General features: G+C 58.1%; 48 protein-coding genes and 1 tRNA gene (2 of these 49 only partly in view). 36 read left to right on the top strand and 13 right to left on the bottom strand.

What is annotated here, in order from left to right:
- From ACVLVH_RS06740 to ACVLVH_RS06720, 5 genes are all read right to left on the bottom strand, one after another.
- Positions 1–3,325 carry the 5' portion of an Ig-like domain-containing protein gene (locus ACVLVH_RS06740; RefSeq protein ID WP_498949032.1) on the bottom strand. 1,622 nt of this gene lie to the left of the window's left edge, so only the first 3,325 of its 4,947 coding nucleotides appear in the window; it begins with the start codon at positions 3,323–3,325; its stop codon lies off the left edge, out of view.
- Positions 3,326–3,574: 249 nt separating this feature from the next.
- On the bottom strand, positions 3,575–7,627 hold the full coding sequence (locus ACVLVH_RS06735) for an Ig-like domain-containing protein (protein WP_498949031.1): 4,053 nt from the start codon (positions 7,625–7,627) through the stop codon (positions 3,575–3,577).
- A gap of 249 nt (positions 7,628–7,876) precedes the next feature.
- The gene (locus ACVLVH_RS06730) at positions 7,877–10,375 is read right to left on the bottom strand and encodes an Ig-like domain-containing protein (protein ID WP_498949029.1); all 2,499 of its coding nucleotides are present in this window, start codon (positions 10,373–10,375) and stop codon (positions 7,877–7,879) included.
- 342 nt (positions 10,376–10,717) lie between these two features.
- A complete protein-coding gene (locus ACVLVH_RS06725; RefSeq protein WP_280171836.1) occupies positions 10,718–12,145 on the bottom strand; it encodes an Ig-like domain-containing protein in 1,428 nt (475 codons plus the stop codon).
- 173 nt (positions 12,146–12,318) lie between these two features.
- Entirely contained in the window at positions 12,319–14,502 is a 2,184-nt protein-coding gene (locus ACVLVH_RS06720) for a bifunctional diguanylate cyclase/phosphodiesterase (protein ID WP_498949028.1), read from the bottom strand.
- 311 nt (positions 14,503–14,813) lie between these two features.
- On the opposite strand from ACVLVH_RS06720, the gene phnF reads away from it, so the two are divergent.
- The 13 genes from phnF to phnE (ACVLVH_RS06655) all read left to right on the top strand — a co-directional run bounded on the left by phnF (position 14,814) and on the right by phnE (ACVLVH_RS06655) (position 25,408).
- The gene (phnF, locus tag ACVLVH_RS06715; protein ID WP_192233472.1) at positions 14,814–15,530 is read left to right on the top strand and encodes a phosphonate metabolism transcriptional regulator PhnF; all 717 of its coding nucleotides are present in this window, start codon (positions 14,814–14,816) and stop codon (positions 15,528–15,530) included.
- On the top strand, positions 15,527–15,973 hold the full coding sequence (phnG, locus tag ACVLVH_RS06710) for a phosphonate C-P lyase system protein PhnG (protein WP_462061828.1): 447 nt from the start codon (positions 15,527–15,529) through the stop codon (positions 15,971–15,973). The genes phnF and phnG overlap by 4 nt, the downstream gene beginning before the upstream one ends.
- Positions 15,973–16,548: a phosphonate C-P lyase system protein PhnH gene (gene phnH, locus ACVLVH_RS06705; protein WP_110868344.1), complete on the top strand. Its 576-nt coding sequence runs from the start codon at positions 15,973–15,975 to the stop codon at positions 16,546–16,548. The genes phnG and phnH overlap by 1 nt, the downstream gene beginning before the upstream one ends.
- Positions 16,548–17,624, top strand: a complete 1,077-nt coding sequence (locus tag ACVLVH_RS06700) for a carbon-phosphorus lyase complex subunit (protein WP_498949026.1) — start codon at positions 16,548–16,550, stop codon at positions 17,622–17,624. The genes phnH and ACVLVH_RS06700 overlap by 1 nt, the downstream gene beginning before the upstream one ends.
- On the top strand, positions 17,617–18,465 hold the full coding sequence (locus tag ACVLVH_RS06695) for an alpha-D-ribose 1-methylphosphonate 5-phosphate C-P-lyase PhnJ (protein ID WP_008105508.1): 849 nt from the start codon (positions 17,617–17,619) through the stop codon (positions 18,463–18,465). Before ACVLVH_RS06700 ends, ACVLVH_RS06695 begins: the two co-directional genes overlap by 8 nt.
- On the top strand, positions 18,455–19,216 hold the full coding sequence (gene phnK / locus ACVLVH_RS06690) for a phosphonate C-P lyase system protein PhnK (protein ID WP_101762819.1): 762 nt from the start codon (positions 18,455–18,457) through the stop codon (positions 19,214–19,216). Before ACVLVH_RS06695 ends, phnK begins: the two co-directional genes overlap by 11 nt.
- 14 nt (positions 19,217–19,230) lie before the next feature.
- Positions 19,231–19,935 (top strand): phosphonate C-P lyase system protein PhnL, encoded by a 705-nt coding sequence (gene phnL, locus ACVLVH_RS06685; RefSeq protein ID WP_498949025.1) that lies wholly within the window; start codon positions 19,231–19,233, stop codon positions 19,933–19,935.
- Entirely contained in the window at positions 19,932–21,068 is a 1,137-nt protein-coding gene (phnM, locus tag ACVLVH_RS06680; protein ID WP_222233638.1) for an alpha-D-ribose 1-methylphosphonate 5-triphosphate diphosphatase, read from the top strand. Before phnL ends, phnM begins: the two co-directional genes overlap by 4 nt.
- Positions 21,068–21,616, top strand: coding sequence for a ribose 1,5-bisphosphokinase (gene phnN / locus ACVLVH_RS06675; protein WP_312464736.1), 549 nt, complete (start codon positions 21,068–21,070; stop codon positions 21,614–21,616). The genes phnM and phnN overlap by 1 nt, the downstream gene beginning before the upstream one ends.
- 80 nt (positions 21,617–21,696) lie before the next feature.
- Positions 21,697–22,527: a phosphonate ABC transporter ATP-binding protein gene (gene phnC / locus ACVLVH_RS06670; protein ID WP_101762815.1), complete on the top strand. Its 831-nt coding sequence runs from the start codon at positions 21,697–21,699 to the stop codon at positions 22,525–22,527.
- A gap of 26 nt (positions 22,528–22,553) precedes the next feature.
- The gene (phnD, locus tag ACVLVH_RS06665) at positions 22,554–23,480 is read left to right on the top strand and encodes a phosphonate ABC transporter substrate-binding protein (RefSeq protein ID WP_312464734.1); all 927 of its coding nucleotides are present in this window, start codon (positions 22,554–22,556) and stop codon (positions 23,478–23,480) included.
- 183 nt (positions 23,481–23,663) lie between these two features.
- Entirely contained in the window at positions 23,664–24,527 is an 864-nt protein-coding gene (phnE, locus tag ACVLVH_RS06660; RefSeq protein ID WP_277973761.1) for a phosphonate ABC transporter, permease protein PhnE, read from the top strand.
- Positions 24,524–25,408, top strand: coding sequence for a phosphonate ABC transporter, permease protein PhnE (gene phnE / locus ACVLVH_RS06655; protein ID WP_210082086.1), 885 nt, complete (start codon positions 24,524–24,526; stop codon positions 25,406–25,408). Before phnE (ACVLVH_RS06660) ends, phnE (ACVLVH_RS06655) begins: the two co-directional genes overlap by 4 nt.
- Here phnE (ACVLVH_RS06655) and ACVLVH_RS06650 read toward each other — a convergent pair.
- Positions 25,362–27,950, bottom strand: a complete 2,589-nt coding sequence (locus tag ACVLVH_RS06650) for an ATP-binding protein (RefSeq protein WP_498949023.1) — start codon at positions 27,948–27,950, stop codon at positions 25,362–25,364. The genes phnE (ACVLVH_RS06655) and ACVLVH_RS06650 overlap by 47 nt on opposite strands.
- A gap of 144 nt (positions 27,951–28,094) precedes the next feature.
- On the opposite strand from ACVLVH_RS06650, the gene ACVLVH_RS06645 reads away from it, so the two are divergent.
- The 6 genes from ACVLVH_RS06645 (at position 28,095) to ACVLVH_RS06620 (ending at position 34,442) form a co-directional block, all read left to right on the top strand.
- On the top strand, positions 28,095–29,600 hold the full coding sequence (locus tag ACVLVH_RS06645; RefSeq protein ID WP_101762810.1) for a sugar ABC transporter ATP-binding protein: 1,506 nt from the start codon (positions 28,095–28,097) through the stop codon (positions 29,598–29,600).
- A gap of 10 nt (positions 29,601–29,610) precedes the next feature.
- Entirely contained in the window at positions 29,611–30,594 is a 984-nt protein-coding gene (locus ACVLVH_RS06640; protein ID WP_192411581.1) for an ABC transporter permease subunit, read from the top strand.
- A gap of 183 nt (positions 30,595–30,777) precedes the next feature.
- On the top strand, positions 30,778–31,716 hold the full coding sequence (locus ACVLVH_RS06635; protein WP_101762808.1) for an ABC transporter substrate-binding protein: 939 nt from the start codon (positions 30,778–30,780) through the stop codon (positions 31,714–31,716).
- 116 nt (positions 31,717–31,832) lie between these two features.
- Positions 31,833–32,516 carry a D-lyxose/D-mannose isomerase gene (locus ACVLVH_RS06630; protein WP_110868355.1) on the top strand — a complete coding sequence of 228 codons (684 nt, stop codon included), beginning with the start codon at positions 31,833–31,835 and terminating at the stop codon, positions 32,514–32,516.
- Positions 32,517–32,527: 11 nt separating this feature from the next.
- Positions 32,528–33,388 (top strand): ketose 1,6-bisphosphate aldolase, encoded by an 861-nt coding sequence (locus tag ACVLVH_RS06625; RefSeq protein ID WP_192411582.1) that lies wholly within the window; start codon positions 32,528–32,530, stop codon positions 33,386–33,388.
- A 4-nt stretch (positions 33,389–33,392) separates the two neighbouring features.
- Positions 33,393–34,442: a carbohydrate kinase family protein gene (locus ACVLVH_RS06620; RefSeq protein ID WP_192411583.1), complete on the top strand. Its 1,050-nt coding sequence runs from the start codon at positions 33,393–33,395 to the stop codon at positions 34,440–34,442.
- Here the strand turns inward: ACVLVH_RS06620 and ACVLVH_RS06615 are convergent.
- A complete protein-coding gene (locus tag ACVLVH_RS06615) occupies positions 34,379–35,125 on the bottom strand; it encodes a response regulator (protein WP_101762804.1) in 747 nt (248 codons plus the stop codon). The two genes, ACVLVH_RS06620 and ACVLVH_RS06615, sit on opposite strands and share 64 nt — an antisense overlap.
- A gap of 80 nt (positions 35,126–35,205) precedes the next feature.
- Between ACVLVH_RS06615 and ACVLVH_RS06610 the strand changes: the two genes are divergently transcribed.
- From ACVLVH_RS06610 to ACVLVH_RS06600, 3 genes are all read left to right on the top strand, one after another.
- Entirely contained in the window at positions 35,206–35,475 is a 270-nt protein-coding gene (locus tag ACVLVH_RS06610) for a hypothetical protein (protein ID WP_137386057.1), read from the top strand.
- 61 nt (positions 35,476–35,536) lie between these two features.
- Positions 35,537–36,835, top strand: a complete 1,299-nt coding sequence (locus ACVLVH_RS06605) for an NCS2 family permease (RefSeq protein ID WP_218168305.1) — start codon at positions 35,537–35,539, stop codon at positions 36,833–36,835.
- Between the two features lie 168 nt (positions 36,836–37,003).
- On the top strand, positions 37,004–37,591 hold the full coding sequence (locus ACVLVH_RS06600; protein WP_225614347.1) for a hypothetical protein: 588 nt from the start codon (positions 37,004–37,006) through the stop codon (positions 37,589–37,591).
- A 50-nt stretch (positions 37,592–37,641) separates the two neighbouring features.
- Here ACVLVH_RS06600 and ACVLVH_RS06595 read toward each other — a convergent pair whose 3' ends face one another.
- The gene (locus tag ACVLVH_RS06595; RefSeq protein WP_110868358.1) at positions 37,642–39,090 is read right to left on the bottom strand and encodes an AMP nucleosidase; all 1,449 of its coding nucleotides are present in this window, start codon (positions 39,088–39,090) and stop codon (positions 37,642–37,644) included.
- Positions 39,091–39,490: 400 nt separating this feature from the next.
- Between ACVLVH_RS06595 and ACVLVH_RS06590 the strand changes: the two genes are divergently transcribed.
- The 9 genes from ACVLVH_RS06590 (at position 39,491) to ybiX (ending at position 49,704) form a co-directional block, all read left to right on the top strand.
- Positions 39,491–40,606 (top strand): branched-chain amino acid ABC transporter substrate-binding protein, encoded by a 1,116-nt coding sequence (locus tag ACVLVH_RS06590; protein ID WP_498949018.1) that lies wholly within the window; start codon positions 39,491–39,493, stop codon positions 40,604–40,606.
- Between the two features lie 82 nt (positions 40,607–40,688).
- The gene (locus ACVLVH_RS06585; protein WP_008105462.1) at positions 40,689–41,603 is read left to right on the top strand and encodes an ABC transporter permease subunit; all 915 of its coding nucleotides are present in this window, start codon (positions 40,689–40,691) and stop codon (positions 41,601–41,603) included.
- Between the two features lie 10 nt (positions 41,604–41,613).
- Complete coding sequence (livM, locus tag ACVLVH_RS06580; protein ID WP_101762800.1) at positions 41,614–42,894, top strand: high-affinity branched-chain amino acid ABC transporter permease LivM; 1,281 nt, start codon at positions 41,614–41,616, stop codon at positions 42,892–42,894.
- A complete protein-coding gene (locus tag ACVLVH_RS06575) occupies positions 42,887–43,762 on the top strand; it encodes an ABC transporter ATP-binding protein (protein WP_137386054.1) in 876 nt (291 codons plus the stop codon). Before livM ends, ACVLVH_RS06575 begins: the two co-directional genes overlap by 8 nt.
- Entirely contained in the window at positions 43,755–44,504 is a 750-nt protein-coding gene (locus tag ACVLVH_RS06570; RefSeq protein WP_101762798.1) for an ABC transporter ATP-binding protein, read from the top strand. Before ACVLVH_RS06575 ends, ACVLVH_RS06570 begins: the two co-directional genes overlap by 8 nt.
- A 120-nt stretch (positions 44,505–44,624) precedes the next feature.
- Entirely contained in the window at positions 44,625–46,037 is a 1,413-nt protein-coding gene (locus tag ACVLVH_RS06565) for an EmmdR/YeeO family multidrug/toxin efflux MATE transporter (RefSeq protein WP_498949015.1), read from the top strand.
- 132 nt (positions 46,038–46,169) lie between these two features.
- Entirely contained in the window at positions 46,170–46,337 is a 168-nt protein-coding gene (locus tag ACVLVH_RS06560; protein WP_167391193.1) for a hypothetical protein, read from the top strand.
- Positions 46,338–46,690: 353 nt separating this feature from the next.
- Positions 46,691–48,976, top strand: a complete 2,286-nt coding sequence (locus tag ACVLVH_RS06555; RefSeq protein WP_498949012.1) for a catecholate siderophore receptor Fiu — start codon at positions 46,691–46,693, stop codon at positions 48,974–48,976.
- 50 nt (positions 48,977–49,026) lie between these two features.
- The gene (gene ybiX, locus ACVLVH_RS06550; RefSeq protein WP_222182793.1) at positions 49,027–49,704 is read left to right on the top strand and encodes a PKHD-type hydroxylase YbiX; all 678 of its coding nucleotides are present in this window, start codon (positions 49,027–49,029) and stop codon (positions 49,702–49,704) included.
- Between the two features lie 44 nt (positions 49,705–49,748).
- Here ybiX and ACVLVH_RS06545 read toward each other — a convergent pair.
- The 3 genes from ACVLVH_RS06545 to ACVLVH_RS06535 form a co-directional block, all read right to left on the bottom strand.
- A tRNA-Asn gene (locus tag ACVLVH_RS06545) sits at positions 49,749–49,824 on the bottom strand.
- 103 nt (positions 49,825–49,927) lie between these two features.
- Entirely contained in the window at positions 49,928–50,704 is a 777-nt protein-coding gene (gene mtfA / locus ACVLVH_RS06540) for a DgsA anti-repressor MtfA (RefSeq protein WP_101762794.1), read from the bottom strand.
- 276 nt (positions 50,705–50,980) lie between these two features.
- Positions 50,981–51,655, bottom strand: coding sequence for an ASCH domain-containing protein (locus tag ACVLVH_RS06535; protein ID WP_101763938.1), 675 nt, complete (start codon positions 51,653–51,655; stop codon positions 50,981–50,983).
- Positions 51,656–52,225: 570 nt separating this feature from the next.
- On the opposite strand from ACVLVH_RS06535, the gene ACVLVH_RS06530 reads away from it, so the two are divergent.
- Positions 52,226–52,924 (top strand): phosphohydrolase, encoded by a 699-nt coding sequence (locus ACVLVH_RS06530; protein WP_192411587.1) that lies wholly within the window; start codon positions 52,226–52,228, stop codon positions 52,922–52,924.
- A gap of 76 nt (positions 52,925–53,000) precedes the next feature.
- A complete protein-coding gene (locus tag ACVLVH_RS06525; protein ID WP_008105442.1) occupies positions 53,001–53,249 on the top strand; it encodes a hypothetical protein in 249 nt (82 codons plus the stop codon).
- 41 nt (positions 53,250–53,290) lie between these two features.
- Here the strand turns inward: ACVLVH_RS06525 and ACVLVH_RS06520 are convergent, their stop codons facing one another.
- Both ACVLVH_RS06520 and dcm read right to left on the bottom strand, forming a co-directional pair.
- Positions 53,291–54,883, bottom strand: a complete 1,593-nt coding sequence (locus ACVLVH_RS06520; RefSeq protein WP_498949009.1) for a methyl-accepting chemotaxis protein — start codon at positions 54,881–54,883, stop codon at positions 53,291–53,293.
- A gap of 124 nt (positions 54,884–55,007) precedes the next feature.
- Complete coding sequence (gene dcm / locus ACVLVH_RS06515) at positions 55,008–56,399, bottom strand: DNA (cytosine-5-)-methyltransferase (RefSeq protein WP_222233626.1); 1,392 nt, start codon at positions 56,397–56,399, stop codon at positions 55,008–55,010.
- A gap of 128 nt (positions 56,400–56,527) precedes the next feature.
- Here dcm and ACVLVH_RS06510 point away from each other — a divergent pair, with 128 nt between their 5' ends.
- The 3 genes from ACVLVH_RS06510 to ACVLVH_RS06500 form a co-directional block, all read left to right on the top strand.
- Positions 56,528–57,004, top strand: a complete 477-nt coding sequence (locus ACVLVH_RS06510; RefSeq protein WP_101763942.1) for a very short patch repair endonuclease — start codon at positions 56,528–56,530, stop codon at positions 57,002–57,004.
- A 70-nt stretch (positions 57,005–57,074) separates the two neighbouring features.
- Positions 57,075–57,347: a hypothetical protein gene (locus tag ACVLVH_RS06505; RefSeq protein ID WP_008105433.1), complete on the top strand. Its 273-nt coding sequence runs from the start codon at positions 57,075–57,077 to the stop codon at positions 57,345–57,347.
- Positions 57,348–57,361: 14 nt separating this feature from the next.
- Positions 57,362–57,671, top strand: the beginning of a protein-coding gene (locus ACVLVH_RS06500; RefSeq protein WP_101763943.1) for a DUF808 domain-containing protein. It continues 593 nt past the right edge of the window; 310 of the gene's 903 nt are visible here — the first part of the coding sequence; its start codon is at positions 57,362–57,364; the stop codon falls past the right edge of the window.

Raw genomic sequence — 57,671 nt, 5'->3', positions numbered from 1 at the left:
GCACTTCGAAGGTCCAGTTGCCCTTTGCCAGCGCTGACGGGGTCCACGTCCACTTGCCTGCACTGTCCACGTTCACCGTGGTGGAGGCGTAGCTGCCGCCGTCCAGCTTATAGCGCAGCGTAATGCTGCTGTTCGCCGGGCCGCTGCCGCGCAGGGTCGGCGTGGTGTCGTCGGTGCTGCTGCCGCTGCTGAGGCTGCCGGTGTTGGGGCCCGCGTCATCCCATGCGCCGTCGATGGTCGGGTAGCGGTCGGCGCCGGAGTCAATGTTCAGCTCATAGCTGCTCCACTCGTACTGACCCTCTTTTTTCACCTCAAAGGTCCAGTTGCCGTCGGTAAGCTCCGGCGCGGTCCACGTCCAGTTGCCGCTGGCGTCCACTTTAATGGTGCCTTCAACCAGGGTGGCCAGGCGGAAGTAGCGCAGCATGAGGGTGCTGTTCGCCGGGCCGGTGCCGCGCAGGGTTGGCGTGCTGTCGTCGGTGGTGCCGCCGTTGCTGATGAGGCCGGTGGTGGGGCCGGCGTCATCCCAGGCGCTGTCGATGGTCGGTTTACGGTCCACGGTCGGGTCGATGGTCAGCGTGAAGCTGCTCCAGCCGCTCTGGCCGGGCTTCTGCACCTCAAAGGTCCATTTGCCGCTGGCCAGCGCGGACGGCGTCCAGGTCCAGTTGCCGGCCGCATCCACGTTTACGGTGGTGGAGGCGTAGCCGCCGCTGCCGAGCTTATAGCGCAGCGAAATCACGCTGTTCGCCGGGCCGCTGCCGTTCAGGGTTGGGGTGGCGTCGTCGGTGATGCCGCCGTTAGCGATAATGCCCTTAACGGTTCCAAAATCATCGTAGGCGCCGTTAATGGTCGCGTTACGGTCCAGCGTGGGATCGACGGTGAGCGTAAAGCTGCTCCAGTCGCTCTGGCCGGTCTTCTGCACCTCAAAGGTCCAGCTGCCCTTCGCCAGCGCGGACGGGGTCCAGGTCCAGTGGCCGCTGCTGTCCACGTTCACCGTGATGGAGGCGTACTCGCCCGAACCCAGCTTATAGCGCAGCGTAATCTCGCCGTTCGCCGGGCCGCTGCCGCGCAGGGTTGGCGTGGTGTCGTCGGTGCTGCTGCCGCTCGCCAGGCTGCCGGTTACCGCGCCGGCATCGTCCCAGGCGCTGTCGATGGTCGGCTTCAGGTCCAGGTCCGGGTCGATGGTCAGCGTGAAGCTGTTCCAGCCGCTCTGGCCGGCATTCTGCACCTCAAAGGTCCAGTTGCCTTTCGCCAGCGCGGACGGGGTCCACGTCCAGTGGCCGGTGCTGTCCACGTTCACCGTGGTGGAGGCGTAGCTGCCGCCGTCCAGCTTGTAGCGCAGCGTGATGGTGCTGTTCGCCGGGCCGCTGCCGCGCAGGGTTGGCGTGGTGTCGTCGGTGCTGCTGCCGCTGCTCAGGCTGCCGGTCACCGGGCCGGCGTTGTCCAGCGCGTCGGTGATGGCCGGCGCCTCCGCGGCGGTGTATTTAAGGATGAACTTGCCGGTCCAGCCGCTGATGACGTCACCGTTCTGCGCCTTCGCGCGGAACTCCCAGGTGCCGTTTCTGCTCAGCGCCGGCGAGGTCCACTCCCAGCTGCCGTCGGCTTTCACCACGGTGCTGCCCGCGTCGTACCAGGCGCCGCCCGCCGTGCCGCTCTGGAAGTAAATCACGCTGCCGGCCACGCCCTTGCCGCGCAGGGTCGGCGTGCTGTCGTCGGTGCTGTCACCGCTCTTCAGGCTACCGGTGACCGCACCAAAATCGTCCCAGGCGCTGTCGATGCTCGGCTTCAGGTCCAGCGCCGGATCGACGGTGAGCGTGAAGCTGCTCCAGCCGCTCTGGCCGGCCTTCTGCACCTCGAAGGTCCAGCTGCCTTTGGCGAGCGCGGACGGCGTCCACGTCCAGTGGCCTGTATTGTCCACGTTCACCGTGGTAGAGGCGTACTCGCCCGAACCCAGCTTATAGCGCAGCGTGATGGCGCCGTTCGCCGGGCCGCTGCCGCGCAGGGTCGGCGTGGTGTCGTCGGTGCTGCTGCCGCTGCTCAGGCTGCCGGTGTTGGGGCCCGCGTCATCCCAGGCGCTGTCGATGGTGGCGTTGCGGTCGGCGTCCGGGTTGATGGTCAGCGTGAAGCTGTCGTTCCAGCCGGACTGGCCCTGCGACTTCACGTCAAACGTCCACTGACCGGTGGCCAGGCTGACGCCCGGCGTCCAGTTCCAGTGGCCGGTGCTGTCGGCGTTAACCGTGACGGAAGCGGCCGCGCCGCCCGCCAGCGTGTAGCGGATCACCACCTGGCTGTTGGCCTCCGCGCGGCCCTGGAAGGTCGGCGTGGCGTCATCGGTCATGGCGCCGTTTGCCAGCGTACCGGTGACGGGGCCGAAGTCGTCCGTCACGGACTCAATGCGGGTGCGCTGGGCGATGCCGGCGGTGCCGGCGATTTCCAGCTCGAACAGCACCGAGGCGACCTCGCCGGTGCTGGCCTGGAACTCATAGCGGCCGTCGGGCAGGTTGCTGCCCGGCGTCCAGCTCCAGGTCTCGCCGCTGACGGTGGCGGTGGCGCTGCCGGCCCAGGTCGGGCTGCCGGCGAGGCGGTAATAGACGATAACGGTGCTGCCGGCGGAGACCTCGCCGCGCAGAGTCGGGGTGGCATCGTCGGTGAGCGCGCCGTTGCCCAGCGACCCGGTGAAGCTGCCCGCGTCGTCAAGCGCGTCGGTGATGGTGACTTTGACGTCCTCGCCGGCAATCACGATGTCAAACGCCTCGGAAGGCGCGCCGGCGCGCAGCTTGCCGCCGAAGGTCTCTTCGGCCATCAGGCGCAGGCTGTTAACGCCGTCGTTCAGGTCCTGAGACGGCTCCATCACCCACTTGCCGGTGACCTTGTCCGCCACCGCGCTGCCGATTTTTTCATTTTTGTCGTTGAGCAGGTAAACGGTGCTGCCTTTCTGCGCGATGCCGGTCAGCGTCGGGCGTTTGTCGTCGGTGGCTTTGCCGGCGTCGAAGCTGCCGGTCACGGCGCCCTGGTCGTCGTAGAGGTTAATCAGGTCCGGCGCGGATGGCGGGGTGGTGTCGACAATCACGGTGCCGAGCGTTGGCGTGCTGCGGTTACCGGCGGCGTCAAAGTGGCGGATGGAGAAGCTGTACTCGCCGTCGGCGTAGGGCGTCGGCGCCTCCCAGCGGTAAAAGCCTTTGTCGTCCACCGGGACGCGGAAGGTGTCGGTGCCGATCACCAGCTCGATAAAGCCGCCGGGCTCGAGCGCGGTTTTGTTGCCGAACACCAGTCTGCCGTCGGCGCTTTCGCGATAGAACACCGGGCTGCGGGCTAATAAGTCATTCATAGGTATCGTCCATAATTGTGTTATCAAAGGTGGTGCGGCGCGGACTGCGCGACATCGCACGGCGGCGGGAATGGTAGAGCAGCGCGTAACGGGCCCGTATCAAGAACCGTCTGCAAAGGAGGAAAATTCCTGGAGCGGCGCAGTGCCGGGCGGGGCACAATGCCAAAACCCCTGAACGTGCTGACAAACAACAAAAAAAAGCCACCGAATTTCGGTGGCTTTTCAGACAGATGATAAAGGATCTAATTGTTAAATCAGCTCAGTTTTCACCCCCTGCTGCACCAGCAGTTCCGCGTCATCGCCGTGGCTGTACACCTCATACTCCACGCCCGCGACCGTCACCGTGCCTTGCTGATGCTGCCATTCGCTGATATCGCTGCCTTCCGGCAGAATATCTTTCAGCTGCACTACGTCGCCGGCATCACCGTTGACCATCAACTGAGTTTTACCGTCTTCGATAAACAGATCTTTCTCACCGTAATGCAGCAGCGCATCCAGATCGATTTTCAGCGTATTATCCCCGCTGCCGCGAATATCAAAGATCTCCACCGATTTAATCTCTGCCTGATGCTGAGATAAATCGAGCAGCTGATCTTTACCGGTTAACTGCAGGGTATCCACCTGGGTCTCACTGCCGGTGATGGCGTGGTCGGTTAATTCGTCAACACCGTCTAAAAAGTGGACGATGTTTTCGGGTTGGTCAGATAAAAATCGTTTGTCATCTGCAGTCACCACGACGGTATATATGTTGTCAATATAAACTCCCGGCACATATTCCTTAAGTTCAATATAATTGATGGGGTTTTTTGGATAATTAGGATCTAAATAGTCCAATGAACTAAAGGTGAATTTTTCTCCAGCTCTGACAGTTATTTCAACATAGTTATTACTGGATCCATCATAATGTGAAAAGGTTATATCTTCCTTGCTGCTATTCCAAATGTCAAAGCCTAATTCGGTAATGCCGCCGCTGCCTTCAGGAACACCAGGTTGTTGAGAGGAATAAAAATAAATCTTTCCAGGCTTTGTAAATACAAATGATTTATCCCCCCAACCTTCTGGAGCACCATCAGGTCTAGTAACGATGTTTCCTGAGCTTTCAAATTTATTTTTATGTAAATAATAAAACTCTATAAATGTTTTATTACCTTCCATAAGTTCAACTACCCTAACTGGGGCTGGGCCTAATTGTTTATTTTCAAAATCATAAATTCCGACCCCCCCCAAATACTCTTTCGTTATATTCAACTCGAATATATCTCCCCAGCGTTCTGAACCAGCATTTTTGACTTGAAAATCCCAGTCCCCTTTCGCCAGACCCTTATCCGGCGTCCAGCTCCATTTCCCATCAGCATCCGCCTTAACGCTGTAAGTTGTCTCACCCGACGAATGCTGCGCACGGATCATCACCACGCTGTCGGCCGGCGCGGTGCCGCGCAGGGTTGGCGTGTTGTCATCGGTGGTGTCGCCGCTGGCGAGGCTGCCGGTCTCGGCACCAAAATCATCAAACGCGTCGGTAATGGTCGGCGCCGGGTTGTTGTACTCCAGCACAAACTTGCCACTCCAGTCGCTCTCAGCGCCGTCGAGTCTGGCCATCGCCCGGAACTCCCAGGTGGTGTTATGGCTCAGCGCTGGCGAGGTCCACTCCCAGCTGCCGTCGGCTTTCACCACGGTGCTGCCGGCGTTTTCCCAGGCGCCGTCCCACGTGCCGCTCTGGAAGTAAATCACGCTCCCGGCCACGCCGCGCCCGCGCAGGGTCGGCGTGCTGTCGTCGGTGGTGTCACCGCTCTTCAGGCTGCCGGTTACCGCGCCAAAATCGTCCCAGGCGCTGTCAATGGTCGGTTTCAGGTCCAGCGCCGGATCGACGATCAGCGTGAAGCTGCTCCAGCCGCTCTGGCCGGCCTTCTGTACTTCAAAGGTCCAGCTGCCTTTGGCGAGCGCGGACGGGGTCCACGTCCACTTGCCTGCACTGTCCACGTTCACGGTGGTGGAGGCGTAGCTGCCGCCGTCCAGCTTATAGCGCAGCGTGATGGTGCTGTTCGCCGGGCCGCTGCCGCGCAGGGTTGGCGTGGCGTCGTCGGTGCTGCTGCCGCTGCTCAGGCTGCCGGTGACCGGGCCCGCGTCATCCCAGGCGCTGTCGATGGTCGGGTAGCGGTCGGCGCTGGAGTCAATGTTCAGCTCATAGCTGCTCCACTCGTACTGACCCTCTTTTTTCACCTCAAAGGTCCAGTTGCCGTCGGTAAGCTCCGGCGCGGTCCACGTCCAGTTGCCGCTGGCGTCCACTTTGATGGTGCCATCAAACATAGTGGCCAGGCGGAAGTAGCGCAGCATGAGGGTGCTGTTCGCCGGGCCGGTGCCGCGCAGGGTTGGCGTGCTGTCGTCGGTGGTGCCGCCGTTGCTGATGAGGCCGGTGGTGGGGCCCACGTCATCCCAGGCGCTGTCGATGGTCGGTTTACGGTCCACGGTCGGATCGATGGTCAGCGTGAAGCTGCTCCAGCCGCTCTGGCCGGGCTTCTGCACCTCAAAGGTCCACTTGCCGCTGGCCAGCGCGGACGGCGTCCAGGTCCAGTTGCCGGCCGCATCCACGTTCACGGTGGTGGAGGCGTAGCCGCCGCTGCCGAGCTTGTAGCGCAGCGAAATCACGCTGTTTGCCGGTCCGCTGCCGTTCAGGGTTGGGGTGGCGTCGTCGGTGATGCCGCCGTTAGCGATAATGCCCTTAACGGTTCCAAAATCATCGTAGGCGCCGTTAATGGTCGCGTTACGGTCCAGCGTGGGATCGACGGTGAGCGTAAAGCTGCTCCAGCCGCTCTGGCCGGCCTTCTGCACCTCGAAGGTCCAGCTGCCTTTCGCCAGCGCGGACGGCGTCCACGTCCACTTGCCTGCACTGTCCACGTTCACCGTGGTGGAGGCGTAGCTGCCGCCGTCCAGCTTATAGCGCAGCGTAATGCTGCTGTTCGCCGGGCCGCTGCCGCGCAGGGTTGGCGTGCTGTCGTCGGTGCTGCTGCCGCTGCTCAGGCTGCCGGTCACCGGGCCGAAGTCGTCCAGTGCGCTGTCGATGGTGGCGTTGCGGTCGGCGTCCGGGTTGATGGTCAGCGTGAAGCTGTCGTTCCAGCCGGACTGGCCCTGCGACTTCACGTCAAACGTCCACTGACCGGTGGCCAGGTCGTTGCCCGGCGTCCAGCGCCAGTGGCCGGTGCTGTCGGCGTTAACCGTGACGGAAGCGGCCGCGCCGCCCGCCAGCGTGTAGCGAATCAACACCTGGCTGTTGGCCTCCGCGCGGCCCTGGAAGGTCGGCGTGGCGTCATCGGTCATCGCGCCGTTTGCCAGCGGGCCGGTGACGGGGCCGAAGTCGTCCGTCACGGACTCAATGCGGGTGCGCTGGGCGATGCCGGCGGTGCCGGCGATTTCCAGCTCAAACAGCACCGAGGCGACCTCGCCGGTGCTGGCCTGGAACTCATAGCGGCCGTCGGGCAGGTTGCTGCCCGGCGTCCAGCTCCAGGTCTCGCCGCTGACGGTGGCGGTGGCGCTGCCGGCCCAGGTCGGGCTGCCGGCGAGGCGGTAATAGACGATAACGGTGCTGCCGGCGGAGACTTCGCCGCGCAGGGTCGGGGTGGCGTCGTCGGTGAGCGCGCCGTGGCCGAGCGAGCCGGTGAAGCTGCCCGCGTCGTCAAGCGCGTCGGTGATGGTAACCTTGACGTCGTCGCCGGCAATCACGATGTCAAACGCCTGAGAAGGCGTGCCGGCGCGCAGCTTGCCGCCGAAGGTCTCTTCGGCCATCAGGCGCAGGCTGTTAACGCCGTCTTTCAGGTCCTGCGATGGCTCTATCACCCACTTGCCGGAGACCTTGTCCGCCACCGCGCTGCCGATTTTTTCATTTTTGTCGTTGAGCAGGTAAACGGTGCTGCCTTTCTGCGCGATGCCGGTCAGCGTCGGGCGTTTGTCGTCGGTGGCTTTGCCGGCGTCGAAGCTGCCGGTCACGGCGCCCTGGTCGTCGTAGAGGTTAATCAGGTCGGGCGCGGATGGCGGGGTGGTGTCGACAATCACGGTGCCGAGCGTTGGCGTGCTGCGGTTGCCGGCGGCGTCAAAGTGGCGGATGGAGAAGCTGTACTCGCCGTCGGCGTAGGGCGTCGGCGCCTCCCAGCGGTAAAAGCCCTTGTCGTCCACCGGGACGCGGAAGGTGTCGGTGCCAATCACCAGCTCGATAAAGCCGCCGGGCTCCAGCGCGGTTTTGTTGCCGAACACCAGTCTGCCGTCGGCGCTTTCGCGATAGAACACCGGGCTGCGGGCTAGTAAATCATTCATAGGTATTGTCCTTAATATGTTGTCAAAGGTGGTGCGGCGCGGTCAACGCGACATCGCACGGCGGCGGGAATGGTAGAGCAGCGCGTAACGGGCCCGTATCAAGAACCGTCTGCAAAGGAGGAAAATTCCTGGAGCGGCGCAGCGGCGGGCGGGGGCACAATGCCAAAACCCCTGAACGTGCTGACAAACAACAAAAAAAAGCCACCGAATTTCGGTGGCTTTTCAGACAAACCTGCAGCGAACTAACCGTTAAATCAGCTCGGTTTTCACCCCCTGCTGCACCAGCAGTTCCGCGTCATCGCCGTGGCTGTAAACCTCATACTCCACGCCCGCGACCGTCACCGTGCCCTGCTGATGCTGCCATTCGCTGATATCGCTGCCTTCCGGCAGAATATCTTTCAGCTGCACCACGTCGCCGGCATCACCGTTCACCATCAGCTGGGTTTTACCGTCTTCGATAAACAGATCTTTTTCGCCGTAATGCAGCAGCGCATCCAGATCGATTTTCAGCGTATTATCCCCGCTGCCGCGAATATCAAAGATCTCCACCGATTGAATCTCTGCTTTATGCTGAGATAAATCGAGCAGCTGATCTTTGCCGGTTAATTGCAGAGTATCAACCTGGGTTTCACTGCCGGTGATGGGGTGATCGGTTAATTGGTCGACGCCGTCGAGGAAGTGGACGATATTTTCATCGGAAATATCTAAAGTCTGAGTAGATTCAGGTCTAACAACATCTACATATAGGTTGTCAATGTAAACTCCTTGTAACCCAGAGTTAATTGATATGTCGAGAAGGCTAAGTTTATCCGCGTTATTAGCTTCTAAATAATCTTTGCAAGATATGTCGACTACTTCTCCAGCTTTAATGATCTTAGTAGTACTAACTGGCATGTAACCTCGATTATAGTACGGTTTTAATACGATTGTTATATCAAAATTATTAGAATTCCATATCTGAAAGCCTACATCTTTAAAAAACGGATTGCTGACATAATTTTTATTAACTAGATAAATTTCAATTGTATTTATATTTTTTAGTCTTAAGCATCGATCGTTAAAAGATTCGGGAACATCATTTGGTTTACTTACAACCTCACCTGGATTCGTGGCACCAAGGAAAATTAATGCGACATTAGTATCATCAAGATACTTTTGCATCCCACCCATAGGGCCTAGAACAGTAGTTTCAAAATCCAAGGTGTATCTTGAACTTGGATATTGATTTAAATTAAGTTCAAATTTGTCTCCCCAATTATCTGAGTCGCTTGTTTTAACCTGGAAATCCCAGCCACCCTTCGCCAACGCCTTATTCGGCGTCCAGCTCCACTTACCATAAGCATCCGCCTTCACGCTGTAAGTTTTCTCGCCCGATTCATGCTGTGCACGAATCATCACCATGCTATTCGCCGGTGCGGTGCCGCGCAGGGTTGGCGTGTTGTCATCGGTGGTGTCGCCACTGGCGAGGCTGCCGGTTTCGGCACCAAAATCATCAAAAGCATCAGTAATGGCCGGTGCCGGTGTTTTGTACTCCAGCACAAACTTCCCGCTCCAGTCGCTCTCAGCGCCGTCGTGTCTGGCTAACGCGCGGAACTCCCAGGTGTTGCTTTGGCTCAGCGCCGGCGAGGTCCACTCCCAGCTGCCATCGGCTTTCACCACGGTGCTGCCCACGTCGTACCACGAGCCGTCCCACGTGCCGCTCTGGAAGTAAATCACGCTGCCGGCCATGCCGCGCCCGCGCAGGGTCGGCGTGCTGTCGTCGGTGGTATCGCCGCTCTTCAGGCTGCCGGTGACCGCGCCGACGTCGTCCCAGGCGCCGTCGATGGTCGGCTTCAGGTCCAGCGCCGGATCGATGGTGAGCGTGAAGCTGCTCCAGCCGCTCTGTCCGGCCTTCTGCACCTCGAAGGTCCAGTTTCCCTTCGCCAGCGCGGACGGCGTCCACGTCCACTTGCCTGCATTGTCCACGTTCACCGTGGTGGAGGCGTAGCTGCCGCCGTCCAGCTTATAGCGCAGCGTGATGGTGCTGTTCGCCGGGCCGCTGCCGCGCAGGGTTGGGGTAGTGTCGTCGGTGAGCGCGCCGTTGCCGAGTGACCCGGTGAAGCTGCCCGCGTCGTCAAGCGCATCGGTGATCGTAACCTTGACGTCGTCGCCGGCAATCACGATGTCAAACACCTCAGAAGGCGCGCCGGCGCGCAGCTTGCCGCCGAAGGTCTCTTCAGCCATCAGGCGCAGGCTGTTAACGCCGTCTTTCAGGTCCTGCGCCGGCTCCATCACCCATTGGCCGGTGACCTTGTCCGCCACCGCGCTGCCGATTTTTTCATTTTTGTCGTTGAGCAGGTAAACGGTGCTGCCTTTCTGCGCGATGCCGGTCAGCGTCGGGCGTTTGTCGTCGGTAGTTTGGCCGGCGTCAAAGCTGCCGGTCACTGCGCCCTGGTCGTCGTAGAGGTTAAACAGTTTGGGCGCGGCCGGCGCGGTGGTGTCGACAATCACGGTGCCGAGCGTCGGCGTGCTGCGGTTGCCGGCGGCGTCAAAGTGGCGGATGGAGAAGCTGTACTCGCCGTCGGCGTAGGGCGTCGGCGCCTCCCAGCGGTAAAAGCCTTTGTCGTCCACCGGGACGCGGAAGGTGTCGGTGCCAATCACCAGCTCGATAAAGCCGCCGGGCTCGAGCGCGGTTTTGTTACCGAACACCAGTCTGCCGTCGGCGCTTTCGCGATAGAACACCGGGCTGCGGGCTAGTAAATCATTCATAGGTATCGTCCATAATTGTGTTGTCAAAGGAGGTGCGGCGCGGTTTACACGACATCGCACGGCGGCGGGAATGGTAGAGCAGCGCGTAACGGGCCCGTATCAAGAACCGTCTGCAAAGGAGGAAAATTCCTGGCGCGGCGCAGTGCCGCGCGGGGCGCGGTGCGGCCGTAAGCATGCGCGATGAATCGCGCCGCAACGGAAGGTACGGTGATTTCCTACGGCGCTTAACTGATCGGCATTAAACCCTACTCACGCGCACTTAATTTAACGCCGCCCAAAAACAAAAAAGCCATGCAGCAAAGGCGGCATGGCTTGGTTAGTACGGCTCTCACTTAATGCCGATTAAACGGCGTGTTGCACCAGTAATTCTGTCTCATCTGTGTAGTGGTAAACATCATATTGAACACCCGCCACGGTGAGGGTGCCTTGCTGCTGTTGCCAGCCGTCAATATCGTTGCCGGATAAAATATCCTCCAGCTTCACCACGTTACTGGCGTCGTTGTCCAGCATGTACTGCGTTTTACCGTTATCAATCAAAACGTCACTATCAACAACCGATAACAGGTCGCCAAAACTCAGTGACGTAAACCCGTTGCTGAACGCGTCATCACTGCTTGCCGTATCAGCCGAGGTATCAATGGTGATCGCGAAGCTCTGGCTCCAGCTCGGTGCGTCCTCCACCTGCACCTGGAATGTCCAATAGCCGTCTTTCAGATTCTGCCAGGGCGTCCAGCTCCAGTTGCCCTCGTTGTCGGTGAAGGTGCTGTTGGTGCGCACCTTGCCGCCATCGGTATACAGAATATCGATCAGCGTATTCGCCGGACCGGTGCCGTGCAGGGTTGGCAGCGCGTCGTCGGTGATGCTGCCGCTGAAGCGGTCGCCCTGATCGCTGCCGACGTTATCGGTGATATGGGTGATCTCGGCATCGCGCAGCGCGATACGGCCTTCCGGCGTATCAATGGTGATCGCGAAGCTCTGGCTCCAGCTCGGTGCGCCTTCAACCTGCACCTGGAACGTCCAGTAGCCGTCATTTAGATTCTGCCAGGGCGTCCAGCTCCAGTTGCCCTCGTTGTCGGTGAAGGTGCTGTTAGTGCGCACCCTGCCGCCATCGGTATACAGGATATCAATCAGCGTGTTAGCCGGTCCGGTGCCGTGCAGGGTCGGCATCGCATCATCGGTAATGCTGCCGCTGAAACGTTCGCCTTGCTCGCTGCCCACGTTATCGTAGATGTGGGTGATCAGCGCGTCCGGTGCCGCCGGGGTGTCGATGACCAGCGTGAACGCATTGCTCCACGTCTCCTGGCCGTCGGCCTGGACGGTAAACGTCCAGGTACCGTCGGCCAAATCGGCGCGTGGCGTCCAGCTCCAGTTACCGTCAGCGTCGGTGGTGATGCCGTTGTAGCGGGTTACGCTGCCGTTGGTGAACATAATGTCCATGTAAGTGTTCGCTGGGCCGGTGCCGCGCAGAGTCGGGGCGGCATCGTCGGTGCGGTTGCCGCTGGCGCGCATGCCTTGCTCTTGTCCAACGTCATCCCAGGCATAGCGAATAACCGGGGTGACGGCTTTTACGCCGTAAGCGTAGGACGAAGGCTGGTGCGCGTAGCTTACCGGTGTGTCACTGACGAGGCTTTCAGGGAAACTGCTCAGGGATTTGGTAGCGGTTTGCTCAATCACATAAGTTGAATTATCGAGCGCGATATAGGCGGTTGAACCGTTTTCACGCGACGCGCGGTCGGTGTCGAGGGTGTAATCCGGATAGCGTGGTTTCATCTGTGGTTCCTTAACAGAGTAAAAGAAGGGATCGACGCCTGCTTAGCAGGCGCACAGACGAGAGAGTGGGTTAAACGCGTTAATCAGGGTACGAGAATGGTCCCGATGCGCATGTGGCTTTTCAATGCGTTAGCGAGAAAAGCGCGGCAGTCGGCGGCCGCCGCGCGGGGGCGTTAAGGGCGGGAAGCGGGCGGCAACATGGTTAAAATGTCATCCAGCGGCACCGCGTGGCTAAATAAATAGCCTTGCAGCTGATTACAGCCTGCATCGGCCAGCGCGTTTTTCTGGCCTTCGGTTTCCACGCCTTCGGCGGTCACCGTTAAGCCCATCGCGTGACCCAGCCGCACCACCGATTCCACAATCGCGGTAGAGTTCTGCGCCACGCCCAGCGACTGAGTAAACGAACGATCAATCTTGATTTTGTCCACCGGGAAGCTGCTGAGGTAATTAAGGCTTGAATAGCCGGTACCGAAATCATCCAGCGCAATCCGGAAGCCGGCTTCGCGCAGCGCAATGATGCTGTTGCGCGCCTCGTGTTCATCTTCGATCAGCACGCCTTCGGTGATCTCCAGCTCCATGCGCTGCGGATCGGCACCTTCTTCCTGCACGATATGGATGATGCGCTCAACAAAATTCACCGCGCGGAACTGCACTGGCGAGACGTTCACCGCCACCACAATATCCGGCAGCTTGAGCGACGTTTTACAGGCTTCGCGCACCACCCATTCGCCGAGCGGGATGATCATGCCGGTCTCTTCGGCGATGGCGATGAAATCACCCGGTGAAACGTCGCCGCGCATGGCGTGATGCCAGCGCAGCAGCGCCTCCAGGCCCACCACCTGCTGGCCGCTAATATCCATTAGCGGCTGATACCACACCGCTAACCCGTCAAACTTCACCAGCGCCTGACGCAAATCCGCCGCCATCTGCTGACGGGTGCGCAGCGATTCATCCATCACTTTTTCGAACTGGCGATACTGGCCGCGTCCGTGGTTTTTGGCATCATAAAGCGCGATATCCGCTTTGCGCATCAGCTCCAGCCGATCAATGCCGTCTTTTGGCGCCAGCGCCAGACCGATGCTGACGCCCACCCACAGCTCGCTGCCCACCAGCTGATACGGCTCGCTCAGGCGGCTGATAATGCGTTTCGCCAACGATTGCACCTGACCAATATTCTCCACCTCCGGCATCACGATGATGAACTCGTCGCCGCCGATGCGGCCCACGGTGTCGCTGGTGCGCACAATCTCATTGAGGCGGCGCGCCACCTCAATAATCAACTCATCGCCGGCGTGATGGCCGTAGGTATCATTGATATTTTTGAAGCGATCAAGATCCAGCAGCAGCAGCGCCACGCGCTGATCGTGGCGTCCGGCCAGAGCCAGCGCCTGGGTTAAGCGATCTTCCACCAGGGAACGATTGGGCAAACCGGTTAACACATCATGAAAGGCCAGATGCTGCGCCTGCGCTTCACTGGCACCGAGTTTCAGCAGCGACTGCGACAGCTTGAGTGACGAGGTCCAGATGCGGCGCACCATCACCAAACACAGCACGGTAATCAGGATCACCGACAGCAAGGTAGACGGGCCGAGGGTGCGTAACATCTGAGCGCCGGGCTTATCGGGATTCCAGCTGAGATAACCGACCGGTTCGCCCTGTTGTGAATTCAGCAGATAGCGCGCTTTGGTTTTCCCCGCTGGCTCGCTGTCGCTGAAATGCAACTGACGCAGCTGGCTGCGATCGGCGAGGTTGCGCAGATAGCCATCATCGAGAAACTTAATGCTCACCAGACGATAGCGCCCGGCCTGTTTAGTACTGCTGATATCGCCCACCGCCAGCGCGGCGGCGCGTTGACCGATGCGCACGAAATCGGCGTGATCGGTGGGGCCCGCCACCACATCGCTGTTTTGCACCAGCGGACTGTTCAGCATGTCCTGCAGATAAGGGCCGATGCGCTTGTCCGGCACCGGCTGGCCGTTGCGCCACACGTTGATCAGCTGGTTGTCGCGGTCCAGCAGCACCACCAACTGGTGATCAAACATGTCATAGAGCCAGCCGCCGACATTTTGCGTCAGCCAGCGTTGATCGGGATGTGACGACGCCAGCTGATCGGCCAGCGGTGACCAGCGCGTCAGGCTGCGCAGCTGGCGCAGATGTTCCGTCAGGCTCTGGGTAAACGAAGCCTGGATCATGCGCTGTTGCTGATCGCGCGCTTCGTTATTGCTTAACGCTGTGCCCCAGAACAGACCCACGCCCGCGCCGACAAAGGTAAGAAGCAAAATTGCCAGCAGCGGCAAAATAACTTCACGCACAAAGTTGCGGCGAAAACCATCCGATAGTTTTATTGCGTTAATCATTTTAAAAGTTGGCCTGACAAGAAGGGTTCATCCTTTAACCTAGCAGAACATCCGCAGGCTGTATTCTGTAGGGGAGGTGAAAGCGTGATGTAAATTAGCGTTAATTTTTTGAATGCTGTCACAAACAGAACAGTTAAAAATAATTTATTAAAAATGCCGTCCGTTTCGCTGCAATTCTGCTGCCCTAAAACAAATTCATCCGCCCGTCATTGAGCCGTCACGGCGCTGTCATCTGACATGCGCAATGTAATCGCCATCCCGCAGCAAGCCCGCTGCGTTCCTCAACCAATGCGAATGAGGTATTGAGCGTGATGGAGATATCCAGACATCCGACCACTGTTTATCAGGCCGTTGCCGCCCAGCTGGAGCAGGCGCTGCAGGAGCGCTATCGCTGCGGTGATTATCTGCCTTCTGAACAGCAGCTGGCCGATCACTACGCAGTGAATCGTCACACCTTGCGGCGCGCGGTGGATGAGCTGGTCAACAAAGGCCTGCTGCAACGGCGTCACGGCGTGGGCATTTTGGTGCTGATGCGGCCGTACGATTATCCGCTGCATGCGCAGGCGCGCTTCAGCCAGAACCTGATGGAGCAGGGCAGCCATCCCACCAGCGAGCGTCTGCTGGCGGTGTTGCGTCCGGCGAGCAGCGATGTGGCGAGCGCGCTGGGCGTCAACGAAGGCGACAACGTTATCCACTTGCGCACGCTGCGCCGCGTCAATGGCGTGGCGGTGTGCGTCATTAACCACTTCCTGGCGCAACTCAGTTGGTGGCCGGCGCTGCAACAGTTCCACAGCGGTTCACTGCACGACTTTATGCAGCAACAGCTTGGCCTGAGCCTGACGCGCAGCCAAACCCGTATCAGCACCCGTCGCGCACAAGCCAAAGAGTGCAAGCAGCTGGAGATTGCGCTGCAGTCGCCGCTGCTGTGTGTGCGCACCCTGAATAAACACAGCGACGGTCAGGTAGCGGAATACTCCGTCAGTCTGACGCGTGGCGACATGATTGAACTGACTCTGGAGCACGAATGACACAGCAAACCGCCCGCCAGCATTGGCTCTCGGTGCTGGCGCACAGTGAAGCCAGCCAGCTTGAAGCGCACTGGCAGCCGTTACATATCAATACTGATTTTGAACGCATCCGTCCGGCAGAAACCGGCTTAACCCGCCTGCAGGCGCGCATGGGCGGCCGCGGTAAGCGCTTCGTGATGGGCGATGCCACGGTGACGCGTGCGGTGGTGAAGCTGCACGACGGTACGCTCGGCTTTAGCTACGTGCTGGGGCGCGACAAAGCGCACGCCGAACGCTGCGCGCTGATTGATGCGCTGCTGCAACAGCCGGAAACCCAGGCGCTGTTGCAGGAAAAATTGATTGCCCCGCTGGCGGCTCTGCGTGAAGAGCAGCGACAGCTGCGTGCGCGTGAAATCGCCAGCTCCAAAGTGGATTTCTTTACGCTGGTTCGCGGAGATAACTGATGACTTTACTGGCAAGTTTTACCCATCCGGTGGCCGATGCCCAACGTGCTTTTCGCCGCATCCTCAAAGCGATGAGCGAGCCGGGCGTGATGGTATCGCTGCCGCTGCAACAGGGCTGGGGCGATCTCTCGCCGGCGGCCACGGCGGTGCTGCTGACGCTGGTCGATCAGGAGAGCGCGCTGTGGCTGGATGGCCGTATCGATAATGACGTGGTGCGCAGCAACCTGCGTTTCCACACCGGCGTGCCGATTGTCGATGAACGCGATGCTCCTTTTGCGCTGACGCACGCGGCGGCCAATCCGGATCCGGCGCTGTTTGCTTCTGGCGACAACATGTCCCCGGAAAAAAGCACCACGCTGATTGTGGAAGTGCCGTCACTGAGCGGTGGCTTGACGCTGCGCCTGTCCGGTCCCGGCTTACGTGAGCCGCGCGCCGTTGCGCCGCAGCTGCCGGAGGCGATTCTGCACTATCTGCGTGAGCGCCCACATCCGTTCCCGCAAGGTGTGGATCTGATTTTCACCTGCGGTGAAGCGATGATGGCGCTACCACGCACCACCGACGTGGAGGTGTGCTGATGTACGTTGCGGTCAAAGGGGGCGAAAAGGCGATAGCCAGCGCCCATCAGCTGCAGGCCGATCTGCGTCGTGGCGATCGCGAGGTCGCCGAATTGGGCTGCGATCAGGTGGCGCAGCAGTTGGGTTTAGCGGTCGATCGCGTGATGACCGAAGGCGGCATCTACGATCCGCAGCTGGCGGCTTTAGCAATTAAACAGGCGAGCGGCGATCTGGTGGAAGCGATCTTCCTGCTACGCGCCTATCGCACCACGCTGCCACGTCTCGCCGATAGCCTGGCGCTGGCAACAGATGAGATGCGCCTCGAACGCCGTATCTCAGCAGTTTACAAGGATTTGCCGGGCGGCCAGGTGCTCGGCCCAACCTACGATTACAGCCATCGTCTGCTCGATTTCACCCTGCTGGCGAATGGCGAAACGCCTGCCGCGCCGCGTGACGATCAGGCGCTGCCACAACGCTGTCCGCACGTGTTCAGCATGATGACGGCGGAAGGATTGGCGGCACGCGAAGAGGATGACGGCTGCGAGCCGTGCGACATCACGCGTGAACCGCCAGGCTATCCGGCTACGCGCGCCGCACGGCTGCAACAGCTGGTGCGCGGCGACGAAGGTTTTCTGCTGGCGCTCGGCTACTCGACGCAGCGCGGCTACGGCCGCAACCATCCGTTCGCCGGTGAAATTCGTACCGGTTATCTCAGCGTGTCAATCTGCCCGGAAGAGTTGGGATTTGAGATTGAGATTGGCGAAATCCTGCTGACCGAATGCGAGATGGTGAACGGCTTCACCACCGAAACTGACAGCGCGCCGCACTTTACGCGCGGTTACGGCCTGGTGTTTGGCCGTTCCGAGCGTAAAGCGATGGCGATGGCGCTGGTGGATCGCGCGTTGCAGGCGCCGGAGTACCACGAACGCATTGCCGGTCCGGCGCAGGATGAGGAGTTTGTGCTGTCGCATGCCGACAACGTCGAAGCGGCGGGCTTTGTCTCGCATCTGAAACTGCCGCACTACGTCGATTTCCAGGCGGAGCTTGAGCTGCTGAAACAACTGCGCCAACCGCATCAGGAGCAGAACCATGAGTGAGTTAACCGGCTACAACAACGGTTATCTGGATGAGCAGACCAAACGCACCATCCGCCGCGCCATTCTGAAGGCAGTGGCGATTCCCGGTTATCAGGTGCCGTTCGCCGGACGCGAAATGCCGATGCCTTATGGTTGGGGCACCGGCGGCATTCAGATCACCGCCAGTATTATTGGCGATGCCGATGTGCTGAAAGTGATCGATCAGGGCGCGGATGACACCACCAACGCGGTATCTATTCGTCGCTTCTTCCAGCGCGTCAGCGGCGCGGCCACCACCGAAGCGACCCGTGATGCCACGCTGATCCAGACGCGCCACCGCATTCCGGAAACGCCGTTGGAAGAAGATCAAATCCTGATTTTCCAGGTGCCGATCCCCGAGCCGCTGCGCTTTATCGAGCCGCGCGAGACCGAAACCCGCACCATGCACGCGCTGGAGGAGTACGGCATCATGCAGGTGAAGCTGTATGAAGATATCGCCCGCTACGGCCATATCGCCACCACCTATGCCTATCCGGTGAAGGTCAACGATCGCTACGTGATGGATCCATCGCCGATCCCCAAATTCGACAACCCCAAAATGCACATGATGCCGGCGCTGCAGCTGTTTGGTGCCGGACGTGAGAAACGCATCTATGCGCTGCCGCCGTACACCAAAGTGGAAAGCCTCGACTTCGACGATCACCCGTTCAGCGTTCAGCAGTGGGAAGAACCCTGCGCGCTGTGCGGTTCGCGCCACAGCTACCTCGACGAGGTGGTGATGGATGACGCCGGTACGCGCATGTTTGTCTGCTCCGATACCGATTTTTGCCACCAGCAGCAGGAACAACAGCATGCACAGTGAACAGCCGCTGCTTGCGGTCAACCATCTCACCCACCTTTACGCGCCCGGCAAAGGGTTTGAAGAGGTGAGTTTTGAACTCTATCCTGGCGAAGTGTTAGGCATTGTTGGGGAATCCGGATCGGGTAAAACCACCTTGCTGCGCAGCCTGTCGGCACGCTTAGCGCCGCAGCAGGGCAACATTCTTTATCGCGCGCAGGATCTCTATCAACTGAGCGAGAGCGATCGCCGCCGCTTGCTGCGCACCGAATGGGGCGTGGTGCATCAGCATCCGCTGGATGGTTTGCGTCCGCAGGTCACGGCGGGCGGCAACATCGGCGAGCGGCTGATGGCGGTGGGCCAGCGGCATTACGGTGATATTCGTCAAGAGGCGATGCGCTGGCTGCAGGATGTGGAGATCCCCGCCAATCGCATCGATGATCTGCCCACCACCTTTTCCGGCGGCATGCAGCAGCGTTTACAGATTGCCCGCAACCTGGTGACGCAGCCGACGCTGGTATTTATGGATGAGCCAACCGGCGGGCTGGATGTGTCGGTGCAGGCGCGTCTGCTGGATCTGCTGCGCACGCTGGTACGTGAGCTGAATCTGGCGGTGGTGATTGTGACGCACGATCTCGGCGTGGCGCGGTTACTGGCGCATCGCCTGCTGGTGATGAAGCAGGGGCGCGTGGTGGAGAGCGGGTTGACCGACCGGGTGCTGGACGATCCACATCATCCGTATACGCAGCTGCTGGTTTCATCGGTGCTTAACTAATGGCGGACATCACTATGCAACCTTTACTGCGCGTAGAGCATCTGAGCAAAACCTTTGTGCTGCACAACCAAAGCGGCGCCACGCTGCCGGTATTGCAGGACGCCAATCTTGACGTCAGCAGCGGCGAATGCGTGGTGCTGCATGGCCGCTCCGGCAGCGGCAAATCCACGCTGCTGCGCGCGCTGTACGGCAACTATCAGGCCAACAGCGGTCACATCTGGCTGCAACATCAGGGCGAATGGATCGACATGGCCAACGCGCCCGCCCGCCAGATTCTGGCGATTCGCCGCCACACCGTTGGCTGGGTCAGCCAGTTTTTGCGCGTCATCCCGCGCGTGCCCACGCTGGAGATCGTCATGCAGCCGCTGCTGGAGCGCGGCACCGAGCGCGCCTTCTGCGAAAAGCGTGCCAAAGAGCTGCTGACGCGCCTCAACGTGCCGGAGCGTTTATGGTCACTGGCGCCGTCCACTTTCTCCGGCGGCGAACAGCAGCGCGTCAACATCGCACGCGGCTTTATCGCCGACTATCCGGTGCTGCTGCTGGATGAGCCAACCGCCTCGCTCGACAGCGCCAACAGCGCTGCGGTGGTGGAACTGATTGAACAGGCGCGCGCCCGCGGTGCCGCCATTGTCGGAATTTTCCATGACGAAGCGGTGCGCGCACGCGTGGCCGATCGCCTGCACGTCATGCAGCCAATGCAAGCAGGAGCAGAAGCATGATCGTCAACAACGTCCAGCTGGTGCTGGAAAACGAAGTGGTAACGGGATCGCTGGAAATCCGTGACGGGCGCATCGCCAGCTTTAGCGACAGCGTCAGCCAACAGCCGGGCGCGCTGGATGGCGAAAACGCCTTCCTGCTGCCGGGTTTGGTGGAGCTGCACACCGATAACCTCGACAAGTTCTTTGCGCCACGTCCGAAGGTGGATTGGCCAGCCTATTCGGCTATGAGCAGCCACGATGCGCTGATGGCCGCCAGCGGCATCACCACGGTGCTGGATGCGATTGGCGTCGGCGACGTCCGCGATGGCGGCCATCGTCTGGATAATCTCACCAAAATGATCGACGCGATTCAGGACAGCAATCGCAAAGGCATTAACCGCGCCGATCACCATTTGCATCTGCGCTGCGAGCTGCCGCACAACACCACGCTGCCGCTGTTTGAAGCGCTGATCAACACCCCGGAGCTGTCGCTGGTGTCGCTGATGGATCACTCGCCGGGCCAGCGCCAGTACGCCTCGCTGGAGATGTATCGCACCTATTATCAGGGCAAATATCAGCTCAACGACGAGCAGATGGATCAGTTTGAGCGTGAGCAGCTGGCGCTGGCCGCCGAGTTCTCCACGCCTAACCGCAACGCCATCGCCAGCTTGTGCCGTTCACGCGGCATTCCGCTGGCCAGCCACGATGATGCCACGGCGGCGCACGTTGCCGAATCGCATGAGGTCGGCAGCGCCATCGCCGAATTTCCCACCACGCTGGAGGCGGCACGCGCATCACGCAACTGCGGCATGCAGGTGCTGATGGGCGCGCCCAACATCGTGCGCGGCGGTTCGCACTCCGGCAACGTGGCGGCGGCAGAACTCGCCAGCCATGGCCTGCTGGATATTCTCTCCTCCGACTATTATCCCGCCAGCTTGCTCGACGCGGTGTTCCGGCTGGTGGCCGATGAGCGCAACACGCTGACGCTGCCGCAGGCGGCCGCGCTGGTGACCCACAATCCGGCGCGGGCGATTGGCCTGCAGGATCGCGGGCGCATCGCCGAAGGACTGCGTGCCGATTTGGTGCTGGTGCATACCGATCATGGTCATTCGCACATTCGTCACGTCTGGTCGCAAGGCAAGCGGGTGTTCTGATGGCGCGCCTGATCTGGCTTACCGGGCCTTCGGGCGCGGGCAAAGACAGCCTGCTGAACGCGCTGCGCGAAGCGCCGCCGGAGAATCTGCTGATCGCCCATCGCTACATTACGCGCGCCGCCGATGCGGGCGGCGAGAACCATGTGGCGCTAAGCGAAGCCGAGTTTCGACGGCGTGAGGCGCTGGGTTTGTTCGCCGTCAGCTGGCAGGCGCACGGCATGTATTACGGGCTGGGCAAGGAGATCGATCTGTGGCTGGCGCGCGGAATGAACGTGCTGGTGAACGGTTCGCGCCTGCATCTGCCGATGGTGCAGCAGCATTACGGCACGCAGCTGCTGCCGCTGGTGTTACAGGTTTCGCCAGCGGTGCTGGAAGCGCGTTTGCGGCAGCGTGGGCGCGAGTCAGAAGCGGAGATCGCGCAACGGCTGGCGCGTGCCGCCGAACCGCTGCCCGCGCACTGTTATGCGTTGAATAATGATGGTGCGTTGAGCGAAACACTGCTAACGCTGCGCCAGTTGCTGACCGATCCAGCCGCTGTCACCGTTTAATCATTTTACTGTCATCAAGCTTTCATCCGTTTTGCCCGTAATAGCGTGCAATCAACAGCTCAGAAGAGATGGAGTGCAACATGGCACAGGCATTACTGAAAACCGTTGTCGACAATCCCTTCCCGCACGTTACTGGGCAGGGCAACAAGGTGCTTTCGGTGCAGGGATTGTGCAAAGCGTACGGCGCCAACCAGGTGCTGGATAACGTCAGCTTCGATCTGCATGCGGGCGAGCTGGTGGCGGTGATTGGCCGCTCGGGCGCAGGCAAATCGACACTGTTACACATGCTCAACGGCACCATCACCGCTTCACAGGGCGCGATCCTCAGCAATCGCCACGGCGAAGTGGATCGCGATGTGGTGACGCTGAACAGCCGCCAGATGCGTGAATGGCGCAGCGAATGCGGCATGATCTTCCAGGACTTCTGTCTGGTGCCGCGCCTCGACGTGCTGACCAACGTGCTGCTCGGTCGTTTAAGCCAAACCTCGACGCTGAAATCGTTCTTCAAAGTCTTCTCCGAAACCGACCGCGCTCGCGCTATCGAACTGCTGCAGTGGATGAACATGCTGCCGCAGGCGCTGCAGCGTGCGGAAAATCTCTCTGGCGGTCAGATGCAGCGCGTGGCGATTTGCCGGGCGCTGATGCAGAACCCGCGCATTTTGCTGGCCGACGAACCGGTGGCGTCACTCGATCCGAAAAACACCAAGCGCATCATGGACGTGCTGCGTCAGGTGAGCGAGCAGGGCATCAGCGTAATGGTGAACCTGCACTCGATTGAATTGGTAAAAAGCTACTGCACCCGCGTCATCGGTATTCAGCGTGGCAAAGTGCTGTTTGATGGACATCCTTCCCGGTTGACCGACGGCCTGATGCATGAGCTGTACGGCGACGAAATTAACCAGCTCCACTAACTCCCACAGCAAGAGAAAACCTAAGAATGAAACTGACTTCTTTAGCTTTACTGACTATTGCGATGGCATTTGGCGCAAACGCAGCGGATGCACCAAAAGAGTTGAACCTCGGGATTCTTGGCGGCCAGAACGCCACGCAGCAGATTGGTGATAACCAATGCGTGAAAGATTTCTTCGATAAAGAGCTGCAGGTGGATACCAAACTGCGCAACTCGTCTGACTATTCAGGCGTGATTCAGGGCTTGCTGGGTAACAAAATCGACCTGGTGCTGAGCATGTCGCCAGCCTCGTTTGCCTCGGTTTACCTGCAGAACCCGAAAGCGGTGGATGTGGTGGGCATCGTGGTGGACGACAAAGACGGTTCGCAGGGTTATCACTCGGTGGTGATCGTGAAAGCCGACAGCCCGTACCAAAAGCTGGAAGACCTGAAAGGCAAATCGTTCGGCATGGCCGATCCGGATTCCACTTCCGGCTTCCTGATGCCGAACCAGGCGTTCAAGAAAGAGTTTGGCGGCACGGTGGACGATAAGTACAACAACACCTTCTCCAGCGTCACCTTCTCCGGCGGTCACGAGCAGGACATCCTCGGCGTGCTGAACGGCCAGTTCGACGGCGCGGTGACCTGGACGTCGCTGATTGGCGACCGCGAAACCGGTTATACCTCGGGTGCCTTTGGTCGTTTGATTCGTATGGATCATCCGGATCTGATGAAGCAGATCCGCATTATCTGGCAGTCGCCGCTGATCCCGAACGGTCCGATTCTGGTGAGCAACAATCTGCCCGCTGACTTCAAAGCGAAAGTGGTGGCCACCATCAAGAAACTGGATAAAGAAGATCACGGCTGCTTTGTTAAAGCGGTTGGCGGTGCCCAGCACATCGGCCCGGCTACCGTAGCGGATTACCAGAATATCATCGATATGAAGCGTGATTTGATGAAGGGTACGCGCGGTTAATTTAGTTGGGGTGCTTGCTGTCCCCCATCCCGGCCTTCCCCCACAAGTGGGGGAAGGAGATGCTGCCACATGCGACTTCGGAGCTGCATTTTGCAGCATCTTTCTCCCCCATTAATGGGGGAGGACCGAGGAGGGGGACAGCGAGCACAATCCAGCAAGTCCCCAACCAACAGGAATCCCCCCTTGACCGATTTCGAACACTACTACCAACGCATCCGCCGCCAGCAAAAGCGCGACTCGCTGCTGTGGTCGCTGCTGTTACTGGCGCTCTATCTGGCCGCGGGCAAGATGGCGGAATTTAACCTGCTCACCGTCTGGCAGTCGATGCCACACTTTTTCGATTACATTGGCGAAACGCTGCCGGTGCTGCATCTCCCGCTGCTGTTCGCCGATGGCAAAACCGAGGGTTCGCTGGCCTATTGGGGCTATCGCCTGCACTACCAGCTGCCGCTGATCTGGGAAACGCTCCAGCTGGCGCTGTCGTCCACCATCATAGCGGTGGCGGTGGCTGGCGTGCTGGCGTTCTTCGCCGCCGACAACACCCAAACACCGCGCAGCCTGCGCATGGCGATCCGCGCGTTTGTCGCCTTCCTGCGCACCATGCCCGAACTGGCGTGGGCGGTGATGTTCGTGATGGCGTTTGGCATTGGCGCCATTCCTGGCTTCCTCGCGCTGGCGCTGCACACCGTCGGCAGCCTGACCAAACTGTTCTACGAAGCGATTGAGAGCGCCTCGGATAAACCGGTGCGCGGCCTCGCGGCGTGCGGCGCCAGCAAACTGCAGCGCATGCGCTTTGCCTTTTGGCCGCAGGTCAAACCGACGTTTCTCTCCTACAGCTTTATGCGTCTGGAGATCAACTTCCGCTCCTCCACCATCCTCGGGTTGGTGGGCGCGGGCGGTATCGGGCAAGAGCTGATGACCAATATCAAACTCGATCGTTACGATCAGGTCAGCATCACGCTGTTGCTGATTATTGTGGTGGTGTCGTTGCTGGATACGCTGTCCGGCTGGCTGCGTCGCCGCGTAGTGGAAGGAGACGTATCATGATCGCCCTAGCGCCGGACGTCGCCAAACTCAAGCAGGAGCATGCCGCCCTGTTTGCCGCGCAAAACCGCTATCTGCGCCGCGTCGCGCTGGTGGCGCTGGCCATCGCGCTCTATTACCTGTTCTTTTTCGAGTTTTTTGGCATTGAGTGGAGCCGTTTTCTCATTGGCTGCCAGCAGCTCAGCCGCTATTTCCTGCGTATGTTTGTCTGGCAGGATTTCCTCAACTGGCCGTTTGCTTACTACTTCACGCAGGTCGGGATTACGCTGGCGATTGTGTTTTCCGGCACGTTGACCGCGTCACTGATCGCCTTGCCGGTCTCGTTCCTGGCGGCGCGCAACGTGATGCACGATCCGCTGATGCGTCCGATTGCGCTGGTGGTGCGTCGCGTACTGGATGTGCTGCGCGGCATCGATATGGCGATTTGGGGGCTGATCTTCGTGCGTGCCGTCGGCATGGGACCGCTGGCCGGCGTGCTGGCGATCGTGATGCAGGATGTCGGCCTGCTCGGCAAACTCTACGCCGAAGGGCACGAAGCGGTGGAGCGTTCGCCGAGTCGCGGCCTTAGCGCAGTGGGCGCGAACAGCCTGCAAAAACATCGCTACGGCATTTTCACCCAATCGTTCCCGACCTTCCTCGCGCTCAGCCTGTATCAGATTGAGTCCAACACCCGCTCCGCAGCGGTGCTGGGCTTTGTTGGCGCGGGCGGCGTCGGCCTGGTGTATGCCGAGAACATGCGTTTATGGAACTGGGATGTGGTGATGTTCCTGACCCTGATTCTGGTGGCGGTGGTGATGATCATGGATGTGGTCTCCAGCAAGCTGCGTAAACGTTACATCACGGGGAAAGGGGTGCCGTTGTGGCAGCCTGCCGCGCGCGACTGAGCCGTTCACTGCGCTGCCAGGCGCGTTCCAGCGCCTGCACCAGCTGCGCCTGATGCCAGGGTTTCGCCAGCCGCTCACACAGCGGCAGCGTCACCTGCGTCTGGCGCAGATCCTGGCCGCTGATCAACACCGTTGCCAGATGCGGCCACTGCGCCTGCGCCTGGCGAATCACATCCGCGCCGTTAATGCCGCCCGGCAGCATCAAATCACTGATTAACAGATCGATATCCGGCGTCTGTCGCAGCAGCCTCAGCGCGCTTTCGCCGTCGCCACACTCCAGCGTCAGATAACCCAGTTGATGCAGATGTTCGCACAGCGTTTGTCGCACCGTCGGTTCATCATCCAGCACCAACACCAGCCGATCGTTGCTGGCCTGCGGTACCAGCGGCGGCGGCACGCTGAGCGGTTGCGCCGCTTCGGGCGCGCGCGGTAATAACAGCCGCACGGTGGTGCCTTGTCCTGGCGCGGTTTCCAGCTCAATCTGGCCGCCGGATTGCCGCACAAAGCCATACACCATTGATAAGCCCAAACCGCTGCCGCTGCCGATGGCTTTGGTGGTGAAGAACGGCTCAAACACCTGTTCACGCACCTCGGCCGACATGCCGCAGCCGTGATCGATCACTTCAATGGTAACGCGATCGCGCTTGCCGTCGGCTTCCTGTTTACGCTGATTCCAGATACGCAGGCGGATTTCGCCGCTCTGCTGAGCCATGGCATCGCGCGCGTTGACCACCAGATTGATCAGCGCGTTCTCCAGCTGTCCGGCATCGATCCACGCTGGCCAGCCGGGTCGCTGCGCATCGATCACCAGTTGCTGGCCGGGCAGCAGCGCGTGCTGCAGCAGCGAATGCAGATTATCCACCAGCTCCACCACCGACACCGCGCGCGGATAGAGCGCCTGCTTACGTGAGAAGGCCAGCAAGCGCTGCGTCAGCTGCGCCGCACGGTCGGCGGCCTGACGCGCGCGTTCGATGCGGCTGGCGAGCGTGCCGGGCGGCAGCTGATCGACGGTTAACGCCAGGCTGCCGATGATCACCGCCAGCAGATTATTGAAGTCGTGCGCCAGTCCGCCGGTCAGCTGTCCCACCGCTTTCATCTTCTGGCTGTGCAGCAGCGCTTCCTCCAGCGCCTTGCGCGTGGTGCGTTCCAGCACGGTATTCACCATGCCGCGCCGTGGCACCGGGCTGAAGCGCAGCTCCAGCGTGCGACCATCCGCCAGCCGCACTTCCTGCGCATCGGCTATTCCGTTGAGCTCGACATCGACGCGTTTGAGTAGCTGCTGATAGTGCAAACCGCGATGCAGTTCACGCGGTGCGATGCCGAGCAGCTCGGCATATTGCGCATTCCATACCACCAGCTGACCGCTGTTATCGAACAGCGCAAAGCCGTCGCGCATGGCAAGAAAGGTCGATTCCAGCTGGTTGCTTTTCTCTTTTAGCAGGCGCGAAGTGTGCGCCAGCGAGGCGGTATTGCGCGCAAACACGTTAAAGGCGCGCGCCAGATCGCCCAGCTCATCGCGCCGCGCCAGGCCCGGCACGTTGACGCTCTTTTCACCCTGCGCCAGCCGCGTCATGGCGTGGGCGATGGCGGTCAGACTCGAACCGAGATTGCGGTAAATGTAGTAACCGGCGTACCCGGTGATCAGCAGCGCCAGCAGCATAAACAGGCCGATAAAGCCGATGATCGAATCCAACTCTTCATGCGTCACCGCGCTGCGAGCGTCACTCTGTTGCGCCACCAGCTGCACGTAATGGGTGATGTCGTCGTTGAGCATCGCCACCAGCGCTTTGATGCGATAGGTAGCGTAGGCAATAGCGATATCACTCTGCTCCAGCTGCTGCGCCACCGGCTGCAAATCCGTGCTGGTGGCGATCAGCCGCTGCACCTGAGTATTCAGCGCGCCGTTAAGCCTTAACGCTTGCCACTGGCGCAGCACCGAAGGTAATTGCTGCACTGCGGCCTGCGGCGCGCTGGATTGAATCGCCACGCTGAATAAGCTGTGGGTTTGCTGGCGCAGCGCGGCAGAAGGGGAATCGGTGCGCGTTAGCAGGTCAATGCGATTGAGTAACAGCTGCGATTGCCACAAGCCGCTCAGCATCACGTTGCGCTGCAGATGGCGCTGATGCCCGGCGCGCAGCAACTGATTGATGGTTTGTTCCAGCGTCTGGCTGCGCTCACGAATACGCGCTAGCAGCTGCGGCTGCTGCGCCGCCAGCGGCGCACTTGCCAGCAAGCTCAGCGACTGCTGCAGTTCCCGCTGCGTTTGCTGCAGGCGCGCCGATTCGCTCTGATACTCCAGCGCGCCGACCACCTGCGATAACCGCACCGCCGCAATGGCCACATTGGCGGTGTCGCGCGCCAGCGCCAGGCTGCCGTTCATATCGGCCAGCGTTTGTGCCTGCGCCTGTTCCTGAATGTGACCTGCGTGGCGAAATCCAAAAATCGCGACCAGGCTCACCGCCAGCGTCACCGACATCACCAGCAGATTAAACAGCAGCAGACGGCTACGCGCGCCCGCGTGCCAGTGCAGACTGTGACTCATAGCTGCCACTCCTTACCGCTCAACTGCTGGCGAGTATAGAAGCGCGATCGGGGCGAAATATGACAAATATGAATGGCCGCTGACATTTTCCATTTATCTAAGCAGGTTTTACTCGCTGCAACCTTTGCCAGCAGGAGTCTGTAAATGGATGCCACACCGATACTCTCCATGCGGGGAATCACCCGACGCTTCGGCAACTTCTATGCGCTCAAGGGCGTGGATCTCACGGTCTGGCCCGGTGAAGTGCATGCGCTGATGGGCGAAAACGGCGCGGGCAAAAGTACTTTGATGAAAATTCTGGCCGGCGCCTATACCGCCAGCAGCGGGGAAATTCTTATCGACGGCCAGCCGTATGTCATAAAAGGCCCAAAAGAGGCGTTGGCGGCGGGCATTACCCTGATTTATCAGGAGATCAATCTGGCACCCAATTTGACGGTGGCGGAGAACATCTTTCTCGGCAGTGAAATCACGCGTGGAGGCCTGGTGAAGCGTCGCCAGATGGCGGAAGAGGCGCAGCGGGTGATTGATCGCCTGGGTGCGCAGTTCAGCGCCACCGATCTGGTGAGCCGCCTGAGTATTGCCGAGCAGCAGCAGGTGGAAATCGCCCGCGCGCTGCACCGCAACAGCCGCATTCTGGTGATGGATGAGCCGACTGCCGCGCTCTCCAACCGTGAAACCGAGCAGCTGTTTGCGCTGATTAAACGGCTGCGCAGCGAAGGCATGGCGATTATCTACATCAGCCATCGCATGGCGGAAGTGTATGAGCTGTCGGATCGCGTGAGCGTGCTGCGCGACGGGCAGTACGTCGGCAGCCTGACGCGCGAGCAGCTCAACGCCAGCGAGCTGGTGCGCATGATGGTCGGGCGGCCGCTCAGCGATCTGTTTAACAAAGACCGCGATATTCCGCTCGGCGACATCCGTCTCGCCGTCAATCACCTGTGCGACAAACACAAAGTGCGTCCCAGCAGCCTGTCGGTGCGTGCTGGCGAGATTGTCGGGCTGGCGGGGCTGGTCGGCGCCGGGCGCAGCGAACTGGCGCAGCTGATTTTTGGCGTGCATCAACCGAGCGGCGGTGAGATCTGGATCGACGGCGTGAAAGTGCAGATTCACTCGCCGCGCGACGCCATCGCACGCGGCATCGGTTTTCTCACCGAGAACCGCAAAGAGCAGGGCTTGTTCCTTGAACTGGCGGCGCAGGACAACATTGTGATGGCGACGCTGGAGCGCGATGCCAGCTACGGCCTGCTTAATCGGCGCAAAGGGCAGAAGATCGCCAGCGAGGCGATTGATGCGCTGAACATCCGCGTGCCGCATGCCCAGGTGCGCGCGGGCGGCTTGTCCGGCGGTAATCAGCAAAAGCTGCTGATTTCACGCTGGGTGGCAATTGCGCCGCGCATCCTGATTCTCGATGAGCCGACGCGCGGCGTTGATGTCGGCGCCAAGAGCGAAATCTACCGCATGATGCAGCAGATGGCGCAGCAGGGCGTGGCGATTTTGATGATCTCCAGCGAGTTACCGGAAGTGGTGGGCATGAGCGACCGCGTTTATGTGATGCGTGAAGGCGCCATCGCCGGTGAGTTGAGTGGGGCAGAGATTAGCCAGGAAAACATTATGACACTGGCCACCGGCGCGCAGCCGGTTCAGGCCTGAGGAGAGCGCAATGACCAGTGAATCCGCACGCGTAAAAAGTCCCACCCTCAAGCGCGCGTTAATGAGTGACCTGCTGCAAACCGTCGGCATCCTGCCGATTCTGATCCTGATCGTGGCGGTGTTCGGCTTTGTCACGCCGAACTTCTTCACCGAGGGCAATCTGCTCAACATTACGCGTCAGGCCTCGATCAACATCGTGCTGGCGGCGGGCATGACCTTTGTCATTCTCACTGGCGGCATTGATTTGTCGGTCGGCTCGATGCTCGGCACCACGGCGGTGGTGGCGATGGCGGTGTCGCTCGATCCGGCATTTGCGTCACTGACGATCCCGGCGGCGTTAGGTGCCGGGCTGATTATGGGGTTGTTCAACGGCGTTCTGGTGGCGTGGGCGGGGCTGCCGCCCTTTATTGTCACGCTTGGTACCTACACCGCGATGCGCGGCGCGGCTTATCTGCTGGCCAACGGCACCACGGTGATCAACTCCGACATCAACTTTGAATGGATAGGCAACGGCTATCTCGGGCCGGTGCCGTGGCTGATCATCATCGCTTTTGCGGTGATCGCGCTGTGCTGGTTCATTCTGCGCCGCACTACCTTAGGTGTGCACATTTATGCCGTCGGCGGCAACGTGCAGGCGGCGCGCCTGACCGGCATCAAAGTCAGCGTGGTGCTGCTGTTTGTCTACGCCATGAGCGGCTTGCTATCGGGGCTGGCTGGATTGATGAGCGCCTCGCGGCTCTACAGCGCCAACGGCAACCTTGGCGTCGGTTACGAGCTGGATGCGATAGCGGCGGTGATCCTCGGTGGTACCAGCTTTGTCGGCGGCATCGGCACCATCACCGGCACGCTGATTGGTGCGCTGATTATCGCCACGCTGAATAACGGGATGACGCTGATGGGCGTCTCCTATTTCTGGCAGTTAGTGATTAAGGGCGCGGTGATCATTATCGCGGTGTTGATCGATAAGTACCGGACGCGGCATCACGTGGGTTGAGTTATATCGTGCTTGCTGTCCCCCATCCCGGCCTTCCCCCATAAATGGGGGAAGGAGATGCTGCCACATGCAGCTTCCACACTCACATTTTGCAGCATCTTCCTCCCCCACTTGTGGGGGAGGACCGAGGAGGGGGACAGCGAGCACTAATCATAAAAACCAAAAAGCAGGAGAACATCGACTATGCGTTTTAATCCGATTCTAACCGGACTGCTGGCGGCTACGCTTCTGAGCGCGCCATTGGTGCAGGCCAAAGAGCTGAAATCCATTGGTGTGACCGTCGGCGATCTCGCCAACCCGTTCTTCGTGCAGATCACCAAAGGTGCGGAGCTGAAGGCGCGTGAACTGGCGGGCGACAAGGTCAACGTAACGCTGGTCTCCAGCGGCTACGATCTCGGCCAGCAGGTGGGGCAGATTGACAACTTCATCGCCGCTAAAGTGGACATGATCATCCTTAACGCCGCCGATTCCAAAGGTATCGCGCCCGCGGTAAAACGTGCGCGTGATGCCGGGATTGTGGTGGTGGCGGTCGACGTGGCAGCAGACGGCGCTAACGCCACTATCACCTCCGATAACACCGCCGCCGGCGCGATGGCGTGTAAATACATCTCCGACCGCCTGAAGGCCAAAGGCAACGTGGTGATCATCAATGGACCGCCGGTTTCTGCGGTGCAGAACCGAGTCGAAGGCTGCATGACTGAGCTGAAAACCCATCCGGACATCAAGCTGCTCTCCTACAACCAGAACGCCAAAGGCAGCCGCGAAGGTGGCCTCGAAGTGATGACCGGCCTGCTGTCGGCCAATCCGAAGATTGATGCAGTGTTCGCGATTAACGACCCAACGGCGATTGGTGCCGATCTGGCGGCGAAACAGGCGCAGCGCAATGAGTTCTTTATTGTCGGCGTCGATGGATCGCCAGACGGTGAAGAGGCGCTAAAACGCAAAGGCTCGCTGTTCGTGGCCACGCCAGCGCAGGACCCGCAGGTGATGGCGGCGAAAGCGGTGGAGATCGGCTATGACATCCTGCAGGGCAAGCCCGCGCCGGATAAGCCGGTGCTGATTCCGGTGACGATGATCGATCGTAACAGCGTCAGCAGCTACAAGGGCTGGACGGTGAAGTAAGCAGCCGCTGTCCCTCACCCTAACCCTCTCCCATAAATGGGAGAGGGGACAAATAGCGCCCTCTCCTGCTTGCGGGAGAAGGCTGGGGTGAGGGCCAGCGTGGAAAGGAGGTGAAGATGCAACGCTCAGAAGTGAATGCGATCCTACAACGCACCCGCGAATTCTTTATGCGTCAGGATGTGCATCTGCCGCCGTGGGCCGATTACGGCCTCAGCCAGTGGCGCGCGCTCGATAAACATGACGCCGATGAACTGCTGGCGCTGCATCTTGGCTGGGATGTCACCAGCTTCGGCGCTGACGATTTCAATCAAACCGGTTTAACCCTGTTCACACTGCGCAACGGTTCGCGGGGTGGCCAGCCGTGGGCCAAACCTTATGCCGAAAAAATCATGCATGTGCGCGAAGGGCAGGTCACGCCGCTGCATTATCACCCGCAAAAGATGGAAGACATTATCAATCGCGGCGGCGGCAATCTGATCGTCACGCTGCATAACCGTGCGGGCAATCAGCTGGCTGATACGGCGGTTAACGTCACACTCGATGGCATCCGCCAAACCCACGCCGCCGGTTCGCAGCTGCGTTTATCGCCGGGCGAAAGCGTTACCTTGTTGCCGGGCATCTGGCACAGCTTTTGGGGCGAAGAGGGCTACGGCGATGTGCTGGTGGGTGAAGTCTCGATGCCCAATGACGACGAACATGACAATGTGTTTCTCACGCCGCTGGCGCGCTTCAATCCGCTGGATGAAGATGAAGCACCGCGCTGGCTGCTGTGTAACGAATATCACCGCTGGCTGGCCTAAAGGAGCCTGATATGGCACTGATTTCACTGGCGCAGGGTTTGGCCCATGCGCAACAGAACGGCTACGCGCTTGGCGCGTTTAACGTCCTCGACACCCATTTCCTGCGCGCGCTCTATCAGGCCGCTGAGCGGCAGCGCTCGCCGTTTATTATCAGCATCGCTGAAGTGCATTTTAAGTATGTCAGCCTCGAGCATTTGGTCGCCGCGGTGCGCACCGAAGCGGCGCTGCACGCTATTCCGGTGGTGCTGCATCTCGATCATGGCCTGCATTTTGAGGCGGTGATGCAGGCGATTCGCCTTGGCTTCACCTCGGTCATGTTCGATGGCTCGACGCTCAGCTATGAGGAGAACGTGCGCCAGACGCGCGAGGTGGTGAAGATGTGTCACGCGCTCGGCGTGTCGGTGGAGGCCGAACTCGGTGCGGTGGGCGGCGATGAAGGCGGTGCGCTGTTTGGCGAGGCCGACAGCGATAAATTTACCGATCCGGCGCAGGCCGCTGATTTTGTGCACTCCACCGGCATTGATTGCCTGGCGGTGGCGATTGGCAATGCGCACGGCAAATACAAAGGCGAACCCAAACTCGACTTCGACCGGCTGGCAGCGATTCGCTCGACGGCCGGCATTCCGCTGGTGCTGCATGGCGGTTCCGGCATTAGCGACGCGGATTTCCGCCGCGCCGTCAGCCTTGGCATCAACAAAATCAATTTCTATACCGGCATGTCGCAGGCGGCGCTCGGGGCGATTGAAGCGCAGATCGCCCAACGCGATGCGCGCTACGACGCCTTTGCTGAGTTGTTGATGGCGGTAGAGCGCGACATCGCCAACGTGGTGGCGCAGCAGATGCAGGTATTCGGCAGCGCCGGGAGGGCATAATCGCATGGTGCGTAACGGAATCATCGGTGCCGGCAGCATGCTGGTGGATCACGTGCAGCGCATCAGCCATTGGCCGGAACAAGGCTGGCTAACCGAGATTCAGCACAGCGAGAAGTGCAGCGGCGGCGCGGCGCTCAATGTGCTGTTTACGCTGGCGCGCATGCAGCTGAATCTGCCGCTGGCGGGCGTCGGCATAGTAGGCGAGGACAGCGACGGCGATTACATCCTGCAACTGCTGGATGAGCATCACATTGACCGCCAGTTTGTGCAGCGCATCGCAAGCATCAATACGGCGATGACGCAGGTGATGACCACGCCGGATGGCCAGCGCACCTTCTTCCATGCGCGCGGCGCCAATGGCAAGCTCGATCTGGCGCACTTCGCCGACGTCTTCACGTCCCATCGCATCTTCCATCTCGGGTATTTACTGCTGCTGGATAGCCTTGATGTGCCGGACGATCAATACGGCACGCGCAGCGCACGGCTGCTGGCGCAGATGCAGCAGCGCGGCTATCTCACCTCCCTCGATTTGGTGTCGCGCGTGGGCGAATATCGACCGCTGGTGGTGCCTGCGCTGCGCTGGCTCGATTATCTGGTGATCAACGAACTGGAGGCGCAATCACTCACCGGCATCAGTTTGCGCACGCCGCACGGGCTTGCCGCCCCCGAAGCTTTTGCCGAGGCGGCGACCTGGCTAATGCAGCAAGGCGTACGTCAGCGGGTGGTGATCCACGCACCCGAAGGCGCGTGGGGCCAGCAAGCGGACGGCGAAGAGCGGTGGCAACCGGCGTGGTGCTTAGCGCCAGAAGAGATCGTTGGCAGCGTGGGGGCAGGCGATGCGTTTTGCGCCGGTGTGCTCTATGCCAGCCATGAAGGCTGGTCGCTGACGGAAACGCTGAAGCTGGCGCACACCTGCGCCTGTTTTAATCTGCATGCCGCCAACGCGCTGGACGGCACGCGGCCATTAGCCGAGATGCAGCGCTGGATGGATCAGGCGATTTGCGTTTCGCGTGCCGAAGAGGCAGGACGCATCACGTCGGCGGAGAAAACATAGCCGAGACCGCGAATGGTGCGGATCAGGCTCGGTTGATGCGGATTGATTTCTATCTTGCGTCGAAGCCGCATAATCAGTACATCAATAGTGCGATCAAACACCTCAAGGCTTTCGCTGTGCGTCAGTTCGAGCAGTTGATCGCGGGTTAATACTTTGCGCGCATGCGCCACCAGTGCGCGCAGCAGCGTGTATTCACCTTGCGTTAGCGGCACGCTTTCACGCTGCGGATTGAACAGTTGGCAGCGCGCATCGTCGAGGCGCCAGCCGTTAAATTGCCAACCTTCATCTGCTAACGCTTCCGGCTGCGCCAGCCGTCCGCAGCGTCGCAGCGCCGCGCGTGCCCGAGCCACTACCACGCGCGGATTGAACGGTTTAGCGATGTAATCATCCGCGCCCATCTCCAGCCCCACCACCATATCCGCTTCCGAACCCATGCCGGTCAACATGATCACTAGCAGATCGGGACGCTGCCGCTGCATCTGTTGCAGCACCAGCAAGCCGTTGGTGTCTGGCAGCATCATATCCAGCATCACCAGTGAAATTTCCGGGTGTAGCGTGAGCAGGGCTAGCGCATCTTTACCCTGATGGCAGCAATAAACGGTAAATACATGTTCATTCAACACATCGTGCAGCAATTCGCACACTGCACGATCATCATCGACCACCAGAATCGCGGGCTTCATGGATGCGCCTCTTTTGTTACGAAAGGGTTAAAAGCAGTGTAACCCGATGTTTTTTACCTGCTGATTAAGGCAACAGAAACGTGAGCGCCATCGCCTGGCAGAGTGCGGAAGCGTGCAGTGCCGCACTCTTTTTGCCAAACCATCGTCAGGTAGGAAAACGATTGCGCGGCGCTGGTGCAATGCACCATAATCGCGCCTCATTCTGGTTCAGAATAATCTTAGCCGCAGCCGCAAATGAAAACGTAATCGATTGCGTAGGGGAGTGGCATAGCTATTGCTATATGGACAGGGGAAAGCGCAAGGTTTCACAACCTGTTGTCCAGTTTGCTTCGCTTTCAAAACAACAATAAGCATGTAAACCACATTGGCAAGGAGCGCGCGCATTCGTGCCGACTCCGCTCATGAGAGATGATGATGTTAGAAAAACTCTTCAAACTAAAAGCGCACAACACCACGGTTCGCACCGAAATCATTGCGGGTATCACCACCTTCCTGGCAATGGCTTACATCCTGTTTGTTAACCCGAGCATTCTCGGCGCAACCGGCATGGATAAAGGTGCGGTCTTCGTGGCGACCTGTCTGGCGGCGGCGATTGGCTGTGTGTTAATGGGCCTGATCGCTAACTATCCGATTGCACTTGCACCGGGCATGGGCCTCAACGCCTTCTTCACCTACACCGTGGTGCTGCATATGGGTTACACCTGGCAAGTCGCGCTGGGCGCGGTGTTCTTGTCGGCGGTGATCTTCTTCGCCATGTCGCTTTTCAAAATTCGTGAGTGGATTATTAACAGCATTCCGCTGCCGCTGCGTGCCGGTATTGGTGCCGGTATCGGTCTGTTCCTGGCGATTATCGCGCTGGAAGGCGCGGGTATCGTGGTGGATAACCCAGCAACGCTGGTTGGCCTGGGCGACCTGACTAAACCGGGTCCGCTGCTGGCGCTGCTCGGCTTCTTCATCATTGTGGTGCTGGAAGCGCGTCGCGTTACCGGTGCGGTGCTGATCGGCATTCTGGTGGTGACCTTCATTTCTATGGGCATTGGCCTGACGCCGTTTGGTGGCGTGTTCTCCGCTCCGCCCTCTATCGCGCCAACCTTTATGCAGCTGGATATCGCCGGTGCCTTTAACGTCGGTTTGGTGAGCGTAATCTTCGCCTTCCTGTTCGTGGACGTGTTCGATAACACCGGCACCTTGCTGGGTGTGACCAAGCGCGCCGGTCTGGCAGATGAGCAGGGCAACGTGCCGAAAATGGGCCGTGCGTTGATTGCAGATAGCGCCGCCGCGCTGTTCGGCTCGCTGCTTGGTACTTCGACCACCACCAGCTATGTGGAATCTGCTGCCGGCGTCAGCGCCGGTGGCCGCACCGGCCTGACGGCGATTGTGGTGGCGATTCTGTTCCTGCTGAGCCTGTTCTTCTCGCCGCTCGCGGGCAGCGTACCGATTTATGCCACCGCGCCAGCACTGCTGTTTGTTGCGGTGCTGATGGCATCTGGCCTGGCGGATATTGACTGGAAAGACATCACCACCGCCGCGCCGGTAACCGTGACTGCGCTGACCATGCCGCTGACCTACTCGATCGCTAACGGTATTGCGTTCGGCTTCATCACCTGGACGGTGGTGAAACTGCTGAGCGGCCGCACCAAAGAGGTCAACCCGGCGCTGATCATTCTGTCGATTCTGTTTGTCATCAAACTGGGCTGGCTGAGCGCGTAAATCTCACTTAACGGAAGCCCGCTCGGGCTTCCGTGTCTGCTGTTGCATTCCTTCGCTTATTTTCTGCGAGACACCTCGCAATCCTTTTTGATGCTCACTTTCCTTCCATCTCAAAACGGCCCAGGCTGTGCGTGTTGTTTAAACCTGCCCGCAAAAAATGTGCTGCGAATGGCGGGATCGTGGAATGTTAACGCTGCGCAAATCTGTTTCACTAACGGTGTGGTGGAAAGATTGAGCAGCGCGATGGAAGAGGATTCGGTGATGGATTACCCCATTAGTACGGCAACTCGTGTGTTCCCACCGCGTATTTTTGACGTTGGTAACAAAGGAGATCATCAAATGGAACAACTCACCAAACGGGTTGAACAGCTGGAAAAAACCACGCAGCAGATTCAGACGGATGTTGCTGTGCTAACGGCGCGTTCAGAACATTTTGCTACTAAAGCGGATATCGAAAAGGTCAGGGCTGAGCAGGGTGTCATGCGGGTAGAGATTTTGGGTGAGCTGGGGGCGCTTGAACAACGTATCGATAAAAAGTTAGAGCGGATGGAGGATCAACTCAACCCGAAGTTCGACAAAATTGATCTAATATTTGAAAGAATTGACCAAAGATTTGAAAGAATTGACCAAAGATTTAACCAGCTGGAGGATAAAATATCTGCCTTCAATAACAGCATAACCTGGAAAATCATGATCCCGACCGGCCTTCTGGTGCTGGCGTGGTTTGTGCAGAATATCGTTTTGAAAATGTCATGACGCGCTTTACTGCACGGTTCCGGCCCTTCATGGGCCGGAACTCATCATGATTACCTAAACGGCGGCTCGTTAAAGGTTCTCAGCTTCCTCGAATGCAGCTTGTCGCCTTCAGCTCGCAGCAGTTCTACCGCGCAGATGCCAATCTGCAGGTGCTCAGAGATTGCGCCCTCATAGAAGCGGTTTGCCTGGCCCGGTAGCTTGATCTCGCCATGCAGCGGTTTATCGGATACGCACAGCAAGGTGCCGTAAGGCACGCGGAAGCGGTAACCCTGCGCGGCGATGGTGGCGCTCTCCATATCAACCGCAACGGCGCGGCTCAGGTTGAAGCGCAGCGCCGAAGCGGAGTAGCGCAGCTCCCAGTTACGGTCATCGGTGGTGACCACGGTGCCGGTGCGCAGGCGCTGTTTAACTTCTTCGCCGGGCATGCCGCTGACCGCTTTGGTGGCGTCATACAGTGCGCGCTGCACTTCGGCGATGCTGGGGATTGGGATATCTGGCGGCAGTACGCTATCCAGTACGTGGTCGTCGCGCAGGTAGGCATGCGCCAGCACATAGTCGCCGATGGTCTGGCTTTCGCGCAGTCCACCGCAGTGGCCAATCATCAGCCAGGCGTGCGGACGAATCACCGCCAGGTGGTCACAGATGGTTTTGGCATTGGATGGCCCCACGCCGATGTTCACCAGCGTAATGCCGCGACGATTCGGTGATGTCAGGTGCCATGCCGGCATTTGGTGCTTCTTCCACGCCAGATCGGACATCATCGCCGTCGGGTCTTGCGTATCGGCGGTGATCACCACTTCACCGGCGCAGGCCAGGCTGTCGTAAGGCGTGGTGGGATCCTGCACCTGCTCAATCGCCCAGCGCACGAACTCATCGACGTAGCGCGTGTAGTTGGTAAACAGCACGAACGGCTGAAAGTGCTCTACGCTCGTGCCGGTGTAGTGGCGCAGGCGTGCCAGTGAGAAATCGGTGCGCAGGGCGTCAAAGTGCGACAGCGGGAAAATCGCATTGGCGTGGAACAGGCCGTCGGCGGTTTCATCACCGATTTGCGACAGTTCGGTGGTGGGGAAATGGCGTGCGATGCTGGCGCTCATTGAGCGGTCCAGTGACAAGCCGTCAATCACATAAGGATAAGGAATTTCCTGCTGCGAAGGCGCGACCTCAATCAGTACGTCGTACTCCTTCTCCAGCATCTGCAGCTGCTCGCTGAGATAGTGGCGCAGCAGCGCCGGGCGCGTGATGGTGGTGCTGTAGCTGCCGGTATGGGTAAAACGTCCCCACGCGCGGGTGCGATTTTGCTGCGGACCTTCACCCAGCCAGGTGATGCGCAGCTGCGGATAAACAAACAGCCCTTGCTGACGCGCGGCCTCATCCGGCAACTGTCCGGTGGCAGTGAAATCGCGAATGGCGTTGCGCAGCGCGTCAACGGCTGCATCGTACAGGCGTTCTAGTTCGTCCAGCGCTTGCTGGCTGCTCAATCCGTTCCGTTGTGTATTCATGGGTTCTCCTTCAGAAACATGGACCGTTTTCACCAGAGCATAGCGGATAAACCCTTCGCTACGATGAAGAATCTGTGATCGACCGCATTCTGCACCATCACGGTGCTGGTGCGTGGCGTAACCGCGGCTATGTTTATGATCAGCAGGGATGTTACATCGCGTGTCTCCTGTTCTGGAGCGATGCCCGAGTAATAAATCGTCCACCTTCGCGGTATTGGCGAGCTTATTGCTTAGTTTTCAACCGTGGCCTTAATGAATCCATCCGGTTCTAAAAGCAGGTTGCCATAAATGGCGACTCTTCGGGTGTTGGAGGCCGCACTCTGTTCTGCCGAAGTTTCAGAAATTGATTTCTCCCAGGCCGTGTTATGGCTCAGTTCCTGACCCGTTGAGGATTGAAAGCATGTCTTTGAAATTCATAAAACACCCAATGAATGTGGCGATTGCAGGTTGTTTAAGCGTGGCCTTTTACGCTCAGGCAGATATTAAAATTGGTGTGGCGGGTCCGTTCTCTGGGCCTAATGCGACGTACGGCGCGCAATACTGGAAAGGCGCAAGCCAGGCCGCGGAGGATATCAATGCGTCAGGCGGCATCAACGGCGAGAAAATCGTGCTGGTGCAGGGCGACGACGCGTGTGAACCGAAGCAGGCGGTATCCGTCGCTAACCGACTGGTCGATCAGGATAAAGTGATGGCGGTGGTCGGCCACTTCTGCTCCTCATCCACCATGCCCGCCTCGGAAGTCTATGATGAGGCCGGCGTTTTAGCGATCACGCCCGGATCCACCAACCCAAAAATTACCGAACGCGGCATGAAAACCCTATTCCGCATGTGTGGTCGTGATGACCAGCAAGGCGCCATCGCCGCGGATTACATCATCGACAAGCTGAAAGCGAAGAAAGTGGTCATCATTCATGACAAAGACACTTACGGCCAGGGTTTGGCGGATGCCACCAAAGCCTCACTTGAAAAGCGCGGCGTGAAAGAAGTGCTGTATGAAGGGTTGTCGCGCGGCGAGAAAGATTTTAATGCGCTGGTAACCAAGATCGGCGCGCTGAAACCGGACGTGGTCTATTTCGGCGGCTGTCATCCGGAAGCCGGTCCGCTGGTGCGTCAGATGCGTGAGCAGGGCGTTAATGCGGCTTTCTTCTCCGGTGACTGCATTGTGACGGAAGAGATGGTGACGGCAGCAGGCGGCCCGCAATACACCAAAGGCGTCTACATGACCTTCGGCAACGATCCGCGCACCATCGCCGATGGCAAAGCGGTTATCGACAAATTCCGCGCCGGCGGATTTGAGCCAGAAGGTTACACCCTGTATGCCTACGCCTCCGTGCAGACGCTGGCCGCCGCTTACAAAGCAGCCGGTAAAGACAACGCCAAGGCCAGCGACTGGCTGAAAGCCAACAGCGTCGATACCGTCATGGGCAAAAAAGCCTGGGACAGTAAAGGCGATCTCAAGGTGTCGGATTACGTCGTGTATCAATGGGACGACAAAGGCAAGTATCACCAGCTGTAATGTGCCACGCGGCCCCGTACAGTGCGGGGCCATTCGCGATTGAGCGCGAGGTGTGCGCTCCCATTGAGTACGAGACGACATTATGGACGCCTTTTTCTTACAGCAGCTGATCAACGGTTTAACGCTCGGTGCCGTGTATGGCCTGATCGCCATCGGTTACACCATGGTTTACGGCATTATCGGCATGATCAACTTCGCCCACGGCGAGGTGTATATGATCTCCGCCTATCTGTGTGCCATTGGCTTATCGCTACTCAGCTTTTTTGGCATTCACTCCTTCCCGCTACTGATATTCGGCACCTTAATCTTCACCATTATCGTCACCTCGGCTTACGGCTGGGCGATTGAGCGCATCGCCTATCGACCGCTGCGCAACTCGACGCGCCTTGCGCCGCTGATTTCAGCGATCGGCATGTCACTGATTTTGCAGAACTATGTGCAACTCAGTCAGGGGCCAAATCAGCAGGGCATTCCGACGTTGCTGACCGGCGTGTTGCGCATGGAATTTGATGGTGGCGTGGTGCAAATCACCTGGACCAAAATCTTCATCCTGATCGCGGCGTTTTGCGGCATGGCGCTGCTGACCTGGATTATCCAGTACACCAAACTCGGGCGTATTTGCCGTGCAGTGCAGCAGGATCGGCGCATGGCTTCCATTCTCGGCATCAATACCGATCGCGTTATCTCGCTGGTGTTTGTGATTGGTGCGGCGATGGCGGGATTAGCTGGCGTGCTGGTGACCATGAATTACGGCACCTTTGATTTTTACGCCGGATTTATCATTGGCATCAAAGCGTTCACCGCCGCAGTGCTCGGCGGCATCGGTTCACTGCCGGGCGCGATGCTTGGCGGATTATTGCTGGGCGTCGCGGAAGCGCAGTTCGCCGGGATGGTGAATTCTGACTATAAAGATGTGTTCTCGTTTTCGCTGCTGGTGGTGATTTTGATCTTCCGCCCGCAAGGACTGCTGGGACGACCGCTGGTCGCTAAAGTGTGAGGAAGCCCCGATGAATGCAATGACGCAAAATCCTGTGCGCCAGGCGCTGCTCGATACGCTGCTGGCGGGGTTAGTAGCGCTGGTGGTATTTGGTCCGATTGTTGGCGTGGTGCTCGACGGTTACAGCTTCAAACTGTCGCCACAGCGCGTGGCGCTGCTGGTGGCGGTGGTGATGGCGGGGCGTTTGCTGTTCAGTTTGTTTCTGCACGCGCCTGTTGGTCAGCGCATCATGCGCAAGTTTGCCAGCAGCGATGACGGGGTTTACGTGCGCGAGCCCGGCTATCGTTCGCGTTTGCGCTGGATATTGCCGCTGCTGCTGATCGTGGCGCTGGCCTTTCCGTTTCTCTCCAGTAAATATCTGCTGACGGTGGCGATTCTCGGCCTGATTTATGTGCTGCTCGGGTTGGGCTTGAATATTGTGGTTGGGCTCGCCGGATTACTTGATCTCGGCTACGTGGCTTTTTATGCCATCGGTGCGTACGGCCTGGCGCTTGGCTATCAATATCTCGGATTGGGTTTCTGGAGCATGCTGCCGCTGGCGGCGCTGCTGGCCGCTTTTGCTGGCGCGCTGCTCGGGTTCCCGGTGCTGCGCATGCACGGCGATTATCTGGCGATCGTTACGCTCGGCTTTGGTGAAATCATTCGTCTGGTGCTGACCAATTGGGTCGCCTTTACCGGCGGCCCGAACGGGGTTTCCGTGCCGTCGCCGACCTTCTTTGGCCTCGAGTTTGCCCGCCGCGCGCGCGATGGCGGCGTGCCGTATCACGAGTTTCTGCACGTCACTTACAACCCGAATATGAAATTTATCTTTATCTATGTTGTGCTGGTTCTGGTGGTGTTGCTGGTGCTGTGGATCAAGCATCGCCTGACGCGTATGCCGATTGGCCGCGCCTGGGAAGCGCTGCGTGAAGATGAGATTGCCTGCCGCGCGATGGGGCTTAACCATGTGTTGGTGAAGCTTTCAGCCTTTATGTTGGGCGCGTCAACGGCGGGCATCGCCGGGGTGTTTTTTGCCAGCTATCAGGGCTTCGTTAATCCCACCTCGTTTACCTTTTTTGAGTCAGCGCTGATTCTCGCCATTGTGGTGCTTGGTGGGATGGGATCGACGCTCGGCGTGGTGCTGGCAGCGTTTGTGCTGACGGTGGCACCGGAACTGCTGCGCAGCTTTGCCGAATACCGCGTGCTGCTGTTCGGCATGCTAATGGTGCTGATGATGATCTGGCGGCCACGTGGGCTGGTGCGCACCGCACGCGTTGGCGTGCCGCTGCGAAAAGGAGTGCGCCATGAGTGATGCCATCCTGCAAGTGGACAACCTGATGATGCGCTTTGGCGGCATCAAGGCGCTGAATGACGTCAGCCTGGCGGTGGAGCGCGGTTCGGTGACCTCATTAATTGGTCCTAACGGCGCGGGTAAAACCACGGTGTTCAACTGCCTGACCGGTTTTTATCGCGCCAGCGGCGGACGCATTGTGCTCAACGCCAATCAGCGCAGCACCGATGTGATTCAGGTGTTGGGGCAAAAAATTCACGCAGGTGACTGGATCAATCCTACACGGCTCGGCTCGCGGCTCTGGTATAAGATGTTTGGCGGCGCGCATCTGGTGAACCGCGCCGGGCTGGCGCGTACCTTTCAAAATATCCGGCTGTTCCGCGAAATGTCGGTGATTGAGAATCTGCTGGTGGCACAGCATATGCAGGTCAATCGTCAGCTGCTGGCGGGCGTGCTGAACACACGCGGCTACCGCGAAGCAGAAAATCGCGCGCTGGATCGCGCTTTTTACTGGCTGGAGAACGTCGATTTGGTCGCCAGCGCCAACCGCCTGGCGGGCACGCTCTCTTACGGTCAGCAACGGCGGCTGGAGATCGCGCGCGCCATGTGTACGCGACCGGAACTGATTTGTCTGGATGAACCGGCGGCTGGGCTGAATCCGGTGGAAACCGAGGCGTTGAGCGCGATTTTACATCGTCTGCGCGCCGACCATCGCATCAGCGTGTTGCTGATTGAACACGACATGCCAATGGTGATGCGCATTTCCGATCACATCGTAGTGCTCGATCATGGCGATGTGATTGCCCAGGGCACGCCGCAGCAAATTCGACACGATCCCAAAGTGATTGCCGCCTATCTCGGCGCAGAAGAGGAGAGCGATCATGGCTGAACCGATGCTGGCTTTTGAGCAAGTCGATGTGTTTTACGGTCCTTTGCAGGCGTTGAAACAGGTGTCGTTGACGGTGAATCAGGGCGAAACCGTGGCGCTGATTGGTGCTAACGGCGCGGGAAAATCCACGCTGCTGATGTCGATCTTTGGTCAGCCGCGCATTGCCAGCGGCGAGATACGTTTGCGCGGCGAAGCGATCAGCCAGCGTTCGACGCACTTCATCGCCGCCAGCGGCATTGCGCAGGCTCCGGAAGGACGACGCATCTTTCCTGATATGACGGTGGAAGAGAACCTGCTGATGGGCACCATCGCTATCGGCGAACGTTTTGTTAAACAGGACAAAGATCGCATGTATCAGCTGTTTCCGCGCCTGCTGGAGCGGCGTAAGCAGCGCGCCATGACGCTCTCCGGCGGCGAGCAGCAGATGCTGGCGATTGCCCGCGCGCTGATGAGTCGACCTAAACTGTTGCTGCTCGACGAACCCAGTCTTGGCCTCGCGCCGATCGTGGTGAAGCAGATCTTTGGCATTCTGCGCGAGTTGACCCAGCAAGGCATGACGCTGTTTCTGGTGGAGCAGAATGCCCGCCATGCATTGCAGCTAGCCGATCGCGGCTATGTGATGGTGAACGGTGAGATTCGCCTGAGCGGCAGCGGCGCAGAGCTGCTCAATAATGACGACGTGCGCAGCGCCTATTTGGGCGGCGCAGCCGATCCTGCGGTGGTGGCGACAAAAAGTTTGTAATAATGATTAAATGGTGAGGGGAAACACTTTGCATAATTCTTAGTGGCCTATCATCATTATTACTCTTCTTCCTCTCCAAAGTGATTTGGTAATCCCTTGCAAAATCCTGGCGTAGCAGTGATGCGGGCGGTCAGAAACACGGCGTGGTATCCCAAGCGCCGCGCTTACCGTACGTTGTTCTGGCGAGAAATCACCCCATTAGCCGTGCCCATCTTTATCGAAAACCTCTGCGTGATGCTGATGGGCGTCCTCAGTACCTTTTTGGTGAGCTGGCTGGGTAAAGAAGCGATGGCGGGCGTCGGTTTGGCCGACAGCTTCAACATGGTGATCATCTCCTTCTTTGCCGCCATCGATCTCGGCACCACGGTGGTGGTGGCGTTCAGCCTGGCGAAACGCAACGGCAAACGGGCGCGAGCCGCCACCAGACAGTCGCTGGGATTGATGACCGCGCTGGCGTTTGTGCTGGTGATCGCCATCGAGTTTTGGGGGCATCTGATCATTGATGTGATTGCCGGCAGCGCCGATCCCAAAGTGAAAGAGCTGGCGCTGAGCTATCTGCAAACCTCGGCGTGGAGCTATCCTGCAGCGGCAATTGCGCTGATTGGCAGCGGCGCGCTGCGTGGCGCGGGCAATACTAAAATCCCGATGCTGATCAACGGCGGCATGAACATTCTCAACATCGTGATCAGTAGCGTGCTGATTTACGGCTGCCTCGGTTGGGAAGGTATGGGTTTTGTTGGTGCCGGATTGGGCTTAACCATTTCGCGCTATATTGGTGCGGCGGCGGCGATTTATGTGCTGTATCGCGGCATTACGCCAGCCCTGAAAATCTCCATCGCCAGCTATTTCCGGCGCTGGGATCGCAATATTCTGATGGAAGTGTTGGGCATTGGGGTGCCCGCCAGTATTGAATCGGTGCTGTTTAACGGCGGTAAGCTGCTGACGCAGATTTTTGTTGCTGGCATGGGTACCAATGAGATCGCCGGTAACTTTATCGCCTTCTCGATTGCTTCGCTGATTAACCTGCCGGGTAATGCGCTGGGTTCGGCGTCGACCATTATTACCGGCCGCAGGCTGGGGCTGAATCAGGTGATGCAGGCTGAACGCCAAATCAAACACGTGTTCTGGCTGGCGATGATTGGATTATGTTCGCTGGCGCTGATCACCGTGCCGCTTGCCGGAACACTCGCGCAGTTTTACAGCCGCGATCCGGAAGTCATTTCAGTTACCAAGCATTTGATTTGGCTGAATGCCGCCTTTATGCCGATCTGGACCGCTTCATGGGTGCTACCCGCCAGCCTGAAAGGCGCGCGCGATGCGCGTTACACCATGTATGTGTCAATGTTTAGCATGTGGGGCGCCCGCGTCGTAGCAGGTTATTTCCTTGGGATTGTGTTGGGAATGGGCGTGATAGGCGTGTGGCTCGGCATGTTCCTCGACTGGACGGTGCGCGGCGTATTTTTCTGGTGGCGACTCAACAGCGGCAAATGGCTGAACAATTACCGCAAGATGATGGCGAAGAGCAGTGGATAGGGCATTGGCTGGTGCCCATTGTGGGCTCTACGTATATGCATTAATTGGCAATGAAGCGCACAACTAATCGGTTTGGTTATAGGAGAGAATACGGTTTACTGTCAGCGTCAATCATTTGTGGAGAAGCTGACAATGAAACACCTCTTGCAGCAGTGGTTTAACCAACTGATCAATGGCGAGACTGGACCCGCAGAAGAGCGCGAATTCGATCTCAGTAATCATATCGACCTGCTGATTCCCATCAGCCAGCTGTACGGTGTTGAGTTCCATCCTTCGGTGTATCGTTACTATGAGAGATGAGCGCCTGCACCATGTGATTCGCTACAGCTACTGGAATGAGCTGTGCGCTGTTGAATAAAGAACCCGCTTTAGCCAGCGGGTTTTTTTATGCCTGAAATTTGACCCTTCATTCAAAAAAATTCATCATATTTTTACACTCTCTATCAATTGTCTTGATTCCGTAATTTTCTCGTAAAGAAATGTATTCCTAACTCGCGGCGTGCGTGTAAGATAGAAAAGTAAATGATAACCATTGGCGTTATCATTTAGGTGTCACGCCAGCTCAACGCCTTGCCGCCGGAATGCTTCTGCGCCAGGCCATCCGCTGATGTGATGTGCGCGTCAATCATTACAAGAAACTCACTCCCTTAAAAATGGATAAAAATCGCAACCTGCCGTTTGGCAGCTTCAATTCGTTGACCCTTTTCACCGGGCTTTGCATTGGTATTTCTCCTGCTGCCGCATTAGCGGCAGAAAATGCCAACAAAAAATCTGACGATACCTTAGTGGTTGAAGCGCATACGCCATCGCTGTATGCCCCCAACGCATCTGCCGATCCGAAATTCAATCGTCCGCTGGTGGATACCACCCGCACCATGACGGTGATTCCGGATCAGGTGATTAAAGATCAGGGCGTAACCAATCTTACCGACGCGCTGAAAAACGTGCCGGGCGTGGGCGCGTTCTATGCGGGGGAAAACGGCAGTTCTACTACCGGTGATGCGGTGTATATGCGCGGCATTGATACCTCCAACAGCATTTACGTTGATGGTATTCGCGATATTGGTAGCGTGACGCGCGATACCTTCAACACTCAGCAGGTTGAAGTGATTAAAGGGCCATCGGGCACCGATTACGGACGCAGCGCGCCGTCAGGTTCGATTAATATGATCAGCAAACAGCCGCGCCTCGATAGCGGGCTCGACGCCTCAGTCAGCGTTGGCAGCGCGTGGATGCGTCGCGGCACGCTGGATTACAACCAGGCGATCAACGACAACGCCGCGTTCCGCCTCAATCTGATGGGTGAGAAAACTCACGATGCGGCGCGTGATAACGTGCAGAACGAGCGTTATGGCGTGGCGCCATCGCTGGCGTTGGGTCTGGATACTGCAACGCGCTTGTACCTCAACTATCTGCATGTGCATCAAAACAATACGCCCGATGGCGGCATTCCAACCATTGGCCTGCCGGGCTATTCGGCGCCGAATGCGGCGACATCGGCACTGAACAATTCTGGCAAAGTCGCGACCAGTAACTATTACGGCACCGATTCTGACTTTGATAAATCGACCACCGACAGCGCCACCATACGCTTCGAGCACGATATCAACGACAGCACCACCATCCGCAACACCACGCGTTGGTCACGGGTGAAGCAGGAATATCTGCTGACGGCGGTGATGGGCGGCGCCACCAATATCACTGCGCCAAACCGGAACGATGTGAATAGCTGGAGCTGGTCGCGCCTGGCGAACACCAAAGACATCAGCAACCGCATTCTCTCCAACCAGACCAACATCACCTCGAAGTTTTACACCGGTGCGGTTGGGCACGATGTCAGCGCGGGCGTGGAGTTTACGCGTGAAAATCAAACCAACTACGGCGTCAATGCGATCACCCCGCCATCGGTTAATATTTACCATCCTATCAGCAGCATTTCGGTGGGTGGATTGGACAGGAATGGTGCCAATGCTAACGGGCAAACCGATACCGCAGGCATTTACGCCTTTGATACGCTCGCGATTACCAACAGTTTTGAGCTGAACGGCGGCATTCGTCTCGATAACTATCACACCGAGTATGACAGCGCGACCGCCTGTGGCGGCACCGGACGCGGTGCGTTGACGTGCCCAGTTGGCGTGCCGCGCAATACGCCGGTTACTACCGTGGATACCGCGAAATCGGGCAATCTTGTGAACTGGAAAGCCGGTGCGCTTTATCGTCTGACCGAGCAGGGCAACGTCTATGTTAACTATGCCATTTCTCAGCAACCGCCAGGTGGCAGCAGCTTTGCACTGGCCGCAGGTGGCACCGGCAACAGCGCCAACCGCACCGACTTCAAACCGCAGAAAGCCAAGTCCAGCGAAGTGGGCACCAAATGGCAGGTGCTGGATAAACGTCTGTTGCTGAATGCGGCGCTGTTCCGTACCGATATTGAAAATGAAGTCACCGCTAACGACGACGGCACCTATTCGCAAGCCGGTAAAAAACGTGTGGAAGGTTATGAGCTCTCAGCCACCGGTAACATCACGCCAGATTGGGAAGTGATCGCCGGCTATACCCTGCAGCATGCGTCAGTGACCGAAGGGGATAGCGTATCGCAGGATGGATCTTCTGCGCTGGCTTACACGCCGAAGCACGCCTTTACGCTGTGGACCAACTATCAGGCAACCGATGCGATTTCAGTCGGTGCCGGTGCGCGTTATGTGGGCAGCCTGCGTCGCGGCAGCGATGGTGCGGTCGGTACGCCGGATCACACCGAAGGTTATTGGGTCGCCGATGCCAAATTGGGCTACAAGGTGAACAACAACCTCGATCTGCAACTCAACGTGTACAACCTGTTTGATACCAACTATGTTGCGTCAATCAATAAGAGCGGTTATCGCTACCATCCAGGCGAGCCACGGACTTTCCTGCTGACGGCAAACGTGCATTTCTAAGTTAACGTCGTGGGGCGTGCGCGCCCCACAATTTTTGAGAGAACAACGCGATGATGTATCACATTCCTGCTGTACTGACGCCGGAAGAGGTAGCGAGTTTTAGCACGCTGCTGCAACAGGCCGAATGGATCGACGGAAGGGCGACGGTCGGCAGCCAGGGCGCGACGGTGAAAAACAATCAGCAGATCGATACCCGCACGCCACTGTACGATCAGCTGCAAACCGCGGTGATGCAGGCGCTGAACAACAACCCGCTGTTCTTTTCCGCTGCATTACCACGATCGATTTCCACACCGCTGTTTAACCGTTATGAGCAGGGCGAAACCTACGGTTTTCATGTCGATGGCGCGGTACGCCATAACGGCGCGGCGGGCTGGATGCGAACCGATCTCTCCGCCACGCTGTTCCTCAGCGAACCTGAAAGCTACCAAGGTGGCGAGTTGGTGATTGAAGACACGTATGGTCAGCACAAGGTGAAACTGCCAGCGGGCCATCTGGTGCTGTATCCGTCGAGCAGCCTGCATTGCGTCACGCCGGTTACCCAGGGTGCGCGCGTCGCTTCATTCCTGTGGATTCAGTCGATGGTGCGCGACGATAAACAGCGCGCCATGCTGTTCGAGCTGGATCGCAATATTCAAAGCCTCAAAGCGCGTCACGGTGATAGCCCAGAGCTGTTGTCGCTGCTGAACATGTATCACAACCTGCTGCGCGGCTGGACGGAAGTGTAAAAGCAAAAAGCCCGCTTAGTTTCCTAAGCGGGCTTCTCTAAATATGGCTCCTCTGACTGGACTCGAACCAGTGACATACGGATTAACAGTCCGCCGTTCTACCGACTGAACTACAGAGGAATCGTGTGAACGAGGCGAATATTAATGGCGCCCCTTGCAGGTGTCAACAGCTTAAAACACATTTGTATTCAACTGGCTAGCATTAGTACAAAGCGATCGCGATTTAAGCAGGTTCTGCTGTTAGCATCGCCAATCGCGCCAGGGGATCCTGACGATAGAACTGCTGCAGATGGCGATACATCGCCGGGAAACGGTTAGCCAGTAAATCCGGTGCGCTGAAGAAATACTCCGACAGCACCGCAAAACATTCAGCCGCATCGCTGGCGGCGTAAGGATCGATGGTCGCCGCCTGTTCACCGACTAACTCAACTTCCGCTTCAATCTCCGCCATTGCCTGCAGCAGGTCTTTCTCCCAGCTGGCGACATCGCGCAGCGCCATCACCGGAATGCCGCTGGTATAGCCGCTGCCGCGCGCATCAAGTTTATGCGCCACTTCGTGGATCACCAGGTTAAAACCGGAGAGATCGAGCGAATCCTGAATATCCAGCGCATTTAACACCACCGGACCTTGCGTCCAGCTTTGTCCAGCGTGCACCGCCGGCGCGTGATGTACCAGGCCGTTATCATCTTCCCAGCGATCGTCGACATTGAAAGGTTCAGGATAGATCAGCACTTCATGAAAGCCATCAAGCCATTCGAGACCGAGCTTCAACACTGGCAAACAGAATAGCAGCGCCAGACGCGTCAGTAACAGTTCATCGAGTTGCAGGCCTTGCAGCGGCGAGATTTTTTTCTGCTGCAGGAAGCGTTGCGCCAGCGTAACCAACGCGGTTTTTTCATCAGGATCGAGCAGTGAAAAGATCGGCTGCGCCAGCGCCTGTTGCCAGGGTAGCGCCAGTACTGAAGTCTCTATTTGCGCATGCCACGGCCATTTGAACATTGCCTCACTCACTCTTCAGACGAAAACAGTATCCTGGCGCGGCAAAGGGGAAATTACCAGCGCGTAATCAAAGCCGAAGATTCAACCAGTTAATGGGGGATTTGTCTGTGATTGGCGTGGCAAAGCGGGAAAGTAAGTTTGCCCTCACCCCAACCCTCACACGCAGGCGTGAGAGGGAGCTTACTGTGCAAATCTTCACGTGCTCCCCAAACTTCTACATCGCTAAAAACGGTTCCCTCGCCCGCTTGCGGGAGAGGGTTAAGGGGAGGAGACGTTTTATCGTTCAACCCGCTGGAACGCGATCACCCAAACCCACGGGTTCACTTCCCAGCTGGTGGCGCCGTACTGTTTCTGCCACGCTTTGCGGTACGCTTCTTTTGGCGATTCGGAATTCATATTCATGGTGAAAAAGTTATTCAGGAAGTGCGAATCGGTCTGCACGCCTTCCGCCATGATGTCATCTTCACTAATGTCCTGAATCTTCTCGGCTCGCACCGAGGTGATTTGCAGGTCGATGCGGCTGGCCCAGCGCGGCATGTGAATCGCGGTTTGCCAGCCAAACTGCTCGGCATTCTGCATATTCTCATCCAGCTGTCCTAATTCATTGCTGTCAGCGCGATATTGGCAGTAAGCCGCATTGCGGAACGGCAGTGGATCGCGTTCGTAATCCGCCAGCATCGCCTCCGGCACGATCGGGCCGCGCCAGGTTTCACGTACCCACAAACCATCGCCCGCCTGACCAAATGGGCAGTGCGAACTGACATCGGTCATCGACATCAATTTATAGCCGTGCAGATGATTGGCGCTGACATCAAATGCGTGTACCCCTTCATGATGATCCTGACCCGGACCAAAGGCTTGAGTTTTCATAATGCGCCGGGTCTGCGTTTGCTGGCCAACCAGCAGGGCGCGTACCCGCTGTTCGGAAAAAAGAATCGGCCGTTCTTTCATTGCATACCTCTTAATGTGTCACAAACCCGGAAACTGCGAAGAATCCCCTAACATCCGTAGATGTGAGAGCTAGCATAATGGGTTTGAATCAGTTTGCTTAATAATTTGTCGACTTAGTATCAGGCTATTCTGGCAATTTTAGATGTAAAAAATGGTTCATAAGCAAAATGTGTGCTGAAAAGGACTTTGCAAGGGATCAGAAGCCATAAATTTTCCAGATACAGTACGTTATAAAGGCCATTATGGGAACCTTTTCAGATTATGCCGTGTTGATCTGCCTCTAAGAAGCCCCATTTATCAGCACAGATAACTAGAATTTATCCCTAAAGCGAAATTTGTTGATGACGCGAATATATTAAACCTATTGAACAGAGTTATTTAACTAAAACGCACTAAGGAAATACCGAAATCGCAATGGCTGCTGTGCAAGCGGCGTTAACAGCGTTATAACAAGATCGGGATCTCATTTTTACGCCTGGCACCGCCTGGACGGATGTAAATAAAGTGTCATGACCAGGCCGCTATGATGTCCGCAGGAACGTAGATAACAGCAATAACAGGAGAAGCACGATGTCACTTACTCACTGGCAACAACGCTACGAGAATTGGCTGCAGCTCAACTGGCTGCACGACGACAAAGCCCACGATATCGCGCACCTGCGCCGCGTCTGGATGAGTGCTAAGCGCATCATGCAGCACAGTGACGCCGATCCTATGGTCGTGATGACCGCCTGCTATTTTCACGATGTGGTCAACCTGCCGAAAAACCATCCCGAACGTCATTTAGCGTCAACTTATGCCGCGCAAGAGACGCGCCGCATACTGCAGCAAGATTTCCCCGACTTCCCGTTCGAACGGCTGGATGCCGTTGCGCACGCGGTGCAGGCTCACAGCTTTAGTGCGCGTATCGCGCCGCAAACGCTGGAAGCGAAAATCGTGCAGGATGCCGATCGTCTCGAATCATTAGGTGCTATCGGCCTGGCGCGCGTTTTCTATACGGCGGGCGCGTTAGGTCGTCCGCTGTTTGATAGCGAAGATCCGTTAGGAAAGGATCGCGAACTGGATGATGTGAAGTGGACCTTGGATCACTTCCAGAAAAAGCTATTGGGTTTACCGCAAACCATGCAAACCGAAGCTGGACGCCTGTTGGCGGAACATAACGCCGATTTTCTCGTCCACTACATGGGCAAACTTTGCGCCGAGCTGCAGGGCAATTTGACCTCCATCGATGAGTCGGTGTTAAGAGATTTCAGCCCTATACACTCGTAATATTAAATTTTTATGACAGTCTGTTAAGTTTCATCTGCTTCCGCTACGTTGTTGTAAATCAAAAGGGAGTATGAAAATGACCGAGACAGTTAACTTAACCATCAAAATTGACCCGGCACTGAAAGAGCACATCAAACAGTTAGCCGCCGATAACCAAATCTCCATGAGTCAGGAGATCGTTAATCGCCTGCAGGCCAGTTTAGATGCGGGTGCGCAACCGGCCATTGACAGTCTGGATACTCAGGAAGCGGTGGAAGATCAGCTCTCCGCTGCGGAACTGAAGCAGATTCGTGCACTGCTGAAGAAAAGTAAGAAGAAGAAATAAGCAGAAAACCCGTCACTGACGGGTTTTTTTATGCCTGCAGATTAAATACGGAACTGCTGCGCGCGCTGCGCCAGGCGGTCCGATAAGGCGCGCAATTGCACTGCCGATTGCACCTGATGGGCGTTAAGCGCTTCGTTCTGCTGCAGCTGTCCGCTCATCTCCACCACTTCCAGCGCAATCTTTTTCACCCGATGACTCTGCGCAGCACTGTTGTGCTGTAGCTCGTTCAACTGCGTCACCACGCCAGACACCGCGCTGCTGATCTGCGCGAACAGCACCTCCAGCGCTTTCACCTTATCGAAGCCAGCATGCACATGTTGCTGCGTATGCTGAATCAATCCGTCAATCTGGCGCGTCGAGGCACCGCTTTGCTGCGAGAGCAAACCCATCTCTTTGGCGACCACCGAGAAGCTGCGGCCGTAAGCGCCGGCATGTGCCGACTCAATTGCGGCATTTAGCGATAACAAACGCGTCTGCATCGACAAGTCATCCAGCATGCCAACAATCCCGGCGATATCATCCGACGCGGTGACAATTTGCTGCATCTGGATTTCCATCTTATCGACTTCCAGTGCGCAGTTACGCATCAACGCATCGGCAGATTGCGCTTCCTGCGTCGCCTGCTGCGAGAACTGGGCACCAATCTCCACCTCTTCAGAAACGCGATCTAAGCGCTGCGACAGATGATGGAAGCTGGCATTTTGCTGCTGGTGTTGCTGCATCACTTTCTCATTGTGCTGCTGCATATCTTCTGCGCCGGCGGCCACGCTGACCGCCACCGTGTTGATGTCGCGCACAATCTGCTGCAAGCCGCGTCGCATGGTCTCAATTGACTGGAACAGCTGGCGCGTTTCCAGCGACTGACGACGCGGAAGGTTTTGCGCATCGACCAGATCACCGGTGGCGATCTGTTCCAGCTGCGCATTGGCGCGACGCAGCGGCAACAATACGCCGCGCATCAGCAGGCTGGAGGCCAGCACTAACAGCGCCATCAGCACCGCGCTGACCATCAGCGACAGATTGCGGCTCTGCTTCAACGTGCTGAGGGTGTTTTGATTCACGCTGCTGAGCTGCTGATTGGCCTGCTCGATTTCACTGAACCAGGCATCATTAAACTGCTGCTGAAATGCCTGCATCGGCACCATAAAAAAGGCGTTGATGTCGTTGGCCGCTAATCCTTTCAGCTGCTCCTGCAATCCTGCCGCTAGCATGGTAAAACCTTGCGCCAGCGGGCTATCCACATGGGCGTGGTAGGCGGCGAACTGTTGTTGCGCCTGTTTCAACGAGTCATCGGCTGCCGCCGCCAGACTTTTCCAGCTATCCACCGAGCCACTTTGTTGATCCTGCATCAGATAAATACCGGCGCGATGGCTGTTATCACTGGCGGTGAGCAGTTCGATGCGCGCTTTATCCAGCAGGGCCAGACGTTCGCGCAGTTGATTCGCCTGCTGCAACGAGGTTTGCGTCTGGTTAACGTGGGTATTCAGTAGCAGCACGCCGGCAAACTGCAGCAAGCAGAACAGCGCAATGAACAGCAAAAACTGGCTACGTAAACTGGTGAGCCACAGCGGAATACGCGGGGAGAACCGCGCGCGTAACCGCAACGGCAGAGTGATAACAGACAGAAGTGACATCACACGCCTCCAAAAAATAAAACAGGAGTATTGGCAGCACGCGTGACAGTTTGGTGACAGCGGGCGCGATTAGGCGGAAAACAGCATAAAGCGCGGCCCTAAATAAAATTGTGGTCCTGAATCGCTACGCCTTTTGCGCGGCGTACTGTTCAATCAGCGGCAATAACAGTTGCGCCACCGCAGCAAATACCGGCACCACCACCGAGTTGCCGAACTGTTTGTAGGCCTGCGTATCGGAAACCGGAATGCGCAGTTTGGCCTCGCCCGGCGCTTCAAAACCCATCAGGCGGGCACATTCTCGCGGGGTTAAACGACGCGGACGGCGCGCCATATTCTCCGCCTGCTGGAAATCCGCTTCGCCTTGCGCGTGGTCCCAGCCGCGATCGATGAGGATTTCCGAACCATCTTTGTAGTAGCGCGCCGATAAAGTACGCACGCAAATGTTCAGATTACGCGGATCGTTAAGGCCAAAGCCGAAGCCGTTACCTTTGGCTTTATGCTTTTTCGCGTATTGATACAGATAGTTCCACAGCGTTGGCGACAGCGTATATTTTGCTTCTGGCTCGGGTTCCAGCAGGCTGTGTAACGACGGCACCTTTTGCGGATAGAGCGCGGGCAGGGCGCGCAACGAAAAACCGTTACTGAGCCCGCTATCACGGCGAATGCCCACCAGCACGATGCGCTCACGATGCTGCGGCAGGAAATGGCGCGCATCGATAATTTTCGCATCCGGCAAACCACCGTCATTGGCATCGGCCACGTCATAACCGAGTTCATCCAGCGTGGCCATGATGATGGCGAAGGTGCGGCCTTTATCGTGACTCTTGAGGTTTTTCACGTTCTCCAGCACGAAGAACGGCGGCTTCTTGGCGGCGAGAATGCGCGCCACATCGAAGAACAGCGTGCCTTGCGCTTCGCACTCAAAACCGTGCGCGCGACCCAACGCATTCTTTTTGCTCACGCCCGCCAGCGAGAAGGGCTGGCAAGGAAAACCGGCCAGCAGCACCTGATGATCGGGAATGGTGCGATCGATATGCTGATAAATTGCCTGCTCATCGCTGATGCCCGCGGGCTGCGTTACCAGACGAATATCACTGTTGAAGTGGTGCAACTGTGGATCGCTATACAGATTGGCTTTATAGGTGCGCACCGCTTCTTTATTCCATTCGCTGGTGAACACGCATTGACCGCCAATCTGCTCGAAGCCACGGCGAATGCCGCCGATACCGGCAAACAGATCGACAAACTGGAATTTGGCGTCGTCATAGTGCGCCGGACGCTGCGGCAGCAAGGCCTGCAGGCTGGCCACTTCGCGGCTGGAGAGCGCCGGCGCGGCACTTTTACCGGCGCGGATGCGATTCAAACGCGGCACGCTCCAGTCGCGGCCACCGGCTTCAGTTAAGGTGATAACCACATCGCGTGCGGCATAGATATCGAGCACCTGCAGTAACAGCGACGTCGCGTCATCCTGATCGGCGGTTAACGGGGAGGGCGAGACGGGGTCGATAGCGAGCATGCGTTTTTCCTTAACAGTGAAGCGGCTATGCTAACACTCATCACGCAACGAGGAAATTGGCGTGCGGTGTGCTTTCGCTTTTGGCTTAAACCGCTAAAGTTGTAGAAGCGCTAATACAAGGAGACGCCATGGCAGACGTTCACTCGCAAGCCATTCGCAGCAAAAACATGCGCGCGATTCGCAATCAGGATACCGCGATTGAACAGCGTATTGCGTTGATTCTCAAAGATCGCGGCTTCACCTATCGCGTACAGGATAAAGCGCTACCGGGCCGCCCGGATTTTGTCCTGCCCGCCGAGAAAGCGATCATCTTTGTTCATGGCTGCTTCTGGCATCGTCATCACTGTTATTTATTCAAAATGCCGGCCACGCGCACCGAATTCTGGAGTGGCAAAATTAACAGTAACGTTGAGCGCGACCGACGTTACGTCGAACAACTGCGCGAAGGAGGTTGGAAAGTACTGATTGTTTGGGAGTGCGCGCTGCGCGGCAAACTGCAGCTGCAGGACAGCGCGCTGATTGAACGTTTAGAAGAGTGGCTGCTGGCCGCAACCGACAGCAGCGAAATCGACCATCAGGGCTTGCATCACTATCGCGTTGAATAGTGCGAGATTGTTGCTTTTAGCCGCTATAACAGTTTAGATCTCCCTTTTCTCTGGGACGCGGAATTGAGCCATGAGCAGCATCAAACTTACCGTTAAGCGCCTGTATCAACTCCGCGATGAGCGGATGGTGACAACCCAAGCCACGGCGCGCATTTATCTTGGCGACCGGCTGGTAGCCACCGAAGAGATCAGCGGCATGACGGAAAGTCCGGTGAGCAAGTATTTGCACGCCGGGGATCTGACGGGGCCGTTACGCGTCGAATGGGACTGTGCGGGCATCGCCGATATGTCAGTGACGGCGATTGAGCGTTGCCCCTGTTGTCAGGATCACGAACCTGAATAATAAGGAATACCACTTTGGCAGGAACCAGTTTACTCACCCTTCTGGATGATATTGCAACACTGCTCGACGATATCTCGGTCATGGGCAAAGTTGCGGCAAAGAAGACCGCAGGCGTTTTGGGTGACGATCTGTCGCTGAATGCGCAGCAGGTTAGCGGTGTCAAAGCCAACCGTGAATTGCCCGTTGTATGGAGCGTTGCAAAAGGCTCCTTTCTTAATAAATTCATTCTGGTGCCGCTGGCGTTATTGATCTCGGCGTTTGCGCCCTGGCTGATTACGCCGCTGCTGATGATTGGCGGTGCCTATCTCTGCTACGAAGGCGTGG

The sequence above is a fragment of the Kluyvera sp. 1366 genome (genome assembly GCF_054823405.1).
This window is presented reverse-complemented; position numbering and strand designations above follow the sequence as displayed.

Excerpts from the sequence above, each read along its gene's own strand:
- ybiX (WP_222182793.1), top strand. The coding sequence starts at position 49,027 with ATGATGTATCACATTCCTGCTGTACTGACGCCGGAAGAGGTAGCGAGT.
- livM (WP_101762800.1), top strand. The coding sequence starts at position 41,614 with ATGAATGCAATGACGCAAAATCCTGTGCGCCAGGCGCTGCTCGATACG.
- ACVLVH_RS06560 (WP_167391193.1), top strand. The coding sequence starts at position 46,170 with ATGAAACACCTCTTGCAGCAGTGGTTTAACCAACTGATCAATGGCGAG.
- ACVLVH_RS06525 (WP_008105442.1), top strand. The coding sequence starts at position 53,001 with ATGACCGAGACAGTTAACTTAACCATCAAAATTGACCCGGCACTGAAA.
- ACVLVH_RS06630 (WP_110868355.1), top strand. The coding sequence starts at position 31,833 with ATGCAACGCTCAGAAGTGAATGCGATCCTACAACGCACCCGCGAATTC.
- ACVLVH_RS06585 (WP_008105462.1), top strand. The coding sequence starts at position 40,689 with ATGGACGCCTTTTTCTTACAGCAGCTGATCAACGGTTTAACGCTCGGT.
- mtfA (WP_101762794.1), bottom strand. The coding sequence starts at position 50,704 with ATGTTCAAATGGCCGTGGCATGCGCAAATAGAGACTTCAGTACTGGCG.
- ACVLVH_RS06735 (WP_498949031.1), bottom strand. The coding sequence starts at position 7,627 with ATGAATGATTTACTAGCCCGCAGCCCGGTGTTCTATCGCGAAAGCGCC.
- ACVLVH_RS06505 (WP_008105433.1), top strand. The coding sequence starts at position 57,075 with ATGAGCAGCATCAAACTTACCGTTAAGCGCCTGTATCAACTCCGCGAT.
- ACVLVH_RS06530 (WP_192411587.1), top strand. The coding sequence starts at position 52,226 with ATGTCACTTACTCACTGGCAACAACGCTACGAGAATTGGCTGCAGCTC.
- ACVLVH_RS06730 (WP_498949029.1), bottom strand. The coding sequence starts at position 10,375 with ATGAATGATTTACTAGCCCGCAGCCCGGTGTTCTATCGCGAAAGCGCC.
- ACVLVH_RS06600 (WP_225614347.1), top strand. The coding sequence starts at position 37,004 with ATGGCGGGATCGTGGAATGTTAACGCTGCGCAAATCTGTTTCACTAAC.
- ACVLVH_RS06650 (WP_498949023.1), bottom strand. The coding sequence starts at position 27,950 with ATGAGTCACAGTCTGCACTGGCACGCGGGCGCGCGTAGCCGTCTGCTG.
- phnC (WP_101762815.1), top strand. The coding sequence starts at position 21,697 with ATGGCACAGGCATTACTGAAAACCGTTGTCGACAATCCCTTCCCGCAC.
- ACVLVH_RS06535 (WP_101763938.1), bottom strand. The coding sequence starts at position 51,655 with ATGAAAGAACGGCCGATTCTTTTTTCCGAACAGCGGGTACGCGCCCTG.
- phnK (WP_101762819.1), top strand. The coding sequence starts at position 18,455 with ATGCACAGTGAACAGCCGCTGCTTGCGGTCAACCATCTCACCCACCTT.
- ACVLVH_RS06635 (WP_101762808.1), top strand. The coding sequence starts at position 30,778 with ATGCGTTTTAATCCGATTCTAACCGGACTGCTGGCGGCTACGCTTCTG.
- phnF (WP_192233472.1), top strand. The coding sequence starts at position 14,814 with ATGGAGATATCCAGACATCCGACCACTGTTTATCAGGCCGTTGCCGCC.
- ACVLVH_RS06725 (WP_280171836.1), bottom strand. The coding sequence starts at position 12,145 with ATGAAACCACGCTATCCGGATTACACCCTCGACACCGACCGCGCGTCG.
- ACVLVH_RS06605 (WP_218168305.1), top strand. The coding sequence starts at position 35,537 with ATGATGTTAGAAAAACTCTTCAAACTAAAAGCGCACAACACCACGGTT.
- ACVLVH_RS06520 (WP_498949009.1), bottom strand. The coding sequence starts at position 54,883 with ATGTCACTTCTGTCTGTTATCACTCTGCCGTTGCGGTTACGCGCGCGG.
- ACVLVH_RS06640 (WP_192411581.1), top strand. The coding sequence starts at position 29,611 with ATGACCAGTGAATCCGCACGCGTAAAAAGTCCCACCCTCAAGCGCGCG.
- ACVLVH_RS06565 (WP_498949015.1), top strand. The coding sequence starts at position 44,625 with ATGCGGGCGGTCAGAAACACGGCGTGGTATCCCAAGCGCCGCGCTTAC.
- phnM (WP_222233638.1), top strand. The coding sequence starts at position 19,932 with ATGATCGTCAACAACGTCCAGCTGGTGCTGGAAAACGAAGTGGTAACG.
- ACVLVH_RS06720 (WP_498949028.1), bottom strand. The coding sequence starts at position 14,502 with ATGATTAACGCAATAAAACTATCGGATGGTTTTCGCCGCAACTTTGTG.
- phnL (WP_498949025.1), top strand. The coding sequence starts at position 19,231 with ATGCAACCTTTACTGCGCGTAGAGCATCTGAGCAAAACCTTTGTGCTG.
- phnH (WP_110868344.1), top strand. The coding sequence starts at position 15,973 with ATGACTTTACTGGCAAGTTTTACCCATCCGGTGGCCGATGCCCAACGT.
- ACVLVH_RS06625 (WP_192411582.1), top strand. The coding sequence starts at position 32,528 with ATGGCACTGATTTCACTGGCGCAGGGTTTGGCCCATGCGCAACAGAAC.
- phnD (WP_312464734.1), top strand. The coding sequence starts at position 22,554 with ATGAAACTGACTTCTTTAGCTTTACTGACTATTGCGATGGCATTTGGC.
- ACVLVH_RS06590 (WP_498949018.1), top strand. The coding sequence starts at position 39,491 with ATGTCTTTGAAATTCATAAAACACCCAATGAATGTGGCGATTGCAGGT.
- phnN (WP_312464736.1), top strand. The coding sequence starts at position 21,068 with ATGGCGCGCCTGATCTGGCTTACCGGGCCTTCGGGCGCGGGCAAAGAC.
- ACVLVH_RS06695 (WP_008105508.1), top strand. The coding sequence starts at position 17,617 with ATGAGTGAGTTAACCGGCTACAACAACGGTTATCTGGATGAGCAGACC.
- ACVLVH_RS06510 (WP_101763942.1), top strand. The coding sequence starts at position 56,528 with ATGGCAGACGTTCACTCGCAAGCCATTCGCAGCAAAAACATGCGCGCG.
- dcm (WP_222233626.1), bottom strand. The coding sequence starts at position 56,399 with ATGCTCGCTATCGACCCCGTCTCGCCCTCCCCGTTAACCGCCGATCAG.
- phnE (WP_210082086.1), top strand. The coding sequence starts at position 24,524 with ATGATCGCCCTAGCGCCGGACGTCGCCAAACTCAAGCAGGAGCATGCC.
- ACVLVH_RS06595 (WP_110868358.1), bottom strand. The coding sequence starts at position 39,090 with ATGAATACACAACGGAACGGATTGAGCAGCCAGCAAGCGCTGGACGAA.
- ACVLVH_RS06570 (WP_101762798.1), top strand. The coding sequence starts at position 43,755 with ATGGCTGAACCGATGCTGGCTTTTGAGCAAGTCGATGTGTTTTACGGT.
- ACVLVH_RS06555 (WP_498949012.1), top strand. The coding sequence starts at position 46,691 with ATGGATAAAAATCGCAACCTGCCGTTTGGCAGCTTCAATTCGTTGACC.
- ACVLVH_RS06615 (WP_101762804.1), bottom strand. The coding sequence starts at position 35,125 with ATGAAGCCCGCGATTCTGGTGGTCGATGATGATCGTGCAGTGTGCGAA.
- ACVLVH_RS06575 (WP_137386054.1), top strand. The coding sequence starts at position 42,887 with ATGAGTGATGCCATCCTGCAAGTGGACAACCTGATGATGCGCTTTGGC.
- ACVLVH_RS06645 (WP_101762810.1), top strand. The coding sequence starts at position 28,095 with ATGGATGCCACACCGATACTCTCCATGCGGGGAATCACCCGACGCTTC.
- ACVLVH_RS06700 (WP_498949026.1), top strand. The coding sequence starts at position 16,548 with ATGTACGTTGCGGTCAAAGGGGGCGAAAAGGCGATAGCCAGCGCCCAT.
- phnG (WP_462061828.1), top strand. The coding sequence starts at position 15,527 with ATGACACAGCAAACCGCCCGCCAGCATTGGCTCTCGGTGCTGGCGCAC.
- ACVLVH_RS06620 (WP_192411583.1), top strand. The coding sequence starts at position 33,393 with ATGGTGCGTAACGGAATCATCGGTGCCGGCAGCATGCTGGTGGATCAC.